This window comes from Neosynechococcus sphagnicola sy1, from assembly GCF_000775285.1.
Lineage (GTDB): Bacteria > Cyanobacteriota > Cyanobacteriia > Neosynechococcales > Neosynechococcaceae > Neosynechococcus > Neosynechococcus sphagnicola.
In genome coordinates this window covers 1-57,671 of the sequence record NZ_JJML01000015.1, presented here as the reverse complement: position 1 = coordinate 57,671, position 57,671 = coordinate 1, and the positions used below count along the sequence as shown (strand labels likewise).

Below are 57,671 nucleotides of genomic sequence, written 5' to 3'. Positions count from 1 at the left end.
GCTCCATCTCCGATCTATCTACGTCATAATTTAGAGGAAGAATGCCTGCGATCTTGAAACAACAGCGCCAGCTCCCATTCATTTGAAACCTGAATCTTTTCAGGGTTCTTTTTGGCGTCTATTGACTTATTGGCACAAGTATCATAATGTCTAAAATTTGCTTAGCGCGACCAGTTCGAGGAGACGCATGACTCAGAACTATACTGCACCTGCCTTCACCTTACCTGACCTGATTGAAATTCAACGAGAAAGCTTTCGCTGGTTCTTGGAAGAAGGATTGATTGAAGAACTCGATAGCTTCTCACCTATTACTGACTATACAGGTAAGTTGGAACTCCACTTCCTGGGGAAAGACTTCAAACTCAAGCGTCCCAAGTACGACGTTGATGAAGCCAAGCGTCGCGATGGCACCTATGCGGTACAAATGTACGTACCCACGCGCCTGATCAACAAAGAAACGGGGGAGATTAAAGAACAAGAAGTCTTTATTGGGGATTTGCCCCTGATGACGGATCGCGGTACCTTTATCATCAACGGTGCTGAGCGAGTCATTGTCAACCAGATAGTTCGTAGTCCTGGGGTCTACTATAAGTCAGAAATTGACAAGAATGGGCGACGGAGTTATAACGCCAATTTAATCCCTAACCGGGGGGCGTGGTTAAAATTTGAAACTGATAAGAACGATTTAGTTTGGGTGCGAATTGATAAGACCCGGAAGTTGTCAGCTCAGGTCTTGCTCAAGGCTCTAGGGTTGACTGACAATGAGATCTTTGACGGGCTGCGTCACCCAGAATATTTCCAGAAAACCATTGAGAAAGAAGGTCAATTCAGCGAAGAAGATGCGCTGATGGAGCTATACCGTAAACTGCGACCGGGGGAGCCCCCCACGGTTTCTGGCGGGCAGCAACTCTTAGATTCTCGCTTCTTTGATCCCAAGCGATATGACTTGGGCAAGGTGGGTCGCTACAAGATGAATAAGAAGCTGCGCTTGAATGTTCCAGAAACCATGCGGGTTTTGCAGTCTCAGGACATTCTGGCGGCGATCGATTATTTGATCAACTTAGAATTCGACATTGGCAGCATCGATGACATTGACCATTTAGGCAACCGACGGGTTCGTTCCGTAGGTGAGTTGTTGCAGAACCAGGTACGAGTGGGGCTCAATCGTCTAGAGCGGATTATCCGAGAGCGGATGACTGTCTCCGATGCGGATTCCTTAACCCCTGCCTCCTTGGTTAACCCCAAGCCCCTTGTTGCTGCGATTAAGGAATTTTTTGGTTCCAGTCAACTGTCTCAGTTTATGGATCAAACCAATCCCCTGGCCGAACTCACCCACAAACGCCGCTTGAGTGCCCTCGGTCCCGGAGGCCTGACCCGTGAGCGTGCTGGCTTTGCGGTTCGAGATATCCATCCCTCTCACTATGGACGCATTTGTCCCATTGAAACCCCAGAAGGCCCCAATGCAGGTTTAATTGGTTCCTTGGCAACCCATGCCCGTGTCAATGCCTACGGGTTTATTGAGACCCCCTTCTACCCGGTTGAGAATGGACGGGTACGCCGGGATCTCTCCCCGGTCTACATGACCGCCGATGAGGAAGATGATCTGCGGGTTGCCCCTGGGGACATCCCGATGGATAAAAATGGCTACATTCTGGGCGATACCGTGCCCGTGCGCTATCGGCAGGACTTCACCACCACCACTCCCACGGAAGTGGATTATGTTGCGGTGTCGCCAGTGCAAATTATTTCAGTGGCAACCTCGCTGATTCCCTTCTTGGAGCACGACGATGCCAACCGGGCGCTCATGGGTTCGAACATGCAACGGCAGGCAGTGCCCCTGCTCCGTCCAGAACGCCCCTTAGTGGGCACCGGCCTAGAAGCGCAAGCAGCTCGTGACTCTGGGATGGTTATTGTCAGCCGCACCGATGGTGAAGTTGTCTTCGTAGATGCCAACGCCATTCGCGTCCGGGAACCCCAGGGTCGGGAAATTGAATACCAGCTCCAGAAGTACCAGCGTTCCAACCAGGATACCTGCCTGAATCAACGTCCCTTAGTCTTTGTGGGCGATCGCGTCCTTGCGGGTCAGGTGCTAGCCGACGGCTCCGCTACAGAGGGAGGGGAACTGGCTTTGGGGCAGAACATCTTAGTAGCCTACATGCCTTGGGAGGGATACAACTACGAAGACGCAATTCTGATTAGCGAGAAACTGGTTCAACACGATACCTATACCTCCATCCACGTCGAGAAATATGAAATTGAAGCCCGGCAGACCAAGCTGGGGCCTGAAGAAATTACCCGAGAAATTCCCAATGTGGGGGAAGACTCCCTGCGGCAACTGGATGAAAACGGCATCATCCGCAAGGGAGCCTGGGTAGAAGCAGGGGATATTCTTGTTGGCAAAGTCACCCCCAAGGGCGAATCCGATCAACCCCCGGAAGAAAAGCTCTTACGAGCCATTTTTGGCGAAAAAGCCCGAGATGTCCGCGACAACTCCCTGAGAGTTCCCAATGGGGAGCGGGGGCGGGTCGTCGATGTCCGCTTGTTTACCCGGGAACAGGGAGATGAACTCCCCCCTGGAGCCAATATGGTGGTTCGGGTCTACGTAGCCCAGAAGCGGAAAATTCAGGTGGGCGATAAAATGGCAGGCCGCCATGGAAATAAAGGGATTATCTCTCGGATCCTCCCGATTGAGGATATGCCCTACCTTGAGGATGGCAGACCCGTTGATATTGTCTTGAATCCCTTGGGGGTTCCTTCCCGTATGAATGTGGGCCAGGTCTACGAGTGTCTGTTGGGTTGGGCCGCAGAAAACCTGGAAGTGCGCTTTAAGCTGACACCTTTTGATGAAATGCATGGTGTTGAGGCTTCTCGCAGCACCGTTCACGGCAAACTGTTGACTGCCCGAGAAGAAACGGGCAAGGACTGGATGTTTGATCCCAATAATCCGGGCAAAATTCAGGTATTTGATGGCCGGACGGGGGAACCCTTTGATCGTCCGGTGACGGTGGGCAAAGCCTATATGCTGAAACTGGTTCACTTGGTCGATGACAAGATCCATGCTCGTTCCACCGGTCCCTACTCCTTGGTTACCCAGCAACCCCTAGGTGGTAAGGCGCAGCAAGGGGGGCAGCGCTTTGGTGAAATGGAAGTCTGGGCGCTAGAAGCCTATGGCGCTGCCTATACCCTTCAGGAACTGCTGACCGTCAAGTCAGATGATATGCAAGGGCGTAATGAAGCGCTGAATGCCATTGTCAAAGGCAAGGCGATTCCTCGCCCCGGCACCCCTGAGTCTTTCAAGGTATTGATGCGAGAACTGCAATCTTTGTGCCTGGATGTAGCGGTTCATAAGCTGGAAACCAAGGAAGACGGCTCCAGTCGTGATTTAGAGGTAGATTTGATGGCGGATGTCAATAGTCGTCGGGCACCCTCCCGTCCTACCTACGAATCAATCTCCAGGGAAGAACTGGAAGAGGAAGATGCTTGATTGAGCCGGAATGCGTCTGGGACAAATTCGCCGTGGACGGAGCCAACAGGATATTAGAACTGAGCGCGCGATCTCTCAGTTCTCAGCCTTCAAGTCATGATTCATCAAGGGGAAGCTGCACGTGATGCCCAAGCAAGAACAGCGGTTTGACTATGTCAAGATTAGTCTGGCCTCTCCAGACCGCATCCGCCAGTGGGGAGAGCGCACTCTCCCTAATGGTCAATTGGTGGGAGAAGTCACCAAGCCAGAAACAATCAATTACCGAACCCTGAAGCCAGAAATGGACGGGTTATTTTGTGAGCGGATTTTTGGCCCCGCAAAGGATTGGGAGTGTCACTGTGGTAAGTATAAGCGGGTGCGCCATCGCGGGATTGTTTGTGAACGGTGTGGCGTCGAGGTCACAGAATCACGGGTACGCCGCCATCGCATGGGCTATATTAAACTGGCTGCTCCAGTGGCTCATGTCTGGTACCTGAAGGGGATTCCCAGCTACATCTCGATTTTGTTGGACATGCCTCTCCGGGATGTGGAGCAGATTGTCTATTTCAATGCCTATGTGGTTCTCAATGCTGGGAATGCAGACAATCTCACCTACAAGCAATTGCTGACCGAAGATCAGTGGATTGAGATTGAGGATCAACTTTACAGTGAAGAGTCCCAACTGGTGGGCGTGGAAGTTGGGATTGGTGCCGAAGCTTTGCAGCAACTACTCCAAGATATTCAACTAGAAGCCGAAGCAGAGCAGCTCCGAGAAGAAATTGCCGTCGCTAAAGGTCAGAAACGCGCCAAGCTGATTAAGCGCCTGCGAGTGATCGACAACTTTGTAGCCACGGGTGCCAAACCGGAATGGATGGTACTCACCTACATCCCGGTGATTCCGCCGGATCTGCGACCCATGGTGCAGTTGGATGGTGGGCGGTTTGCGACCTCTGATCTGAATGATCTGTATCGGCGAGTCATTAACCGCAATAACCGTCTGGCACGCCTCCAGGAAATTCTGGCTCCAGAAATTATTGTCCGCAACGAGAAGCGAATGCTTCAGGAGGCTGTGGACGCGCTAATCGATAATGGCCGCAGAGGTCGGACCGTCGTTGGAGCCAATAACCGACCGCTGAAATCCCTGTCAGATATCATTGAAGGCAAGCAGGGACGATTCCGCCAGAATCTTTTGGGTAAGCGGGTAGACTATTCGGGACGCTCTGTGATTGTGGTTGGCCCCAAGCTCAAAATGCACCAGTGCGGCCTGCCTCGAGAAATGGCCATTGAGCTATTTCAACCCTTTGTGATTCATCGGCTGATTCGTCAGGGCTTGGTCAATAACATTAAGGCCGCTAAAAAACTAATTCAGCGCGGGGATGCCAGCGTTTGGGACGTTTTAGAGGAAGTGATCGAGGGACACCCGGTCATGCTCAACCGAGCACCGACGCTGCATCGACTAGGGATTCAAGCCTTTGAACCCATTTTGGTGGAAGGGCGAGCCATTCAACTCCATCCCTTGGTTTGTCCAGCGTTCAACGCTGACTTTGATGGGGATCAAATGGCTGTGCATGTGCCGCTGTCTTTAGAAGCCCAGGCAGAGGCACGACTGTTGATGTTGGCTTCTAACAATATCCTACTGCCGGCAACGGGTCGTCCAGTGGTGACTCCCAGTCAGGACATGGTTTTGGGGTGTTACTACTTAACGGCGGACAACCCCGTTCAACCTGATGCAGCCATACGCTACTTTGGCGATCTTGAAGATGCGGTGATTGCCTATGAGCAGCACCAAGTGGCGCTTCATACCTATGTTTGGGTGAAATTTGACGGCCTAGTCGAGACAGAGGAACCCGAGGGGGCTCCCAAAATTGAGCAGGGGGTGGATGGGACGGTGACGAAGATCTTCCATGCAGAGAAAAGCCAAGTGCCCCTCCGGCGCGTTCGGGAAGATGCCGAGGGAAATCTGATTTCCCAATATATTCGTACCACTCCCGGACGCATTATCTACAACAAGACGGTTCACGAGGTTCTAGCAGACTAGATTCTGTTGGGCAGATAGAACACACAGTTCAGACTTAATCATTCAGACGGTAAAGGCGGGAAACGTCATGGCAGCGCAAGAACCAAAGAAGCAAATTTTTCGCAACCGGGTGATTAACAAGGGGCAACTGCGAAATCTGATTTCATGGTCATTTATCCACTATGGAACTGCGCGGACGGCGCAAGTGGCAGATGAACTCAAGGATTTAGGCTTTCGATTTGCCACCAAGGCCGGGGTTTCCATTAGTGTTGATGACCTCCAGGTACCGCCCAGTAAGCGCCGATTGTTAGAAGCGGCGGAGGAGACGATCCGGGAGACAGAAATTCGTTATACCCGTGGGGAGATTACGGAGGTCGAGCGGTTCCAAAAGGTCATTGATACCTGGAATAGCACCAACGAAGAACTCAAAGATGAAGTGGTTCGTAACTTCAAATCCAATGACCCGCTGAATTCGGTCTACATGATGGCGTTCTCAGGAGCCCGGGGAAATATTTCCCAAGTGCGGCAACTGGTGGGGATGCGCGGTCTGATGGCAAATCCCCAGGGGGAGATCATTGACCTGCCGATCAAGACCAATTTCCGAGAGGGGTTGACGGTTACGGAGTATATTATTTCGTCTTACGGGGCCCGGAAGGGTCTGGTGGATACGGCCTTGAGAACCGCTGACTCTGGCTATCTCACCCGGCGTCTGGTGGATGTCTCTCAGGATGTGATTATTCGTGAGATTGACTGTGGCACTCAACGAGGGGTACCCCTGCGGAGTATGACGGATGGAGATCGCGTCCTGATTCCGTTGAAGGATCGATTGTTAGGACGGGTGCTCGCAGCCGATGCTGTGCATCCCCAAACCGGTGAGGTTATTGCCAGCCGTAACCAGCCACTGTCGGATGAACTCGCCAAAGCAATTGGCAAAGCCGCGGTTGAAGAGGTGCTCTTGCGATCGCCCCTGACCTGTGAAGCCACCCGGTCGGTCTGCCAGCATTGCTACGGCTGGAGTTTGGCCCATGCCCACTTAGTTGACATTGGCGAAGCGGTGGGCATTATTGCTGCCCAGTCCATTGGGGAACCGGGTACCCAGCTGACCATGCGTACCTTCCATACCGGCGGGGTGTTTACGGGTGAAATGGCTCGCCAAACCAAGGCGAACTTTGATGGCATTGTCCGCTATCCCAAGAACTTGCGCGCCCGACCTTTTCGTACCCGCCACGGGGAAGATGCTCTCGTGATCGAAGCCAACACAGAGATTGTTCTGGAGTCTGGATCGACCAAAGAAACCATCCCCATTCCCCAGGGTTCAACCCTGTTGGTGACGCGGAATGGGCAAGCGGTGAAGAAAGACCACATCCTGGCCGAAGTGCCGATTACGGGACGAACCCGTAAAACCACTGAAAAAGCCCAGAAAGATGTGGCCTCCGACCTCGCAGGTGAGGTGCGGTTTGCCGACATTGTTCCCGAAGAAAAACGCGATCGCCAAGGGAATACCACCCGCAACGCCCAACGGGGTGGTTTGATTTGGGTCCTCGCCGGCGAGGTCTATAACTTACCACCGGGAGCCGAACCGATTGTCAAAAACGGCGATCGCATTGTGGCGGGTGGCGTCGTGGCTGAAACCAAACTGGTCACTGAAAATGGTGGGGTCGTGCGGCTGCCCCAAGAGAAAGATGGCAAAGGGGGGCGAGAGGTGGAAATCATTACCGCATCCGTCTTACTCGACACCGCCCGAGTCCGTGTTGAGAGTCAGCAAGGACGCGATCACTACTTGATTGAAACCAATGCCAATCAATCGTTCTCCCTGAAGGCAACCCCCGGCACCAAAGTACAAAACGGTCAGGTGGTGGCGGAACTGATTGATAACCGCTATCACACCCAAACTGGGGGCATTCTTAAGTACTCTGGGGTAGAAGTTGCCAAAAAAGGCAAGGCAAAGCAGGGCTATGAAGTGGTTCAGGGCGGAACCCTGCTCTGGATTCCTGAAGAAGCCCATGAGATCAACAAGGATATTTCCCTGTTGCTGGTGGAAGACGGTCAGTTTATTGAAGCAGGAACCGAAATTGTCAAGGATATCTTCTGTCAGAACAGTGGGGTAATCGAAGTCACTCAGAAAAATGACATTCTCCGTGAAATTGTCATTAAGCCAGGGGATCTGCACATGGTGGATAGTCCCGACCAACTGCTGGTGAAGCACGAAAGTATTGCCAGCCCTGGCCAGGAAGTGATGTCCGGATTGTCTGTGAATGATCTGCGGTATGTCGAGTATGTAGAAACCCCCGAAGGATCAGCAATTCTCCTCCGCCCGGTGACTGAGTTTCCGGTGCCCAACGAGCCATCGGTGCCCAGTCAAGAGTCCACCAGTGAAGTCGGACGTTCCATAAGTCTGCGGGCAGTGCAGCGGATTCCCTTCAAAGACGGCGATCGCGTCAAGTCGGTGGAAGGGCTGGAACTTCTCCGTACCCAACTGGTATTGGAGATTGGCAAGGATGCGCCCCAATTGGCGGCTGACATCGAACTCGTTCCTGACGAAACCGAGCCAGAGGTGATGCGCCTGCAACTGGTCATTCTGGAGTCCTTGGTCGTGCGACGAGATATTGCCGCTGATCCCACCCAGGGCAGTACCCATACCCGCCTTCTCGTTGAAGACGGCCATGAGATCAAGCCAGGAGCCGTTGTCGCCCGCACCGAAATTCAGTGTAAAGAGCCGGGAGAAGTTCAGGGGATTCGGGAAGGAGCTGAGGCGATTCGCCGGATTCTGGTGGTGCGAGATGCCGATAAGATGCAGATCGACACCCAAGATCAGACACCCAAGGTGAAGGTTGGCGATTTACTGGTCGCCAATAGCGAGATTGCCCCCGGGCATTCATACCGCAGAATCGGGACAGGTCCTCCACGTTGAGGGTTCTCTGATCACATTGCGCTTGGCTCGTCCCTACCGGGTGTCTCCGGGTGCGGTGCTGCACATCAATGATGGCGATCTGGTGCAGCGGGGTGACAATCTGGTGCTATTGGTATTTGAGCGCGCTAAGACTGGGGACATCATCCAGGGTCTTCCTCGGATTGAAGAGCTTCTAGAAGCCCGTAAGCCCAAGGAAGCCTGTGTCTTGGCCGAGCGACCGGGCACCGCTCAGGTTTTGTACGGTGAGGATGATGATTCCGTCGAGATCAAGATTCTGGAAGCCGATGGGGTGATTACCGACTATCCCCTCGGCCCTGGACAGAACCTGATCGTCAGTGATGGTCAGGTGGTCGAAGCTGCCGAGCCCCTCACCGATGGCCCTGCCAATCCTCACGAAATCCTGGAAGTTTTCTTTAAGCTCAACCGAGAAACCCTGGGTATCCATGATGCAGCCCTGATCAGCTTGCAAAAGGTGCAGTCCTTTCTAGTGAATGAGGTGCAGTCAGTGTATCAGTCCCAAGGGATTGATATCTCGGACAAGCATATTGAAGTCGTGGTGCGGCAGATGACCTCTAAAGCCCGGCTAGACGATGGGGGGGATACCACCATGCTGCCCGGAGAACTGGTGGAACTCTACCAGATTGAACAAGTCAACGAGGCCATGTCGATTACTGGGGGGGCTCCTGCAGAGTACACACCAGTGCTCTTAGGGATTACGAAAGCCTCGCTCAATACCGATAGCTTTATTTCCGCTGCCAGCTTCCAGGAAACCACCCGGGTGCTGACGGAAGCTGCGATTGAAGGCAAATCAGATTGGCTGCGAGGTCTAAAGGAAAACGTCATTATTGGACGACTGATTCCGGCAGGAACTGGATTCAATGCCTATGAAGAACCCAGTAGTCCCGACATTGATCTCACCTATGACAGTGCAATTTATGACGAGGATGTCGATCTCAAAGACGTGGTGTTAGACGATCGCACCGCTCGCACCTACAGTCTGGAAAATGGGTTTGAAGACCGTGCCACCTATGGCTATGGGGTTCGGGGCACGGAAGATGAAGTTGTCTCTCCCTTCGTTCTTGAAGATGAAGAGGAATTCATTGATGATGGCGTTGATGACAACGACGACGATTAGCCCGTCCCTGGGAACGTTTAACGTCCGATCGACGAATGCATGGTGAGTCTAATGGATGGAGCTAGTTAGTCGGGGCTGCAACGCCTCGGGTAGCTGGCTCCATTCTTTATAGCGCTAGTCAGGCAGATGAGGACTGGATCAGACTGTCAAACGTCGATTCTAAGAGGCTCCCTAACACGCCATCGCCACAAATCTTGTGCTCTGGCTATTGTTAATCGTCACTTCAACTGGCGAGGTGATACTTCATGGCAAAGTGAACCAGCTCAGTGCGATTGCTGGTGGCCGTTTTCCGCAGGAGACCACTGACATGTTTCTCAACGGTGCGGGGACTCAGGTGCAGGCGATCGCCAATTTGTACATTCGATAGCCCATCGACAATCAGGGCCAACACCTCCTGTTCCCGATCCGTAAAATGCAGGGCAAAGGGCAAGGTCGTCGTGAGGGATTGCACCACCCCATGAGGGTCTGACAACCGTTCGGCGGAGGCTGAGGGGAGTTGCTCTCCCCAATAGCTACCCACATTGGTGGTGAAGGGTGGTAGATCTTTGGGAGCCAGAGAAGCAGGGGATGGGGGCACCGCATCTTTGTAGGTGTATTGCCATGCCGTTTGAATCATCTGGGATCGATCCAACAGATTGCGAACCACCGCTCCTAATTCTTGCAGTTCAAAGGGTTTGGGGAGATAGACATCACACCCGACCTGATACCCTCGAACCCGATCCAGAGTGTTGTTACGCTCTGTCAGAAAAATTACGGGTAGGAGCCGAAATGCTGGATCTTGGCGGACATGTCGCACCAACTCATAGCCATCCATTAACGGCATGGTGATGTCCGTAATAATCAGATGGGGCTGAAATTTGGTCACCAGTGCCAGTGCTTCCTGTCCATTCTGGGCCAGGATCGCAGTAAAACCAGATGCTTCTAGAAAATCACTAATACACAAACGAATTCCCAGATCATCATCGGCGACCAAGATTACCAAGGGCATGGTAGTTCAAGATTAGGGTTACTTATTTATAGAATAAGTTAAATCTATTAAAATCATGAACTTATTTTTGGATCGGGTCAGAAAGCCTTACAATTTTCTGCCTCATTTTTTACCGATGGAGCCTTCATCGCGGCGTGGATTGCTGGTAGGCCAGATAGATTGCTTCCAGAAACAGATCGGCGGTCACACCGGGGGGCACCTGTTCTAGGGCAATCAGAGTCTTGATGTGTCTGGCAAGTTGGAGGCTAATCTGTTCTCGCGGTTTTTTCGCCAGACTTTGGCGACGTTGCAAATAATTCCTTACCTGGGCAAAGTCCTCGGGTTGGAGCTGGTTGACTTGGGCAATTTCTTGGAGTTGACGGGCCAGGGGCGGAGCGGCAGCGGTCAAAACGAAGTCTTTGGGGTTGAGGGGTGCTGCTTCTTGGATGACCAGGGTGCCCGCGACCCAATCGCCGAGGCGTTTTTCCCGATGGCCGAAGATGATCAAGAAGGCTCCCAAGAAGAGTAAGTCGTCCATGGGACGAAGCAGTGCCCGTAGGGTTGCCTGGGGTAATCGCATCGGTCGGCCATCATCGCGAATCACACGCAACCGAGCAACTCGTTTTCCTGGGGTTTGCCCTTGCCACAGGGTTTCAAAGATTACAAAATAGCCAACATAGACTGTGAACAAGATCAGCAGGGCGATCGCCAGTGCCCAGAGTCCTAGCTCACCACTGTCAAGATTTTGGCTGGACAGGAGATCAACAAATTGGCTGACTAAAAACCCCCACAGCAACAGAAACACCGTCAAGGCGATCGCCAGGATGGTGTAGTCCAGTCCCAGGGCTAAGGCGCGATTGCCAATGCCAGCCAGTACCAGCTCTAGTTCAACACTTTCAGGGGTTTGCAGGGTAATGTGGTTGAGAAGATGCATAGATATTGATCTCGATGTCAATCATTGATTGGGGCAGCAACTGTGGCGGATTATTCCTGGGGTCGAGGCGAACTCTCGGGGGGAGGGGGAAGCTCCAGACCTAACCCCTCCCGGCGACACCGCAGGTCATAGTAGAGGGCCGCTTTCAACGATTGCCAAAAGGGAAGAACTAGGGCACTGCCCAACACCCCGATGATATAAGAGGCTAGAAACGATAACACTACAACCATGCCTGATTCTCCTCTGGCGATGACGGCGGGGCCGTACTGCACCAGGGTGGCAATTATCTGTACGATCATCTGTAAGGGGAGGGTAATCAGCGCTGCCACCCCAATAATCCCCATAACCCGCCAGACCGAACTCTGGGTTAATTCCCAACTACGACGAATGGTTTTGACAGCATCCGTTTCGGCCTCAATGGCCAGGGGAATTTCCGCCAACATCACCCGCGATCCAATCCACATCAAGCCTAGAATCAACACCATAGCGGCGACGAACCCCAAGAGGACAAAGCTGACAATCAACGCCAAGTTAGGGCCTACCGCCGCCGTGATCGCGGCTCCCATTAGCACCAACACCAAGACAGCCACCACAAAAATGCCCACCACCACCCCCAGGGCGATCGCCACCAAGACAGCACAGGCGAGAAAATCCCACATGCGTCGATTGATATACGTCCTAGCTGTACTGACAGTTTCGGGTTGGTTAATTAATTCCTGGAACCCTAACCGGGCAATCAGTGCCGAGAGGGCAAAAAACTTGGCCCAACCGTAAATCGGCACCAGAAACCACAGGGAAGCCCGCAAGGAGAGCAAAAAGTATTGTTTCAGGTGAGAACGGTAGAGGCGTAGACCCACCGTTACCACATTACCGACACTTAAAGGCTGGAACGGACTATAGGAGCTAGGACGCAGTGACATAGGCACAGGAGTCGCAGAGGGGGGTCACAAAGTTTAGATGCTCTCTTAGGTTAGGCTAGGTCTCAGCTTCTGTAAAAGCTAGAGGATCATGAATCTGCAACGATGGATCGGACGCCGGGAATCGGATTGGCAGCAATTGGATAAACTGCTGAAGCAAGCGGAGACCCGCAAGCTCCCGTCTCTAAAAGCTGGACAAATTCGCCAGCTTGCGAGCCTGTATCGCTCGGTTTCAGCTGATTTGGCTCGCGCCCGCACCCAAGCCCTGGGAGAGGTGCTAATCCGCGATTTGCAAAACCTCACCAGTCGTGCCTACAGTCAAATTTACCAGGGCTCTCGGCGGCAAGAGTGGCAAGCGGTGCAAGCGTTTTATTGTTGGGGACTCCCGGCGATGGTTCAACAGACCTTTGCCTACACCGCGCTGGCAACGACCATTTTTGCCTTGGCCGCCCTCGTATCTTGGTGGCATAGCTGGCAAGATCCTACCTTTCTAGCCCTGGTTGTGCCAGCGGATCTGATTAGCCAAGTTGAGGACAAGGGGGAACTCTGGACAGGCTCGATTGTGGGGGTGGAGCCGCTGGCTTCTAGCAACATTATGATCAACAACCTCAGCGTTGCCTTTCGCGTCATTGCCGGGGGCATCTCCGCTGGGATTTTTACCGTCCTGATTCTAGCCATCAATGGTTTATTGATTGGAGCGATCGCCACCCTGGTAGCTCAGAATCATCTAGCCTATCCCTTCTGGGCGTTTGTCCTGCCCCATGGGGCGTTGGAACTCCCCGCCATCTTTCTGGCAGGGGGAGCCGGACTGTTAATAGCCAGAGCGTTGCTGTTTCCAGGGATCTATCGTCGCGCTGATGCCCTGCGCTACTATGGTCAGCAGGCGGCCCAGCTTGTTTACGGGATCATTCCCTTGCTAGTCGTGGCGGGGATCATTGAGGGTTTCTTTTCCCCCGAGTCCCCTGATTCCAGAACCGATCAAGTACCTGGTAGGCATCAGTTTGTTAATCCTGTTGGGGTTGTATTGCAGTCGTCAATCGAGAATCCAGACTTCTGACTTCTGACTCCTATTTCCTGATTCCTGCTCGATCTAAAGCCTCCCACTGGACGCTCCATGGCCGAACGCCCCGATAGAATTGGGTTGGTAGTCAATCGTGGGGGAAACGGGATAGACTGACGTTTCCTGTCCCTCCCGCCCCTTCATCCTTCATGCAGCGTTTCGGTAAAGTCTATCTGGTTGGTGCTGGCCCCGGTGACCCTGGATTGCTCACCCTCAAAGGCAAGACTCTGCTGGAGTCCGCCGATGTGGTGATCTACGATGCCTTGGTGAGTCCCCCGATTCTGGCAATGGTGAATCCCCATGCAGTATTGATCGATGCCGGCAAGCGTCGAGGACGTCATTCCCGACTCCAGGATCAAACAACGCAACTGCTGATCGAATCTGCCCACACCGCTGCAATTGTTGTCCGGCTTAAGGGAGGTGACCCCTTTGTTTTTGGACGTGGTGGTGAGGAAATGGCCGAGCTGGTAGCCGCTGGCATTCCGGTAGAAGTGGTGCCGGGGGTCACGGCTGGCATTGCTGCCCCGGCCTATGCGGGGATTCCCCTCACCCATCGCCTCTATAGTTCCTCCGTTACCTTTGTCACCGGACATGAATCGGCGGGTAAATATCGTCCCCAGATCAATTGGGCGGCGATCGCCCAGGGATCGGAAACCATTGTGATCTACATGGGGCTTCACAACCTGGCGGTGATTGTGGCGCAACTCCAGGAGGCTGGCCTCGCAGCTGAAACCCCTGTGGCGCTAGTACGTTGGGGCACCCGACCAGAACAAACAGAACTGATTGGCACCTTAGGAACTATTGTCGCCCAGGTTGAAGAGCAGCAGTTCGAAGCTCCAGCGATCGCGGTGATTGGGGCGGTGGTGCAAATGCAAGAGATTCTGGCAGAGTGCCGTCCCACCATCTAAACCTCCGGGGTACTGCGACCATAGGCGACGGTCTTGGTCGTATGGGGGATAGGAGGTCAGTCGATGGGGTTCAATGCCCCGGAGACTGACAATCTCCTGATTAACTCACGCAGGACATCATTCTGCGTTCGCTCTGTAAGTTCACAGTATTTTTTTAACTGTTCCGCTTCTTTTTCAGAGACTCGAATTAAAACCTGTTTCACAGTGACACTTCCGTTTCTTAACTGCTATCATATTGATAGCACGATTGAAAGGTTCTATGCAGACCGCTTACCGCTTTAAGCTCATTCCAAATGTCAGACAGGAAGAAACAATGTTCTCCTGGTTGGGAATGCTGCGCGGCATGGTCAACTACAACCTTGCAGACCGAATTGATAGTTATAACCAAGGATTCATTCAAGGGGATTTCTGCTCTCTGTGATCCAAGGCTGAAGCGTGTCCGTTGACTTGCTCGGTGGTTTGGTCTGCCGCTAACGGTGAGCCGTGGAAAGAAGACAAATCGAGCTTGCGGAGTGGGAAGCAGGATAAGCCATTTAATCCACGACGCAGCGCCTACGAAATGCAATCCTCTGGGCTGGTCGCACTGAAGCAGGCTAGACCCTGGTATAAAACGGTCAGTGCTGATGTGTTGCAGCAAGCCTTGAGACACCTCGCTACTGCTTTCAATCGCTTCTTTCAAGGCAAGTCTGGATTCCCACAGACCAAGAGCCGTAATGATTTCAACTCGTTTGAGTTCAAGCCCAAAACCGTAAAGGTGAACGGGAATCACATCGTTTTCCCCACGTTGGGAGATATGCGATTCTTCAAGTCGAGAGACATCCCACAATCGTGGGAGATCCGCACCGTCACCGTAACCCGTGAAGTAAATGGGTGGTATGCCAGCCTGTTGCTGCGAGATGATTCTATTCCCGACTTGCCAAAGAAAACGATTGACGAATTGCAATCGGTGAACGGTGTTGACCGTGGCATCAAAAAGATTGCAGCAATGGCTGATGGAACGGTTGACCCAAATCCCAACATTGGTAAGCGGTTTCAGCGTCATCTTGAAATCCGGCAGCGTCGATTGTCCCGGAAGAAGAAAGGCTCCAAGAATCGCTTCAAAGCTCATCAGTGTGTTGCACGTTTGCATCAGAAGATTCGTCGTGTGCGCGATGATTTTCAGTGGAAGCTTGCACGTAAGATCGCGGCGAGTGCCGATGTGATTGGATTTGAAGACCTCAATATCAAAGGGATGAAGGCGCGGTGCAAGCCCAGGAAAGACCCTGAAACAGGCATGTTCATCCAGAATGGACAAGCGGCTAAGTCCGCACTGAATAAGGCAATTTCTGATGCTTCCTGGTACAATTTGCGCGTCAAAACTGAGCATCAGGCGAACAAACTTGGTCACTGGGTAATTGATGTTCCGGCGCACCACACCAGTCAGGAATGCTCGCAATGCCACTATGTCAGCCCCGGCAACCGGGATGGTGAAAAGTTTGTCTGTGAAAACTGCGGTCATCATGAAGATGCAGATGTGGATGCTGCGGTGGTGATTGCTCAACGCACGGCTCAAAAGCTTGGAATCGCTTCCCTACGGGTGGTCAGCCCGAAAGTTACGCCCAAACCTGAACTGACAGGTTGCAAGGAAATATCACCGACGTTGGTCGGTGAGCCTGGGAACCAAACCGGAAATCGAGAACGAGTTGCTGTCATTGTGCAGATGTCTTTGTTTGAGGACGTTTCTGGAGAATCCCCTTCTATACCGCTTTGCGGTTAGGAGGGGAGGATGTCAAAGCTCAGTCATCTACAACCCTGCCTGAATAACCTCTTGCCAGCGCTGTGCAGCGCTATAGTTTGTGGTAGGGGCTATCGTTGCTACTGTGGAGACATATGTCGTTTTTGCTATAGATCGATGACACCTGTAACAGAATAGGGGTGAGGTGGTTCCTTCAGGTCAGCGAGCTACAGGTTTGAGAAGGTATTGATTTCGAGTCCCTTGAAAACTGCAATCGTGGAGGGCTAGAACATGGACACATTTGATGAAAAATCCGAGGGAACGGGGGAAGCAACGTCACCAACCGTCGAACCCACCGCAACCCAGACCGAAGGCAAGGTCAATGTGGAAGAATTTACCATCAAGGGGGATGAACTTGTTGACAAAGTCAAGGAACTCCTCCACGAAGGGAATATTCGCCGTATTTTGTTGAAAAACGAAGAAGGGCGAATCCTGATTGAAATTCCAGTGACCATTGGAGTGGTCGGGGGTGTCATCAGTGCAGCGCTCTTTCCAGTTTTGGCAGCCGTGGGGGCGATTGGGGCGATGGTACTGCATTTGACGATCGCAATTGAAAAACGAGAGGACTAATCCCCCACTCCCTATCCCAGCGATTCTGGCGGTCAATCCCTCCGTTCACCCTATAGGTGATCGGGAGGACACAATTGTGGCTCCGTGGATGGTTTTGTTAACAAGAGAAATTTGAACAGCTATTCTTTGATCCACAGTCTGTTGGTTTTGCCCTGATGCACCCAGGGCATAATCAGGCTGAAAGTTTCATCCGACGAGACGTTTGTCCCTGAGGGGTTGGCAAGACCGGGGCGATGTTGAGAAACCACAGATTGATCCGATGGTGCGGAACCGGATGGGAGAAACCAGGGAAATGTTAACTGACGGGAAATATTAGCAGGAACCGTCCGATGAAACCCGATTATCTGATTGTAGGAAGTGGCCTGTCGGCTCTGGTGTTTGGGGCGTTGATGGCTAAATCTGGCAAAACTGTGCAAGTTCTGGAAGCCCATGAGTATCCAGGCGGTTTTGGCCACACGTTTACGATGGCGAAACACTATCGGTTTAATGCACAACTACATTACGTTTGGGATTGTGGTGAGGGACATACGGTTCATCGGGTGCTGAAGAAACTCGGTCTGGAGCAAGGGGTGACCTTCGAGCGCTATCACCCCGATGGATTTGACCACATGCGGATGCCGGGTTACTCCCTGGACATTCCCTCCAACCCAACGGAACTGATCCGGCGACTGTCTACACTTTTCCCCCAAGATGGCGATCGCCTGCGTCAATTTGTTGAGGAAGTGCAAAAAACCCGGCAAGGTTTAAAGTACTTGTCTCCCCCCGTGAATCCAACACAAGTCCTCAAACATTTGGGAGCAGTCTTCAGTGCGATCGGCTACCTCCACAGCACCCTGCAAGATGTCTTCGATCGTTTCAACCTGCCGCAGGCGGCACAAACTCTGTTGGCGTTGCAGTGGCCAGATTTTTTATTGCCACCGAATCAACTCTCGTTCTACGCCTGGGTGATCCTATTTACGGGCTATCAAGAAGGGGCATTCTACCCCACTCAACACTTTGAACATGTAATTCAGTCCTTAGTCAAAGTGATTGAAGAGCATCATGGCAAGGTTTTACTGAATCTTGAGGTCACGGATTTCATCGTTACCGACCGGGAGGTGTGTGGTGTCAAAGCCCGCGATCGCATAACCCATGAAACCTATGAATTTACCGCTGAAACCATCATCTGCAACCTCGATCCCAAGAAAGCAGCCGAGATGATTGGCCTGGAAAAATTCTCCCGCTCAGTTCGCCAGAAACTCAATTATCCATACTCCCCTTCCAACTTCATGGCCTACTGTGTGGTGCAGGATCTGGATCTGCGTAATTATGGATTTGGCAAATGGAATACTTTTCATACTGGGAATCCAGATTTAAATCAAGCCTTTGAGCAGATGTATGATCACCATGACTTTTCCAATCCCAGTTTTGCGATTACCACCCCAACTCTCTTAACCAATCACCAGCGGGACTGTCCCCCAGACTGTCAAATTGTCGAATTTTTGACCGTTGCTAACTACGAGTACTTCAAGCAATTACAAGCAACGGATGCCAAGGCCTATCGGCAGAAAAAATCAGAAATTCTAGACTCTATCCTGGATGTGGTGGAAAAACACTACGTTCCTGATTTCAGAAAACATCTCGTGTTTAAAATCACGGGTAGCCCCACCACCAACGAGCGATTTTGCTGGTGTCCCCAGGGCAATTCCTATGGTTCTAGTCTCACTCCCCGGAATATGGGACTGGGTCGGCTCAATCACCAGACTTCCCTGAAGCATTTCTATTTTTGTAATGCTTCCTCCGGCTATCCCGGATTCGCCGCTACATTTTGGACGGGGGCACTTTTATATCAACGATTGTCAGGAGATCCACTTCTAGGCTAAGACCAAATCCTGTCGGCGAGTCAGCTATGAAAATCGCAATTATTGGGGGTGGAGCCAGTGGTCTCGTGACAGCCTACTGGCTGGATCAACAGGGGCATCATGTGACTGTGATCGAGCAGCAGCCTGTTTTGGGTGGACATATTCGCACCCTCAACAAAAATGTGCAGCCCAATCACAGCAATTGTGAGCAGATTTTAGAAAATGGTGTGCTCGAATTTCCCGTTGTTTTTTACAACTTTCTGCATCTGATGCAAGAACTAGGGGTGGAATTAGAACCCGTTGATATTGGTTCTGCTCTATTTCTTCAGGATGGTCGTCACTTGCTTTCAGGCAAGATGATCCAAAAAAACTTTAGCGGCCTCCAGCGGTTGATTGAATATCTGCGACTGGATACACTCTATGCCCGTTCCGCTGGCTTCTGGATGAAAATGCGATTTACCAAAATGCAGGATTTTTATGATCAGGCTATGGAGGAGCATTTAAAACAACCCGGCCTGCGCAATTGTTGGCTGAAATTGCTGACCATGTACAGTTACTCGATGCCCTTTGAACTGATTGGCAATTTCCCAGCAGAACTGGCGATGCCGGCCCTACGAGAGTACATCTTTGTCAAGTGGGTGAGAATTAAAGGCGGGGTGTATTCCTATGTGGAAAAAATTCTGGCACGTTTTCGGGGTGAACTCTGGCTCAACACTGCGGTTGCAGCCATTAACAGAACCAGCGATGGGGTCAAGATCCGTCTAGCAGAGGGGGCGATGGTCAAAGACCGCTCTCCGAGCATCGCAACCTTCGATAAAGTGGTTTTTGCCACCCCACCGGATCAGGTGATGCACTTATTAGCTGATGCCACCGATGCCGAAACCCGGCGGTTTTCAGCCTGGCGAGCTAATCGGGTGCAAACGGTGTTACATACAGATACAGCGATGTACAACCGTTACGGCATCCAGCAAATGTCAGAGTTTGATTTCTTTCAGACAGCAAAGGGCTGGGGCTACAATGCTGCTCTCAACCAGCTGTGTGGCATCACTGCCTCCGGGAATTCCCCCCCTGAGAACTATAGTCTGGCCTTTAATCTGGAGAGCTTGATTTCCCCGGACAGGATCTTGCATATTCAGCAGCACCATACACCGCTCTTCACCGTCGAGGCGTTTAAATACCGAGATGAAGTGGTGAGTACCAATGGAGAAAACCATACATACCATGCGGGAGCTTACTTGAGCGATGGGCTGCATGAGGGAGCGGTCACCTCCGCCCTCCGGGTTGCTCAATTAATTGGCAAGGGGTAATTGCAACGGTGCCAGTCCTCAAGGGGGACGACCCTCTCCTTAAACTGGCTTCAGGCGAGTCACCTTGAGCACAAACGGCCCAACGGCGGTTTCACCAAAGGCGCGGACGCGAATCACATAGTTACCGGATTTTGTAATCCTTGAGAATAATAGTGAATTCGTACTCCCATCGGGGCCATCATCGTTCTCCGCCACCGTGGCTCCATCCGCAGACAGTAAGGTGACGATCGTATCGAAATTCTGTGAAGTCAGGTCGATCGCCACCTGGTCTCCCGATTGGAGGCTGACCGCATAGTCCCGCGCGAATCCTCCCTGCCCCGTGGGAATATCCTGCTCCGAGAGGGTATCGGTGACTGCTTGATTCACGGTAATCGGGATGGGCGTGTATAAACGACCTTGGGCATGGGCTGCGGGAAAATCCACTCCGAGGGTCACTAAACTACCAACCAGTGTCAACACGAGGCGCAACTTGGGAGTAACCGGATAGATCATGTTGAATACAAAAAATTCTGGGTGGGAGAGAGCATCAGCAGCCCTAAGAGCCTATCCAATTTAGCAAAAACTCTTAGTCCTTAGGCTGGGCCGCAGGATGGGGGCGACGCCGAAACTGGAATCGTCTAGGTGCAATTAAGCCCTGGGGGAAGAAGACGGTGCCCAGGACAATCAGCACCCCAAAGATCATCATCCGCCCCTCCCGCAAAAAGGTGGCTAGCCACATCGGTAACTGGGGGGTGTCGGCGATCGCCCGGAGAATTTCCGGGAGGGCGGTAAAGACCATTCCCCCTAAGACTGGCCCCATAAAGGTTCGAGAGCCACCAATCAACACAAAGGTCAAATAGACAATGCTGGAGTCAAAGGTGCCCTGACGGGCATTCCAGGTATTCAAGAAATGGGCACTAACCGCTCCCACCATCCCCGCTAAAATGGCTCCCAGGGTAAAGGCCAGAACCTTGAAATGGGTAGGATTGATGCCCATGGCACTTGCCGCTAGTTCATCTTCCCGAAGGGCAACCAGCGATCGCCCCACTCGAATCCGCTCTAGACGGTAGAGAAACAGCATACTCACCAGTAGCATTGGCCCCACCACCCAGAGATACTCCAGGGGACTGGTAAAGGGTTGGGGAATGCCAAAGATGCCCACAGCGCCCCCAGTAATATCGAGGTTGAGGGAGAGAATCCTCAGGATCTCAACAAAGGCAATCGTAGCGATCGCCAGATAAATCCCCCGCAACCGCAGGGCGGGCACCCCCACCAGTACCCCCAAAACCCCACAGACCAGCCCTGCGATCAGCATTTCCAGCAGCAGTAAGGGCACGGGGAACAGTTCCCCCGTAAAGTGGAACACCTGGGTGGAGAGAATTGCCGCAATATAGCCCCCCACGGCATAAAACCCAGGACTGGCTAAGGATAGCTGCCCCGCCATTAAGGGTAAATAGAGGGAGAGTCCTAGCATGGCTCCCAGGAGCATGGAGACGATGAGAAACCCATAGGTCGTGAAAAAATTAGTCATCAACCAAAAATCCCTAGATTCAATGCTTGGGACAATTGCTCCACCAGCCACAATCCGGCAAGGGAGTGACCTTCTGGATTCAGGGCAGGACTGTAGCAGGCGATCGCCCCTGCCCCTGGAACAATGGACAGCAACGACCCACTCACCCCCGATTTGGTGGGTAACCCCACTTGCATGGCGAAGACATCAGAGGTCTGATATAGCCCACAACTCAGCATCAGGGCGTTCACTGCCCGTCGCGATCGCGGCAGGATATTTCCGGCAGCCCCTGCCAACAACAGGCCCAACTGAGCTAGATCCGCCACAGTACCGGCTAAACAGCACACCCAATTGTAGGCTTCTAAGGCTTCCTCCGCTGAAGGGATGCGCTCGGACAGTTGCAGGTAATTCGCAAGGGCTTGATTTTGCAAATTTTCCATCGATGCCACCGAAGCCAGCATTGCCCCGTCCACCTGGAGGTTGCACCCGGCCTGACGATTCAGCCATTGACGCAGGCGATCGCAGCGGCTGGTCGCATCGATTCCTGGTAACAGCGACACCAGGGCGATCGCCCCACTATTGATCATCGGGTTACGGGGCCACCCCTGATCGGCTTGGAGCTGCACTAGGGAGTGAAACGGATGATCCGACGGTTTGGTGCCCACCTGTTGCAGGACAACGGTTTCGCCCAACTGTTCCAGCAAGAACAGCAGCACAAAGGGTTTGATCACACTCATCAGGGTAAACCGCTGACTGATCTCACCCGCAGTCCACACCATGCCCTCGTCCGTCTGGATTTGTACGGCTATGACATCGGGATCTGCCTCCGCCAGACGAGGAATATAGGTGGGAAGGGTTCCTTGCGAGGTATGGGTTTGGGCGCGGGCAACCCAACTTTCCAGTTGCGTTTGCGTCAGGGTAGACAGCTGTGTGGCAGGGATCATGGGGGCTAAAGAAAAGGTGCATTCCAGGCAAGATGCCTCCCTGGAACCAGTAATGGCATCGGAGAGTCATCTGTTAATATTAGTAACTGGATTTGTTCGATAAAAGAATGTCGCGGCGATTACCTTCCTGCACACGGCCGTAGACCTGGATCAAGATTTTACTCACTACTGCTTGGAACCCCTAACTATGCCTTTTCCCAAAGCAATCCTGCCCCGTTTCCTTTCTGCCCTAGCACTCACGGGTTGTTTGGTGGCAGGATTTTCGACGACAACTTGGGCACAGCAATCGTCAGGGTTTACCCTCTTTAGTGGGGTGAAATCCGAGAATCAATTGCCTTTTCAGTTAGACTATGGTGGCAAATCAGGCATCTGGGATCGTTATCGGCTGAGACTCCCGGCCAAGAGAGTGAAGCTGGCGATCGCCCAAATTGCCATCTCTTATCCCGATTACTATAAGGGGGAGATTGATCCCAAGGCAGTGGAAATCGCCTTGACCTCAGGCCGGAAAGTTCTCAAGAAAATTCCCATCCAAGAAGTCAACTGGGATCGAGAAAATCGGCTGATTCTGATTGCCCTGAAAGAGCCAATCCCCGCCAGTAGCAGTGTAGAGATTATCCTCTCGAACGTGCGTAACCCGAGTAATGTCGGCATGTATTATTTCAATTGCCAGATCCAAACCCCCGGAGATGTGCCCCTTTTGCGCTACATCGGCACCTGGATTATAACCATTAACCGTTAAAGGACACTGGTCTTTCAAGTTTCCTTGATCGTAAAGTGACTTCAATGATCGTACAGTGGCTTCAATGGCTTGCACAGCAACTGCTGTGGCTTAATCAATCCACTTAAAATCATCAATAATGAGTGTATCATCCTGGAAAAATGATAAGTCGTCAGAATCTAGCACTTCTTGAGTGATCGGCGGCTTTGGAGTGTCTATATGTCCCTCACTCTGTTGAACCTGGATATAGTTACTGTGGGTCAAATGCTGAGGACGTAAATTAGCGATGAAGAACTTTAGCGTTGGCTCTTTGATCCACCCTTTGAGAACTGCCAGCGACCCAAACCTGGCTCGGGTTTGCCATTGCTCCTTCAGCAGTTCTTGAATTTGGGCTTCGGTGAGCAGTGCGGCTTCTTTGAGATAGAAGCCTAGGGGGCGATCGCTATCCTGATTGAGAAGTTGCCCCCACCGCTCAGCAAAGAAGTCCGCCGTTTCCTGCTTCAGCCACCCATGTAACGACAGAATTTCCCCCAGTTGCAGATGTTTGAGTTGGGCTTGTTCGCGAAGTGCAACTTCTATCTGAGGGGGTGAAATCAGTCCAGCTTCGTGCAAAATTACACCCAACATCCGATGGGGTTTGTGAGCACCCGTCTGAGCACGCGAATCCCCTGCATCTTGATCAGTCATGGATCGTGGTGGAACCCAAGATTTTATAGAGCTTCTCAGTATTATGCCCAAATTCAGATCATTGCGATCTCACAGCTCAGGATGCGCCACACGTTTGTCTGGCTGAGGTTGTTTTTATCGATCAACGTAAAAGCTCTGACCTCGTGGCCAGAGCAGAAAAGGAGAATCAAAACTAGACTTTAAACACTGGGTTCATGGGCATGGGGACTCACCCCCATGAATTAGCTGACCGAGAAAGCCGTCAGTAGAGTAAACGTTACGAGCAAAACCGCCACTGCACCCTGGAAAGCATAGTTGCGTTGCTGCTCAGGGGTGGGATATTCAGCGAAGTAAATGGGGACTTCAGTGGCGTAGTTATTGAGAACGCCTTCGTTATCGGTGGTGTACATGACTGTATCTCCTGGTTGCTGCCTTATGTAAACTAATATAACAAATTTGTTACAAAAAGCAATACTTATGGAGATCTATATGGGATTAGTTTTGCCTGTGGCTGTGATCAGCAGGGCTTCAGGGGGGAGTATCCCTCAAAGATCGCTAGAGAATCGGGGGGATCCGGTGGGTATGGTTAAAAGGCTTGACCTCAAGGCATTGGCATCCTAGACAAACTCTTGTATGCGGGATCAAATTCCCATAGAGTGGTTTCAGGGTGATATACAAACCAGTGTGGTTGTCACAACCCAGCTCATACTGCTATTTATTGCGCAATTGGGAGAAGCACATGTTATCAATCTTGTTTCAGCTAGCACTGACGGCTCTAGTTTTATTGTCTTTTGTCATGGTGGTTGGTGTCCCTGTGGCCTATGCCTCCCCCCAAAACTGGAGTCAGTCCAAACTGCTGCTGTTTCTCGGTTCTGGAATTTGGGTCGCCCTAGTGGTCTTGGTTGGGGTGCTCAACTTTTCAGTCGTCTAGTTGCCATCGGTCATTCTGACCCTTGCAGGTTACAACTGGGCAGTATGGCGATTTAACAGCACTTGCCAGCGATCGCCAGTTCACGTCATCTCCCAGAATTTATTAGGGCAGTCATGGCAGTTTTTGAAGGAACCTTCAGTCATACTCAGGAACTACGACTGGCGATCGTCATTGGTCGGTTCAACGACCAGATTACGGGTAAGCTACTGGCAGCTTGCCAAGACTGCCTCAAACGGCATGGGATTGATGTTGACCCTGAAGGTCGGCAGGTAGACTATGCCTGGGTACCCGGTAGTTTTGAAGTTCCGATTGTGGCGCGACACCTCGCCATTACCCATCGCTACGATGCCATTATTTGCTTGGGTGCGGTCATCCGAGGGCAAACGCCCCACTTTGACTATGTAGCTGCTGAGGTTGCTAAAGGGATTGCGGCGGCGGGATTTCAAACAGGCGTTCCTGTTGTGTTTGGAATTATCACAGCCGACACCTTGCAGCAGGCGCTTGAGCGGGCAGGCATCAAGAGTAACAAGGGGTGGGACTACGCGATGAATGCCTTGGAAATGGCAAGTTTAATGCGGCAGCTCAAGGGGGGTTCTGCGGCTGGCTATGCTGTGAATCCCGCTCAGGGGGTGTTCCATTCCTTACCAAGTACCCTTGCGAGTGATGCCACCGCTGAAACCAGACTACCCGAAGCCTAAGCAAATTCTAATTTACTTGGTTCTGCTCCTCGGTCTTGAGCATTATTAGGAGTTGACAGGTTAGAAGGATTCTGCGAAGCTAATATTTACTCTAGTTTGCGGGTATAGCTCAGTGGTAGAGCGTCACCTTGCCAAGGTGAATGTCGCGCGTTCGAATCGCGTTACCCGCTTTCATTAAAAAGTAGGATTCCTACTCCTTTGCCTCAAGGTCTAACTCTCCCAGACTTGACTTGGTGGGAACTCGCTGAGAAAGTCTCTAGGTAACTATATCTATATCAAGTAGCCGTCATCTATATCAAGTAGCCGTCAATTTTTCACCAGACAGCACTTCTATTTGAACGGGACTGACGGGGCTCGAACCCGCAACTTCCGCCGTGACAGGGCGGTGCTCTAACCAATTGAACTACAGTCCCCTGCGGTTCGTATTTTCGCGCAATCTCTATTGTGCCAACTTCAGGGAATTTTGTCAAATTCTATCCGAAGCCTTTGAGGTCGGAGCTATGATTTTCGCCGCGATCGCCCGATAGTCCGACGTCTAGCAGGTCGGGGAATAGGAGCGCTGGCGTCATCCGCTAGGGTCGTTTCAGAAGCAGTGAACTCAGCAGCAGCTCGAAAGCCGCCCGTTTCCTGGTCGTAGCTCCAGGCAACTCCCTCGGGGTCTCGGGCTTGACTCCAACTTTCAAAGTCCGGCTTGAGTTTACGTGCGGTGATTGTCTGGGTTTTTAAACCCAAGCGTTGGGCCAGTTCACTCTGGCGCAGCTGAGAGCTAGCGGTAGCAGCAGAGCCTGGTTCCTCTTCCTCATCTGGCTCCTCCTCCTCATCTGACTCCTTATCATCTGGCTCCTCCTCATCCGGTGCGGCTAAGTCTAAGTCATTGACGAGTTCACCCTGGTGAAACGTAGGGCTAGGGGTAGCAGGATTGTCTGCTTCCTGCTCTTCCTCTGAAACAGTGGAGTCTAAATCCTCGCTGGCATCTAATAATTCAGCAGGTGGTTCCAAGACTGGGGTCGCACTTGCGGGCTCCTGAGGCTCTAAACGTTGGGCAACCTTGGGTGTATCATCGGTGGGACAAGACGGATGGGGGATTTCAGGAGCTGGCGGCGCTACGGGAGTGACGGCAACAGGAGCTGATTTTGACGCTGGCACAGAAACTGGATGCAGATAAGCAACTAGCGATTGGGCGATCGCGTCCCCGGTCAGTGTCTCCGGTTTGTAATCAATCGTGATCGACTTGGCGGCTGGATTTATACTCCCACTGAGGATATCAGCGTGGGATTTAACAAAATCTTGCAGCTGATGAGCATAAGCTAGATCGTCGGTTAACCGGGGAATACGCAACCGAATACGACCGCGAATTGCGTGGAGAATTTCGTAATTCATCTCTGCACCCTAATGTCCTACTGAAGCGGCTGTAACGATTCTCACCATAGTATTCTGTTTTTGCCGATTCAGCAGTACGTTGACAAAACTCAACTGTCAGTGATCGCAAATAACTAACTACATGGCTAACTGTTGTACGCGATCGCGCATTTGCAGCCCGTGAATTAACGTTGCACCGCCGCGAATTGCCGTCGCAACATGCACCGCTTCTGTCATTTGTTCCAGATCCGCTCCCTGCTTCAAGGATTCCTGACTATAGGCATCAATACAGTAAGGACACTGGATAGCATGGGAAACCGCGAGGGCAATCAGCGCTTTCTCCCGACTCGATAATGCCCCCTGGGCAAACACAGCTTGGTAGTAGGCAAAAAACTTATCTGCAAGTTCTGGGTTCCCATCCCTAATATCACCAAAATCCGCCAGATGTTCAGGTTTGTAATAGGTCATCACTATTCCCGTAGTCATCAAATCCTGTAGTCATCAAATCTTGGGATTTCGCCTCCATGAGACAAACCTCCTCAACAACAGCCACCGCCGCTATAGTGCCAAGTAGAAGCGGTAATCAGGATGTCATCAGGGTTGTCTCTAGCAAATTTAGCAGCCGTTTTATCACAGATAGAAGCGGGGATACCCCGTTGGAGAATGTGCCCGGCCTGATCATCAAGCATTGATTCCGATCCGGTATAGATCGCAGTTTTACCCGTGAAAATACACGCCCCATCGGGAGGAACTGGCACCTTGAAGGCAACGGAGTCTAGACTTTCTAATAACAGGGGAACTGGGAGATCATAGGTCTGGGTGTCGAGTAGCCGATAGGGGCGACGGGCGCGGATTTCAACCTGACCAAACCCTGCGTGGACAATTTTCTCCACATAGGTTTCGTAGGGCAGGGCACCCGAGAGACACATGGCGCGGAGGCGGTCATCTTGCTGGAGATGGGGGGGAATCGGGGCCGTGGCAATGGGGTCACTCATTAATAAGCGTCCCCCTGGTTTGAGCACCCGAAATGCTTCTTGCAAGGCTTGAGAAAGGTCATCGGGTTCAAAGATATTGAACAAACAATTTTGCGCCACCACGTCTACCGCAGCATCGGCAACGGGTAAGCTCAAGGCATTCCCTGCTTGGATTTCCACAAAGCTCGGATCGAACCAGCTGTTCAGTTGTCCCGCTATCTCCAGATTCCTCGCAGCGGCCATCCGCATGGCGGGAACCGGATCGACGGCAATTACCCCGCCAGCGCGTCGAGCAAAGTAGGCGAATTGCAGGGCTTCCAAACCGCCCCCAATACCAACATAGAGAACGGTTGGTTCCTGACTCAATTCGGCTGGGTGCACCGTCGTACCACAGCCATAGTTCATTTCCTGCATCTGGGGGGGGAATGTGGAGTCCGGGCAGGTGGAGGGGTGAACTCTGAACACAGCACAATCCAAATTGTGGGGTTTCGGCAACCTGATGATAAAACTGAACCGCAGATTCAAGATAGCTCATGGCAAGGTTCTATAAATCGGGACTAGAGGGGAGGGCAGCTTGAAATAACTCCAGGTTTTTCGACGATCCACTCCGGCAATTTTAAGTCATCTTGCCAGATAGATCTGCTGTTGCGTCAGCCAATGGGAGGTGTTGCAAGAGCGCCAGCAATCGTTGTGGATCATGCAAATACAAGTATCCCAGCAGAGTCTCTAGACTGGTGGCCTGTTGGTACAATTCTGGGTCGAGACGACGCGGCCCCCCAGAGGCAGCATTGCGTCCTCGTCGGAGAATATCGAGTTCTGGAGGGGTGAGGTAAGGCTGCAACGCCTGAAGGTGGAGCGCTTGGGCTTCAGCTCTGACCTGGGAAACCACGGCTTGATGATATTGATGTAGGCGTTTGGGCGGCAGTAAATAAGCAGTGCGAATGTAGAGCTCGTAGACCGTATCTCCTAAATAAGCCAAGGCAGCGGGGGAGACTTGGGGCAGGGCTGTGGGGGAAAGGTGGTTGGTTAGCTGCTGGCAGAAGTCCGTCACTTGGGTAACTATCGGCGGAGAGACGAAGCAGGCATCATCTCTGGACTCCTCTTGGGAATAGGTCATGGGTGTCCGGACTCCCAGCGAGCTTCTGGCAACACTAACATGGCATCCCCAAAGGAATAGAACCGATAATTCTGGTCAATGGCTCCTTGATAGAGATCGAGCAACCGCTGCCGACCGATCAGCGCACTCACCAGCATCAGCAAACTGGAGCCAGGGAGGTGGAAGTTGGTAATCAGGCCATCCACCACCTGCCACTGGTAACCGGGATAGATATAGAGATTGGTTTTGCCGCAGAAGGGTTGCAGCCCATTAACTTGCGCTGCCGCTTCTAAGGCCCGGGCAACCGTTGTCCCCACTGCAATCACGCGATCGCCCCGAGCTTGGGTCTGCTGAATTTTCTCCACGGTGGGGGCAGGCACTTCGACCCACTCCCCATGGAGGGTGTGGTTACGGATATCCTCGGTGTTGACCGGACGGAAGGTGCCCACCCCAACATGCAAAGTCAGGCAGGTTTGTTCAATGCCCTGGTGGGTCAATTGGGACAAAAGTTCCGGGGTAAAGTGAAGCCCTGCAGTCGGGGCTGCAACTGCACCCGGACGCTGGGCATAGACGGTCTGATATTGCTCCGGATCTGCCTGGGAGGCTGTGATGTAGGGTGGCAGCGGCACTTGTCCCACCGCTGCCAGTGCTGCTGCCAGTGAATCATTACCTGACTGCAACTGAAACTGTAGGATACGCCCTCCCGTTGCGGCATCTCGCTCCAGAACCGTTGCCTGTAGATGTAGGCCAGGATCATGGGCAGCCGTAAATTTAATCAAGGTACCTGGGGGAAGGCGCTTGCCCGGTTTTACTAGGGCGAGCCAACAGTCCGGCGATCGCGGTTCTAACAACAACACCTCTACCATGGTTCCCCCCACCTTGTGCCCATAGAGGCGAGCCGGAATTACGCGGGTGTCGTTCAAAACTAGCAAATCGCCTGGTCGAAGTAACTGCGGCAAATCGCGAAAAATGCAGTGACGGTGCCGCTGTGTAGACTCAACAACCAGGAGACGAGACTCATCTCTGGGGGTGACAGGGTTTTGGGCAATGCGCTCAGCAGGGAGCTCGAAGTGATAAGCAGCCAGATCATAATCAGAAGATGCATCCGGCGCAGAAGTGAGGGAGCGATCCGATGCTGTAAGTTTCCCAGAAATTACCGTTTCATCCCCACAAGCGGTTGGTAGGGAGGAGGCAGAAGAAACATGATCAGAAGTGACTGCGGCGTCGAATTGCAAAGCTTAGACTGCAAGTGATGGGAACACTTCTGTAAGGTAGCTTGAACCTGTTAATCTCCAGAATTGAACCTCCCTGGAGTCAGCAGGGACTTAAATATAGGGGCCAGAACGGTTGACCTGTTAACACTTTAGGTGCGGAGGTGCGAACTGACGAGCGGGTCATGCCGATACCAGCCCCTCGAACAACCCGTTAGGGACCGTAGCGCTTATCAACTTGGTTTTCACACACGATCAATCTGTCCATGTTGCTATTGCGGCCTAGACCGTTGTTACGTCCAAACTGCGCCATACATTGCCGATATCCAGCATTGCGCTGAGCAGTAGAAGCATCTGCTGCAGAAGCTAGCAACAAGGCGCTGGCTGCAAACAACCCTAAAACACTGCTGCCTAACATGAGGCTGCTAATCAAACGACGGTTCATACTCCTCCTCCTTAAGTTGGTGCCACTCTTTAAAATATTGAAATTTGTGAATGACCAGACCAATCGTAGAGGCAAAAAAGTGATGGGTCAAGGGGCGGTTGTGCCACTGTATCAACGTCAAAATTCCAATCAGCACCAAGTTGCAGCCACAGCAGGGAACAGGGTCAGCCGACAGACGGTACACTCAACGTCATGAGTACCATTCCCCCCTCCTTGTTATTATCGGCACCCTCTGGAGTGCTGCAAGTCTCTCCTTTGGAGGCGCCGAGTCCCCTCCCTATTAGGTTTTCACTGATTATTCCCACCTACAACGAACGTCAGAATATTGAGGCCATGGTGGCTCATCTGAGTCAGTTATTAGACCCAGTGCTGCCGGGGGAGTATGAGCTGATTATTGTGGATGATGACAGCCCCGATCGCACCTGGGAAGTGGCTCAGACTCTTTTAGTGGCCTTCCCTCAGCTGCGGGTGATGCGTCGCCAACAGGAGCGGGGACTCTCCACCGCCGTCGTGCGCGGTTGGCAGGCGGCACAGGGTGAGATCTTGGGGGTGATGGATGGGGATCTCCAACACCCCCCGGAGGTGTTGCTGCAACTGTTGGCGGCCATGGAGCGGGGGGCAGATCTGGCGATCGCCAGTCGCCATGTCAAACGGGGGGGGGTCAGCCGCTGGAGTCTCTTGCGACGCCTTTTATCCCGGGGGGCGCAGGTGGTGGGGTTACTGCTGCTGCCGGGGGTGGTTGGCCGGGTCTCCGATCCCATGAGTGGATATTTTCTGGTCAGCCGTGCCGCGATCGCCGAGCGGGAACTCCAACCCACGGGATACAAGATTTTGATTGAAGTCTTGGGTCGCGGCCAGATTCAAGAAATTGCTGAGGTGGGTTATGTGTTTCTAGAACGGCGCGAGGGCGAAAGCAAGGTTACCGGGCGACAGTATCTTGACTATCTCCATCACCTGCTGCGGCTGCGGTTAACCCACGGGCGCGGGGGCCGATTCCGGGAACTCATTCCCCTGAAACAGTTTCTCCGCTTTGGCCTTGTGGGGTTGAGTGGGGTGGTGGTGGATATGGTGGTGCTCTACCTCCTGCACGATGCCAGTACCTTAGGCTTGGGGTTAACCCGCAGCAAGATTCTGGCTGCGGAGGTGGCGATCATCAATAATTTTTTCTGGAATGATGCCTGGACCTTTGCAGATGTTGCCCAACAACAACGGGGTGGGGTAGCGCGGTTCCGGCGGTTCTTGAAGTTCAATGCAGTCTGCCTCGTGGGGTTGGTTTTAAATGTGCTGCTCCTGAACCTGTTGTTTAATCAGTTGCAGCTTCACTACCTGCTGGCGAATTTGATCGCGATCGCCGTGGTCACCCTGTGGAATTTTTGGGTCAATCTCAAGTTGAGTTGGCGGGTCACGGCTGTGAAGTCCTCGACCCATAACGGGTCATGAGTGCAACCCATGGCATGGGTTTTGTTGCTGCTTTGACGACGCGGTTACTCTTTGTCGCTGATGTTTGCAGCCTCTGCTGACGTGTCCTTGGGGATGACAAGCACCTTATCCACCCGGGTGCCATCCATATCCATGACTTCAAACTCTAATCCCCCCCACTCAAACTGCTCCCCTGCATGGGGAATCCGCATCAGGGTGTGCATTACAAAACCACCCAGGGTGTGATACTCGTCCTGAGCATCCGGAAAAGATTCATCGCTGAAAATGTCTCTAAATTCATCGATCGCCAGTAAGCCATCCAGCAACCAGGAGCCGTCCTCCCGTTGCACAACCATGGGTTCCTCTTGCGCCTCTGCGGAAGGCAAATCTCCCACGATCGCCTCCATCAAGTCATTGAGAGTCACTAAACCCTCAATCCCGCCATACTCGTCCGTCACCAGCGCCGTGTGAACACCGGTTTGCTTAAATTGTTCCAGGACTTTGAGGGCGCGAGTACTTTCGGCAATATACAGGGGCGGCTGGATCAGGGATTCGATTTCGATGTCGGGGCTGGATAAGCGAGCGGCTAAGAGGCTACTTCCCCGGATGATGCCAACACATTCATCCAAATTGCCACGGCCGACGGGGAACCGCGAATAGGCGCTCTCCACTACTTCCTGTAGGCTTTCTGCCAGGGGCGACTCGATATCCAGCCAGACAATTTCCGTGCGGGGGGTCATCAGGGATTTGATCGAGCGATCGCCCAATCGCAACACCCGTTCCACCATTTCATGCTCAGATTCCTCAAACATCCCTGACTCCGCGCCTTGGCGAATCATCACCTTGATTTCTTCCTCCGTGACGGCTAGCTCCTCTGAAGCCTGGATTCCGAGCAACTTCAGCAGCAGATCGGTGGAGGCACTGAGCAAATAAACCAGGGGAGCCGCTAGACGAGAGAGCATCTGCATGGGTTTGGCAACGGAGCAGGCAATTTGCTCGGGATGATTTAAGGCGATCCGTTTCGGGACTAACTCCCCAATCACCAAGGAAAGATAGGTAATGACGCTGACCACAATCCCGACACTGATACCTTGACGATAGGGTTTTAGAATTGGAAACCCCTCCAAAACCACCGCCAACCGTTCCGCAATGGTTGCGCCGGCAACTGCACCGCTGAGAACTCCAATCAAGGTGATCCCAATTTGAACCGTTGAGAGAAAATCATTGGGAGCATTCGCTAACTTCAGGGCCACCCGCGCCTTCCGGTTGCCGCGATTGACTAACTGCTCTAAACGAACTTTACGAGCAGAAATCACCGCAATCTCTGAACCTGAAAAGATGCCATTGGCAACAATCAAGACCAGAACAAAGATGATTTCAGTAGCGATCGCGGACATTCCCGTCTCCCTCATTTCCTATTAAACCCTCCCTCATCCTAGGCGAAGGGTTACGTGAAAACGCTTTCACCCCCGTCGTTGGACCATGGGGAGGATTTACTCCCGCCTAATGGTTTCCGGCACCTCAACCGGAGACAGCCCCGCGATCGCCCGGAGATTTTGGCAACGAATCAATTCCGTGAAATTCAGAGCCGACCGCCCCTCAATTTGAGCCACTGCCGCGATCTCAGCCAGTAAGTGGGCGGCGGCCTCGGCCTCGGTGTAGCTGCGCCGTTGAGCGACCCGCAGAGCCACGGCATCGGCCTCGAGTTCCAGGGCACAACTACGACTACTGCGCCAGATCTGTAACCCCGCAATGGTTGTCAGCCCTGTGGCCATCACCAATCCCAGGGCATCTCCCTGCAGAGCTTCGGCCACGCCCCCCATCAACCCCACCACGGCCAGACCTTGAAATAATCCTGGTTGGAACCAGCGGATTGCCCCCAACCAACTCACCGTCCGCAAGATCACTAAATCTCGTTGGGGGCGGGGCAACCGCCGCCAGAGATCAAAATTAATCAAAACCGTCCGCTCTGGCTTCCAGGGTAGGGGGAAGGGAGCCGCAATGACCCAGGGTTGTTCCGATTTACTGACAATCTTCGTGTGCATGCGACCGGAAGCGGGCATGACATCCATTAATCGGCGAATTTCAGGTGTAGGCTCCATAGGCGGCAGGAGGCAATTCCAGAGGTTTTAGGGTATCTTGCTGAAAGATAACACCCTACCAAACCATAGCAGGAAGGCTTGTGCATGGATGCGTTCAGTCCTGTTCCCCCTGATTGGAGCCATCAGGCAGTTCATGCCTGGGGGTTCTGCTGTCCTGCTTGCCAAACGGGCTGTCAAGAAGCTCAACGGGTCTGGATCAATCGGCGATCGCCCGTCTATGGGGAAGATCATTCACGTAAATGGCAGGAGTTTTACCAATGTCGCTGTGGTTGTGCCTGGTGGGCTTGGAGCAGCGATCGTCCGCCCACTATCCTGACATCAGAAGAGGAGTCGCCCACCGCATCGTCATCGCCGCCGCCATTAGACTAAGCAAGTTCAGGCAATGGTTCTCAGCAGAAATTTCCAGATTAGAGTAGTAAACACATCACTATCCCCCGAGGCAAAGCGGCGTGGCACCCTCATTTAACCCTGATTCCTTGGCAGCCTCCCCAGCTTCCTTCAGTGTGGCTCCCGATTCCCCAGAGGCAGATCACTCCCTGCCTGGCGATCTTGACCCAGTGCAATACCACAGTCAGTTCACGGACTGCATGGAGATGAATGCGGATGCGGCCACGGTTGCCAACTATCTGGACGCTCACCAAGGTTGGTTTCACCGTTGTGCCCATCCGATGCGGGTGGAACCCCTAGGTCCCCATGCCTACGCCCTTGTGATTGGCCGCTTTGGTGCCCTCGGCTATGATCTGGAGCCCAAAATTGGCCTGAATCTATTACCCCAAGAGCAGGGCATTTATCGCATTGTCACCGTTCCCGTGCCCGATTACCACTCCCTGGGCTACACGGTGGACTTTCAAGCAGCGATGCACCTCGTGGAAGTTCCTATCGATTCCCCGTCCCCAGTTCCTGAACTCTCTGAAATGCTTGCCGACTCGTTGCCCGAGGGTGTCACCCGCGTAGAATGGCACTTGGATCTGACCGTGGGGGTGCAATTTCCCCGATTTATTTACCGTCTGCCTCAAACTCTGATTCAAAACACGGGCGATCGCCTGCTGAAGAACATTGTGCGTCAGGTGTCCCGTCGCCTCACCTACAAAGTGCAAGAAGACTTTCATACCACCCTGGATCTGCCCATGCCCAAGAGTGCTCGAAAACCCTGGCTTTCCTAGCATCCCTTGCTGGCACCTTGCGTTTGGGACGGGAACTCCCTATTTTGATTGAGTTGACTTCCACACTGAATTCCTAGTCAGTGAACTTCCCGTGGCCTTGCAATACGCCTTGATTCATGAATGGTTGACCCCTCAGGCAACGGGTGGCTCTGAACTAGTGGTGCGCGAAATTCTGCGCCACATTAATGCCCATCTCTATGCCCTGATCGATTTCGAATCCACCAATCCCCAAAGTTATCTTTATCAACGTCCCATTGGCACGACCTTTCTCCAACAGCTACCTTGGGCTGCCCAAGGGGTGCAGAAATATTTGCCTCTCTTGCCCCTAGCTATTGAGCAACTGGATGTCCGCCACTACGATGTGATTCTTTCGTCGTCCCACACCGTTGCTAAGGGAGTGTTAACCGCACCCCACCAGATGCACCTGTGCTATTGTCACACCCCTATGCGCTATGCCTGGGATCTAACCTTCGATTACCTGCAAGCCAGTCGCCTAGGACGGGGACTACCGGGGGGACTGACCCGCTACATCCTGCATCGCCTGCGGCAATGGGATGTGATTTCAGCCAATCGCGTCGACTACTTCATTGCCAACTCCCACCACACAGCTCGGCGAATTTGGCGTGCCTACCGCCGTCCTGCCAAGGTGATTTATCCGCCTGTCAACCTAGACCGGTTTTCGTTCCAGGTAGAAAAGCAAGATTTTTATCTTACGGTCTCTCGCCTCGTCAGTTACAAAAAAACTCGACTTGATTGTCCGGGCTTTTAACCACCTGGGCTATCCATTGGTGGTGATTGGTAGCGGCCCGGAACTGAAACGGATTCAGCAACTGGCTCGCCCCAACGTGCAAATTTTGGGTGCCCAACCCGATGCAGTGGTGGAGCAGTATATGGCCAGTGCCAGGGCTTTTGTCTATGCAGCCTGCGAAGACTTTGGCATTGCTCCGGTCGAAGCCCAAGCCTGCGGAACTCCCGTAATCGCCTATGGCGCCGGAGGGGTGCTTGAAACCGTGCGGGATGTTCGACAAGCACCGACCACCGGAACAGGGGTGTTCTTCCCCACCCAAACCGAGCCAGATCTGATCGAGGCGGTTCAATGGTTTGAGTCTCAACACCACTGCTTTCAGCCAGAAATCCTACAGCAGCAGGCTGCCCGATTTAGTACCTCGGTGTTTGCCCGAAGTTATCTTGCCTATCTGGACAGCTGCTATGGAAAATTTAGTGCTAGGCAGCAACGCTAAAAGTTTGTATTCTGTTGGATGTCAGGAACCTTGAATCCAATTGTTTGGAGAACTGGATTCTGGCTCTATTATTTAGGTGTGTGTGGTGTGAATTGAAGGAGTACAATGACTGCCGACAGCCGTCTGATTTCCGGCAAGGTAATCCGAGCGTTTGGAAAGCGTGGCAGCAACCCACGGGCGCGAAGAGAAGGTTCGCAAGGCCGTTCTTTGAGCTTCACGCGGGAAGGGTACGACGTAGCCAAACGCACCTTTGACATTGCTTTTTCCCTTAGCGTCTTAATCCTACTGTCACCGATTTACTTGCTGATTGCCCTGCTGATTGCCCTGAGTTCTCCGGGGCCAGTTTTTTATAGACAGCAGCGCGTGGGTAAAAATCATCGGGTGTTTGGCTGCCTCAAATTCAGAACCATGGTGGTGAATGCTGATGCACTGCTGATGGATATTATGGAGACCTCTCCCCACCTGCGCCAGGAATTTGAAGATAACTTCAAGCTGAAAGATGATCCCCGTATTACCTGGATTGGCAAATTCTTGCGGGTCACTAGCTTGGATGAGTTTCCCCAATTCTGGAATGTGCTGAAGGGCGATATGAGTGTGGTCGGTCCCCGACCGCTGGTACCTGAGGAGTTACCGCGTTATGGGAAACACATTGATAAAATTCTCACCATCCGTCCCGGCATCACCTGTATCTGGCAGGTATCGGGGCGTAATGATATTCCTTATCACCGCCGCATTCAGATGGATCTGCACTATGTATACTTCCGCAATCTTTGGTTGGATCTGGGGCTGATTCTGAAAACCTTCAGTGTCGTGATCTTCCCAAAAAATAATGGCGCTTATTGAGCCATGTTGCTTGCCCTTAGGAAGGGTATATTTGCAGCCTCTATAACAACCACTACCAACAACCACTACCGTTTCAAGGCGTAGTAGCGGCGGCTCCTGGAGGGGTTTGTTGTTGATTTTTCAGCAGCTGTTGCTGTCTGGTTCGAAAATCAGCTGTGGCTGCATCCAAGCTTTCTGCCTGTCCGGTGGTAAATTCCTCTTGGGAGGGGCCTCCCTGCATGGCGCGGTGGACGATATCAAACAGTCCGGGAGTAACCCCTGCCCCGCCTGATGCCGAGAACGGATCAGTCGTATCTTTAGTAATAAAATCTTGAACTGTTTGGGAAGAGCCTGTCTGATTCTGAGCCAGTACTGGGGAAGCCAGGAAGCCGAACACTGCACCCAAGCTCGTAAGGCAGAGCATCTGGTGCAGTGAAGGACAGCGCAGACGGAAACTGCCGATAGAGATCTTCACTTTAGTAGGTCGCTGTAATGAGGATGGTTTCCTACTCAATTTTAGTGCAAATCAAAACTCCAGATCTAAGAGGATGTTTTAAAAGGGTAGGCTTTAGCCTCAAATACAACTCAGAGGCGCGATCGCAAACCCTGGAACCCTGATTCTCTCGTATTAGCTTCTAGGTAGCTAGGGTGGTGAAACACACCCTGAAAGACTTTTAAAACATCCTCTAAGAAGGCTGACCCACTGGTGACAAAAATGGTTGCAACGATTCCACGTTGATCGACGGCGATCGCCCAGGATAGTTCAGCGATCGCCGCCCACCAGATCGGGATCTTATGGATGTGCCCAGAGTACCAGACCGACCTCATGGGGACTGCTTAACCCTGAATGCTTGGGTAGCACCCGCAAGGACAGTCCTTGGAGACCACTGTTGGTATAGGTGATATCAACCGTGTAGATACTACTATTTTGGTCGTCCACGCCCTGAAACTCCATGGACACTGGCATGCCATCCACAATCTCCCCATTGGTATTCACCGGGCCCTGGTAAAGTTCTACTTGCACATCTGCTGCACTCAGGGCACCGAGGTTAATCCAGGTTTTGACGGCAATGTCTTGGTTGACCTGCACATCCGCCGGAATGCTTCCAGCAGCCATAGACCCTGTAGAGATGTCAATGTTTTGGATCTTAATGTCATACCAGTGCTCGAAGAGTCGGGCTTTCCACTGTGCCAGAGCTTTGGCAGGGGTATAGGTATCGGCGGTCATCTGGTAGTAGCGATCGCTGGCCGGGAAATAACTCCGCGTTGCATATTCCCGCACCATCCGAGCGGTATTAAACAATGGACAGTTCAGGCGCACCGCCTCCTTCATCTTAGCAATCCATCCCCGCGGCAATCCCTCATTGTCGCGATCGTAGAACAGCGGCACGATTTCTTTTTCCAGTAAATCGTAGAGGGCATTAGCTTCTACATCATCCTGATAGTTTGGATCATCGTAGTCTTCACCGTGACCAATGGGCCAACCGGTGCGCACGTAATCCGCCTCATCCCACCACCCATCCAGCACACTGAGATTCGGCAGTCCATTCATGGCTGCTTTCATGCCGCTGGTTCCCGACGCTTCTCTGGGGCGACGGGGGGTATTTAACCAGACATCACAGCCCGCCACCATCAGTCGAGATACATAGATGTCATAGTCGGGAATGAACACAATATTGTGCTGCATGCCCTCATCACGGATAAAGTGAACAATATCGCGGATCAGTTCTTTCCCAGGAATATCTTTGGGATGGGCTTTGCCAGCAATTACAAACTGCACCGCATGTTTGCGAGGGTCGAGATGGCTACCCTTGAGCCGATCTCGATGTAGATCCAGCAAAATTCGCTTGATCCGATCCAGATCCCGCAGAAACAGCGTCGCCCGTTTATAGGTCGCAAAGCGACGGGCAAAGCCAATCGTCAGCACGGAGGGGTCGAGTACATCCTGGGCTTTGGCGGCCTCCGTTGGCGAAGCACCCCGTTCCCGCAAGCTTTTGCGCAACCGCTCGCGCACAAACACCGTCAATTCAGAACGGCAGCGCTCATGATTACGCCACCACTCCTCATCGGGAATCGACTTGACGCGATCCCAGATGGGATTATCGGCGGGGGCATCGGACCAGCTAGGGCCCAGGTAGCGATCGTAGAGATCCTGGGTTGACTTGGCTACACAACTACGGGCATGCACCCCGTTAGTAATGGACGTAACAGGCACCTCATTCAGGGGTAACTCCGGCCACAGCCCTTGAAACATGTGGCGAGACACTTCGCCGTGGAGCTGACTCACCCCATTGACAAAGCTTGCGGTTTTAATGGCCAGAATTGCCATGCTGAAGGGTGCGGTCAGATCACCCGTATTTTCCCGTCCGAGAGCCAGAAATTCTTCTCGTGAGAGGCCAAATACCTCTGCATAGGAACCCAGGTAATACATCACCTTATCGGGCGGGAAGAGATCAATCCCTGCTGGCACTGGGGTATGGGTGGTAAAGATCTGGCTCGACTGAGCCACTTGCTTTGCTTCTGCAAAGGTGAGGTGATCTTCCTGAATCATCTGGCGCATCCGCTCTAGAGCCAAAAATGCCGAGTGCCCCTCATTCATATGGAAGGCCGTAACTTTATGGCCTAACGCCCGGAGCATTTTCACCCCCCCAATCCCCAGCATAATTTCCTGGTGAATGCGGATATCAATATCTCCCCCGTATAACTCATCTGTGATGTCTTGGTCGTAGGAGCTATTGGGTTCAATGTTCGTATCAAGGAGATAGAGGGGAATCGCCCCCACTTGCACCCGCCACACCCGTGCGTAGATCGCCCGTCCTGGAAAGTCAACGGCAATCCGCAATTCCGAGCCATCTGGGTTGCGCTCTAGATGCAGGGTCATATTATAGAAGTCGTTGGTGGGGTAACGCTCCTGCTGCCAGCCATCCGCATTCAGATACTGGGAAAAATAACCCTTTTGGTAGAGCAGTCCCACGCCAACCAGGGGCAATCCTAAATCGCTGGCTGACTTGAGGTGATCCCCAGCTAACACCCCCAAGCCTCCGGAGTAAATCGGCAGGGAATCCGTTAACCCAAACTCAGCCGAGAAGTAGGCAAAACAATCTTTTAAGTGGCCTGCTCCTACCATGATCCGCTGCTTATGGAACCAATTGGGAGCCCGGTGGACTTCGTCCACAATGCGTTCCGCTAGGTAATCATCTAACTCCCGTGCCACCCGATCCATCTGAGCCAGAAAGCCTTCATCCCCAGCTACCTCCCGTAACCGCTCTTGACTGATAGTTCCCAACATCAACACTGGATTATGGCGACTGGAATCCCACAGGTCTGGATCTAGACGGCGAAATAAATCTTTCGTCTCGACGCTCCAGTCCCAGTGCAAGTTATAGGAGAGTCGTCTCAGGGGTTCGAGGCGAGAGGGCAAGGTTGGTGAGACATTAAAGGTCAGGATGGGCTGCATAAGCTCCAGAGTCTCCAAGACTGGTTAGCGTTATTCTCTCTCTGGTTTGACAGAAAGATGGCTCCTCTTAATACTGTCTTTGGGGAACCAGACTCACTGTACCTCGTCTGGAGCGGCATTTAGGGAATCAAAAATCCGTGGTAAGTTGTCAAATGATGTCAGAGTCAACCGCCGGTAAAACGAATCATTGGATCAATTGTTTGAGAGTCAATGAGGAAATTTTTGCGGAAGATGGGAGTCAAGGTTGACCGCAGCAAGGCTACGGAGTGGTGTGTCATGGGTGTCAGGTTTGTTACCTTTGGGTGTATCGGTGCAATGCCGGGAGTCCTGGTTCTGGCTACAGCTAGTTGGGGAGCGCCTTGTCTCATAAGTTGTCAGCAGCTAGGGCTTCATCCTGGGTCTGAGGCATTGTTCCCGGAAGGGTCGGGACGCTCTCCAGGGTTTGAAGTGGCCCAAAGGGCGGCCCCTCCCAACTTGACCCCGAGACCAAACCCCAATCTCGATCGCTTTTTACAACCCCCACCGACTCCGACGCCGCTGCCAGCCCCCACCCCCCCATTATTTACGCCCCCCAGTTCAACTCCTGCACCAACCGAGCCTACGGTTCCGATCCCAGTAACCACCATCGATGTTAAGGGCAGTACGGTTTTTGGCGCTGCCGACTGGAACCCAATTATTCAGCCTTTACAAGGGCACTCTGTCACCCTGGAGCAGCTACAGCAGGTTGCCGATGCAATTACCCAGCTGTATCTGAATAAGGGCTACATCACCTCCCGAGCGATTCTGGTCGATCAGACGATTGTGAATGGGGTGGTACAAATTCAGGTGATTGAAGGTCGCCTAGAGTCAATCCAAGTCCAGGGCAACAAGCGGGTCAGTCGTAACTACATCAGTAGTCGCATTCGTCTAGGAGCTAAGACTCCCCTCAACACCAGTCACTTAGAGGATCAACTCCGGCTCTTGAAGGCCGACCCGTTATTTAAGAGTGTGGAGGCCAGCCTGCGACCGGGGAAGGAACTGGGAGGTAGCATTTTGGTGGTGAAGGTGGCAGAAGCGAACCATTACATCACCTCTTTTTTTGCGGATAACTATTCCCCTCCCAGCGTTGGCGGAGAACGCTTTGGTGTGATTATGGGGCATCGCAACCTCAGCGGGCAGGGAGATACGATTTCCGCTGCCTACAACCGCACCACCACCGGCGGAGCCAATGTCTATGATTTTGACTATGCGCTCCCCGTCAATGCCATGAATGGTACGCTGCTGTTACGGGCCGCCCCCTATGACAACCAGATCACCGACCCTAACTTTAAGCAGTTTGGCATTCGCGGTACCAATTCACTCTACGAAATTGGGTTTCGGCAACCGCTGATTCGCTCCACCCGGCAGGAATTTGCCCTTTCCCTAGGGTTCGCCTACCAAAGTGGTCAAACCTTTTTGTTTGATAATTTACCCACACCGTTTGGGATTGGGCCGAGTTCGGATGGGGTGAGTACCACCAGTATTGTCAAGTTTGGGCAGGATTACGTGCGGCGGGATGCTCTCGGAGCTTGGGCGCTGCGATCGCAGGTCAGTGTGGGGACAGGACTCTTTGATGCCACCCAGAATCCAGCACCGATCCCGGATGGGGAGTTTATTAGTTGGTTAGGGCAAGCCCAGCGGGTGCAACTCTTTGGCAAGGATCGGTTGCTGATTCTATCGGCGGATCTGCAACTGACCCCCAATAGCTTGTTGCCCCAGCAACAGTTTGTGATTGGGGGAGGGCAATCGATCCGCGGCTATCGCCAAAATGTGCGATCGGGAGACAATGGGTTCCGAGTTTCCGCAGAAGGACGACTGCCCATCTATCGGGATGAAGCTGGCAAACCCCTGATTCAACTTGCCCCATTTTTTGACGCCGGAGCAGTTTGGAACCAGGTAAACAACCCCAATCTTTTACCAGAACAAACGTTTGTGGCTGGAGCGGGACTGGGATTGCTATGGGAGCCATTTCCCCGGTTTAATGTGCGCCTCGACTATGGCATTCCCTTAATCGATCTGCGCGATCGCGGCAACAACATTCAAGACGCTGGCTTTTACTTCAGCGTTGGCTATCGTCCCTGGTGATGTTCCAGTTCTCCCTGCTGCATTCTTCTGGAGCTGATGATGGAGCTGCAATCTCCAGAGGCTTGCCTGTAATCTCAGGGGTAGATCCTGGCACGAGTTGCTCCTCAGATTGCAGATAGATAGAAAGCAGAAAGCGCTATCCCCCCGAGTAGAGATAGCGACAGGAACTTGATCTGGGTGGAAGATTGCCAGAGAGACCCTATACAGCACCTCGACAAGCCGTGGCCGCAGCAATGTCACTGATGCCCGAAGGTTCTAAGATTTCCCCATCAGCTCGCTGCACATACATGAGCTCCTTCATGCATTGCTTGGCTTTCTGCACGGAGAACCCTGGCTTAGTCGCATTCTGGCAAATGGTGGCCGCAGCCAGATCCGTCATCTGAGCCCGCTGCCCACCCGACACAATTGGACTGTTGACCGACATGAGTTCAGTGATGCAGGCTTTGATGGGGTTCGTTTGAGCGTCAGCAGCAGGGGTGAACAGCGGCAGAACTGCTGTTGTTGCAGTGAGGACAAGTGCTGACAAGCCACCATAAATCACTCGGTTCATTGGGTTCTCTCCTGAATAGATTAACGAGAAGTCGTTATTTAGAAGATTAAATCCCTAATCTGAGAACAAGCTGCACTGTCAATGATAGAACTGGTAAGGCTCCCTGAAATTCTCTGAGAAATTGCTGAGTAATTACAGCGCTTGATCAGACATGGGAATGGATGCCTCGGGCTGGCTCACAGCAGTCCAGAATCATGATCAGCTTCATACCAGGTCGTGGTAGCAGCGTAGACAATCAGGGACAAGAAATTGCCTGGGAAGTCATGCTTTCGAGCGTCAATGACTTAGACCAGTATGTTTTGAGAGGCCAGTGTTATAGCGGTTCTCGGTCAATACAACTTTTAGGATGGCCTGACAGGCAGCCTCCCTGAATTGCCCCCATCTACCAATACCCCACCCATTTACTGGCAATGGGCATTCGCCATCCGGTGCCAAAGGCGCGATCGGTAATTTTAAGCCCAGGGGGAGCTTGCCGCCGTTTAAATTCGGCACGGGCAACCAGCTGAGCCACTCGCCGCACTGTAGCCTCCTCGTGGCCTGCGGCGACAATGGCAGCCGGAGATTGGCGATCGTGAATCAGCTGGGAGAGGATGTCATCCAAAATATCGTAGTCAGGCAGGGAATCTTGATCCAGCTGACCGGGTTTGAGTTCAGCGCTGGGGGCTTTGGTGAGGATATGGGGCGGAATCACGATGGCCGCAGGCTGTTGGATTTTACGTTGGAGCTGCTGGCATTGCTGCAATTCAAAAGTTCGACCCGTTAAATCGGAATTGAGCCAATGACAGATTTCATAGACCTTGGTTTTCGGCACATCGGCGATCGCAGCTAATCCTCCATTCATATCGCCGTAGAGGGTGCAATAGCCCACGGCCATTTCTGACTTATTGCCTGTGGATAGCAACAGGTGGCCAAACTTATTGGCGATCGCCATCAGTAAGTTGCCGCGAATCCGAGATTGCAGATTTTCCTCCGTGATCCCAGGGGCAGTGCCCGCGAACAAAGCTTCCAGGGTCTGATCGTACCCCTGCATCAGCGGCTCAATGGGGAGGGTATGGGTGCGAATGCCTAAATGCTTGGCCAATACTAAGGCATCCTCGATCGAGTGATCAGAACTGTAGGGAGAGGGCATCAACACCCCTAAGACCTGCCCAGGCCCCAGGGCGGCGGCAGCGATCGCTGCTACGAGGGCTGAATCAATACCGCCACTGAGGCCGATAACCGCCTGGGTGAAGCCACATTTGCGGGCATAATCCCCCACTCCCAGGGTGAGCGCTGCCCAAATTTCAGCGGCTTCAGCGGCTGGTTGGGGCGCAATGGCACCCGGACGCAAGTCCCCCAACTGGGGATCAAATTCCAGCAGCACCAGATCGGTCTCGAACCCACGGGCACGACAGACCATCTGACCCTGGCGATTGAAGGCGACACTACAGCCGTCAAAAATCAGATCATCATTGGCTCCCACCTGATTCACGTACACTAGGGGTTGCTGGTAGCGCTGGGCACTATGGCAGAGCATGGCTTCCCGCAATGATTGCTTGCCAACGGTGTAGGGAGAGGCTGATAAATTCACCATTAAATCGGTGCCCTGCTGAGCCAGATCAGCAATGGGGTTGACCGCATAGCTCCGTTTCCCCCAAAACGCCTCGTCGTTCCAGAGATCCTCGCAGATCGTCACCCCCACCCGCACCGTGGCTCCCGATCCCTCGACCTCAAGGACAAAGCAATTGGCCTCATCCCCCGGTTCAAAATAGCGAGCCTCGTCAAAGACATCGTAGGTTGGCAACAATCGCTTATGGAAGATCTGCTGGACTCGCCCCTGCTTCAGGAGTGCCATGCTATTGAACAGGGGCTTGCCCCCCGCTTGTAGCGATCGCGGGTTCGGTTCCACCATACCCACCAGCACGGCAATCTGGGGCGGCAGATCCTGGGCAAGTTGTTCCAGGCGAATGGCGATCGCTGCAATAAAACTGGGGTGCAACAGCAGGTCACGGGGAGGATAGCCACAGAGGGACAACTCTGGGGTCAATACCAGATCCACCTCCTCCGCTGCCGCTTGACGGGCCACCGCCAGAATTTGTTGGGCATTGCCGCAGAGATCGCCAATGGTGGGGTTGAGTTGAGCCAGGGCTAATTTCATAGGTCGAGGGGGGAAATGGGTGGGCGCAAACTTAAGTACAGCAGCGGCCCCACTAGGGGAAGCAAACTCACACTCCAGAAAATCCGCCGATCTTTGAGACCCCGTCGGGTCATGTCATCTCCGAGCAGGGTGGGGAACAGCAAACTCAGCAAACAAAAATCGAGGGTCATCACATGGATAAAGCGGCGGGTTTGCCATTGCTGGAAAAAACTCACCCCAGTTCCCCCCCGTGCAAACCGTATCCCAGTAGCATCAACGTCCCCACCGTCAAGATTACGCCTGTCCACCGGGCATCTAGCAGCTTCAAGAGCGAACTTTTGGCTCCCGAAAAGCTCCCTCCTGGGGTTCGCAACGCCAAATAGGGAATCACGGCAAAGGCACCCACGGCAAAGGATCCCAAGACAAACGGCCATGCGGGGACTGCCTGGGTACGGCCATCCATCAACAGAACACAACTGTAAATCAGCGGCCAGATGCCCATAATGTTAAACAGAGCAATTACCAGGGGGTTGAGTCCCTGCCATTCCCCGGTGGAAAGATGTTGAATCAGTTGTAGGGTATCGGGTTGATCCGGCGGTGCCAGCACCAATGCGTAAGTTGCGAACCCAATCCAAAGTAGCCAGAATGCAATTTTTCTGCCCATGTCATTTATCCAGAAGCGTTGCGACCCCCAGGGATCTAACAACTCAGGTTGGATTGATTCTACCGGATGCGTCTTCTTTAGAACCGACGGTAGGGACGTTGACCCGAGGAGCCTTATGAGTCAACAGGGGTCAGACAGCTCCTATGGAGTGGTCTTGGTCACAACCTCATCCCAGGCCGAAGCCGTTGCGATCGCCGAGGCGCTGATTGCTGCAAAGCTAGCTGCCTGTGTGGGCATGTTCCCGATCCAGTCCCTCTACACCTGGGAAGGCACCCTGCACCACGATCAGGAATGGCAGTTAGTGATTAAAACCTGCCTCACCCACTTTCCGGCCCTGGAGGCAAGGATTCGAGCCATGCACTCCTACGAGATTCCAGAAATTATCGCACTGCCAGTAGTGTCAGGGTCTCAGCCTTATTTAGATTGGATCGCCAGCCAAGTGCTGGCCAGTCCCCCCAATTAGCCAGCCAAGCAGCCAGTGACCATAAAAAACGGGCAAGTCAATGACCTTGCCCTCCTCCATTCATTCACATTAAGACTTGCAACAATATTCTCAGACTTATCTAAAACCAACCGCAGCTTGCCAAACGAAGGCTAACAACAGGAAAAACACTGGAATAACAGGCAGTACATCTACCAAAGGATCAAAAATTGCATAGGCTTCGGGCAGTTTTGCCAACAGCAGAGCGGCTTCCATGAATCAACCTACCTCTCTAAAACAGCATTCAGAATTGTCGTCAATCGTAACATGGAGTGGGTCATCCCTGGGCAGGCAGCAGCCAATGGGCAAACTCCGTGGCAAAGGTACCCTTGAAGATCGCCTGCCGAATTTCCTGGGTGAACCGAATCAGTTCTGTGAGGTTATGAATCGATAGCAGTGTGAACACTAAAAGTTCCTTGGTGCGCCACAGATGCCCAAGGTAGGCACGACTAAAGGTCTGACAGGTGTAGCAACTACAGGTGGCATCCAGGGGAGCAAAATCCTCACGGAACTGAGCATTTTTGATGTTCCAGCGCTCTCCCTGCACTAAAACACTCCCGTGCCGCGCCAGTCGGGTGGGAATCACACAGTCAAACAGATCAATCCCGGCGGCGATCGCCTGGGCCATTTCTCGGTAGGTACCGATCCCCATGAGATACCGGGGTTTTCTGGCGGGAAGCAAGGGAGCTGTGGCCTGCACAATTTGGGCAATCAACTCCGAAGGTTCACCGACACTGACACCGCCAATCGCATAGCCCGGTAGATCCAATGCGGCTAATCTCTGGGCGGCCTCTTGGCGTAGGTCCAGGTGCACCCCACCCTGAACAATTCCAAATAAGGCTTGCTCTGCCGGACGGGCATGGGTGGTGATACAGCGCTCTAACCAGCGGTAGGTGCGGGCGGTGGCAGCGGCTACCGCCTCTCGCGGGGCTGGATAGGGCGGACACTCGTCAAAAGCCATAATCACATCCGCCCCCAGGGTATTTTGAATCTGAATGGAGCGTTCCGGGGTCAATTCAATCATGCGGCCATCCCGAGGGGAGCGAAAGGTCACCCCCGATTCGGCAATCTGGCGGAGGCTGCTGAGGCTAAAAACTTGGAAGCCCCCTGAATCCGTCAGCATTGGCCCTTCCCAGGCCATGAATCGATGGAGACCGCCGGCCTTGGCAATCAGCTCTTCCCCTGGTTGCAGGTGCAAATGGTAGGTGTTAGCCAGCACCATCTGGGCTGCGGTCGCTTTCAGTTGTGCTGGGGTCACTGCTTTAACGGTGGCTAAGGTGCCCACGGGCATGAACCGGGGAGTTTCGACGGGGCCATGAGGGGTGAAAAAAACTACCAGCCCGAGCCTGGGTCACGGGACAGCAGGCTTGACACTGAAACGAGAAAAATTTACTCAAGACTTAACCAGCAGCCAACAGATCCAGGGATGGCCGCAGGCTGCTCTAGCCCCAGAGGAAGGGTTACGCCAATGACCATCACCTCAGTAAGATTGCTACATCATGGTAGCGTTTGAGTTCACTAGAAAGAGAAATTCTCTTCATCGTCAATCTGCACATCCCAGTTGGCAGCAAGTACTTCGGTGACCACGGCTTCTAACGCTGCTGCATTCAGATGGCGCGACGCTTGTTCTTGGAGGGGGTTCGAGAGCGGGATCAATCTTAGCTGGCGGTTTTCTTGGACTAAATCAAACCACGATTCCTGTGTGGGAGAGTTTTTGTAGCTCCAGGTAATCGAAACTGTGGACGTTGAGGTAAAGCGTACTGTTGGCAATTAAGGTCGCTCGATGGGGATCCGCAAACACAGCCTGCACGTACCCTTCCCCCTCACTGAGAATTTCATGGTCTTGAAGGTGGAGATACCGGACACGGTTAAGATCCGTCAGTAAGCGCTGCATGTCTTGCTTATTCAACACAATGCCCCTGTCGATAATGCAGGGGGCTGGGAGACTGCGATCGGCAGGGCTGGAATCGTGGGTCATGGAGGATGCGGGGGAATAAACCCTAGAGAATCAGGTGAGGACAGTGACCGATAGTCAAATGAATCACCTGCCCAACCTTGGAGAGTGACTGGATGGATAGGGCCGATGACGAGAGGACGGTTGGGCTGGTTAATCGTATCCTAAGAAACAATCCTAGCCCAGGCTTCTGGAGTTACCGAGGGAAACATAAATAGCCTTACAATTTCTTTAAAATGCCGTCAGAGAAAAATCAGTTACTGAAACGAGTTCCACAGTATTTTCCCGGATGTAACCTGCTGTAAGCAATGCCTGGGCATCGGCATCAAGGGTAGCTAGGAAGTCGGGCTGCTAAGGGAGACGCTCCCAACTGGTGGAGTTGTCGGGTTGTTTGCCCTAGCAGCCAGATCAGCAGAACCATCTGACCTAGCCATTCCAGAACAATCGTGGATCGAGCCACATGCTGCCATGCCGGAAAGGGGAAGGCGGTGAGGAGCCAGAGAGTCCCAGCATTCGTGGGATATAGAGACAACATTCCCAGGAGGATTGGGGGCAGAATCACCAGCCCACCTAGGGTGGCCGCTGCCCAAACTAGGCGTTTGGATGTTTTAAGCAGCAGTAAGCCTTGACTGAGCACGGCCAGGATCAAGATCAGGTTACTGGTCAAGAGCAGACCCCCCATGAGCATCCGGCGAGGGGTGGGATCTTCGAGTCCGAACATCAACCAGGGTGCCCAAATCACTATTGCCAGGAGCAAATTGAGGGCGATCGCCAGGGGTGCCGGACTGGTTTCACCCCAAACTAAATCCTGAAGCAGACGATAAGGTCGTTGTCGGGGGAGTACGTGGGCTTGCTCATGGCGATAGCGAGCCCAATCGCTCAGCGGTTGTCGATGGGGAGACAGGGCCAGAATCAGCAGCAGAAACAGCCCCAGATGGGCAAAAAACAGGAGCGATAAGGTTTCTGAAAACCCAGAGTTGTCAGGACTCATGCCTGGGGAGCGGATCACGAACCCCAACAGAAAAAATTCCCAGCAGGCGGTGAGTTGGTAGCTCTGAACCTTACTCAACAAGGGGGCAGATGGGTTGCTATACCGACGATCCAATGCTTGCCAGATCCAGTAATTGCCTACTAAAGCTGCCACCAGCATCAACCCCAGGGCGATCGCTCGGTGGGAACCCAGGGGTAAATAGAACCATTGCCAACTGTCTAGGCTCCGCCCCAGTTCGCCGAACACCATCGCCCCTAATAAAATCAGCAATACGGCAATGGCCCCTGACCAGACTGGGAGATCTGCCGCCAGGGTGGCCAGCAACCCAGCACTGAACACCAACCCACTGCAGGCTGCCACTGCTGCATAAAAGCCGATCGTCAGCGCCAGGGGCACTCCTGCACGTTGCGCTGCGATTAGATGCAGGGGCAGGGATAAGATCACAGCCAAGTAGAGCAGGCTGGGCACTCCCCATAATTTGCCCTGAAAAATCCGTTGACTGGATTGGGGGCTGAGGCGGAGAAAATTGAAAGTGCCGCGCTGCTGCTCCTGGGCTAAATCTGCGATCGTCAGACACACCCCACCCACCAGTAATACCAAGGGTAATATCCAGCTGAGGACGTTGCAGATCTCAGACCACCAGCCTTGCCAGTTAATCAACAACTGCCCACTGGCATCCAACAGACAGCGGAAAGCCTCGTACTCTTCGGCACCGGTACAGAAGGGATTGGACAGCGTCGGTTCCCAGGATGCTGCCTGGGGCAAGTGGCTATAAAACAGACCAAGTATCAGGGTCTGAATCAGAAGAGAGAAGGCGATCGCCAGAAACAAGTTGCGGGGAGTCCAGCGCCCCTTCAATTCCCGCAACAGTTGGGGATTCCAATTCCCCAGATGATCGAGCCAGTTGGGCAGCATGGGCAAACTCCGGTAAAAATGGCAGAGATTAAGTCTGAAGGAACTGCGATGCTCGGAGAGCGGTCTTTGACTATCGCGTCGCACTCGTGTCAAGAAACCTGTTGATGATCCAAATTGAGAAAAATGCCTTCTAAATCTGGGGGGGCGGGATGAAATTCTGTCAGGGGAATCCGGGCGGCTACCAATGATCGCAGGAGTTGGGCGCAATCTTCCTGATTCCCCGAAAAATGAATCCGGAGGCGCTGACCCGAGAGAACCTCCCAGGTCTGAACACCAGGATACTGACGTAATTCTGCCAGTAAAGCCCCTGGATCGCCCAGGGTTGTGAGAAAAATTTGCTGGTGACATGGGCGACGGTAAAGCTCAGAGAGGGGGGCACTCTCTACCAAGTACCCCAACTCCATAATGCCAATGGTGGTACAGAGTTCTGCCAAATCACTCAAGATGTGGGATGCGATCAAAATCGTCATCCCAGCTGCTTGGAGCACCCGCATAAGGTCACGAAACTGGACACGGGCAATGGGGTCTAAACCAGAAACGGGTTCGTCCAAGAGCAACACAATCGGTTCATGAATAATGGTGCGGGCAAGGCTCAAGCGTTGCTGCATTCCCCGCGAGAGGCTGGGAATGGCACTGGTGCGTTTGGCCGTGAGATTGGTCAATTCCAACACCGTTTGGATGCGTTGGCGGCGACGGAAGGTGGACAGTTGATAGAGACGGGCGAAATAATCTAAGTAGTCCCAAACGGTTAAATCTTCGTAGAGGGGAAAATTATCCGGCAGGTAACCAAGCTGCTGTTTAATCGCTAGATTCCGCTGCCCAGGAATTACCTGCTGTCCATTGATATAAATTTCACCCCTGGTGGGTGCTTCCGCCTGCGCCAACATGCGAATTAGCGTCGTCTTACCGGCACCATTAGGGCCAATCAGACCATAAATCTCTCCCGGAGCCACGTTGAGATCGACCTCATGCACCGCTAGATGGCGATCAAATTGCTTCGTTAACCCATGGGTACAAATTGCTGAGTCTTGGGGCATCACAGGCAGCACAACGGGGGCAGAATTTTGGTTTGAGGAGCAGCCACTTCGCCTGTCTCTACAATTCAGAAGCGGGGGATTACAGAAACTTGCTTTAACTCACCAGGTACGACGCAGGGCAAAGAACCCTGCCAAACCATCTTGCAGCCAGGGTTGTTGCTGCAACTGCTGCTGTTGCCACTCCCGCGCGGTCTGGGACAGGAGCGCTGCCAGAGTTTCTGGAGGAGCCATCAGGTGGGCAATCGCCCCTACCTTCAGCCGTTGCTGGATCGCCATCGCCACGGTTGTAATCAATTCAGCAGCCGTGGCTCCGACTAAATACACCCCCAGAATTTCTCCCCGAGGATGGGCAATCAGCTTACAGAAGCCTGTGTTGCTGCCAGATTGCTGTGTAATCCGTACCTCTGACCCCCACCGCGATCGCGCCTGGGCTTCGCTCAGCCCCACCCGAGCCAGGGGAGGATGGGTGCGGATTGTCCAGGGAATTCCTTGGTAATCAGCGGTGAATAGCGGCCAGAACAAGGCATTCCGTAGGGCAATGCTGGCTTCATAATGGGCGACGGGCTCAGACTGATAACCGCCCATCCCATCTCCACAGGCGTAAATGCGGGGATGGGTGGTCTGTAATTTAGCATTCAGGCGCAATCCGTGCTGTTGCCAACGCACCCCCACCGCTTCCAAACCCAGGGACTCGATATTGGGTTGTCGCTCCATGGCTAGGAGCAGTGCATCCACTGTGAGGGAAGAAGCCGTGCCCAAGGTGGTATCCGGCGGAGCCTGGGAATTCAAGCTGACTTTGATCTCCCCTGCTACCGCTTGCACCTGTTGGATGCGAGTCTGGGCAAGGATCTGCACCCCCTCAGCTTCTAACTGTGCCTGCACCCATCCCACGGCTGTGAGGTCTTCTGACGGTAAAATCCGCACCCCTCCGACAACGAGGTAAACCTCACAGCCATACTGCACCAGGGTTTGTGCTAGTTCGATGCCCGTAGGGTCACTTCCCAGAATGGCCCACCGCCGTGGCAGGGTTTGGTGGTCATGGTGATAGGCGAGCTTAGCCGTAGACAATTGGTCGGCAGTCCAGTAGGGAACCTGGGAGAGTCCTGAAATTTCGGACTGCATCGGTCGGGAACCCGTGGCAATCAGGTAGGTACGAGCAGTTAGCACGCGATTCTCTACCCCAAAGGTCAAGGGGGAGCGGCTGGCGCTCCGGCCACGACGGCAGAATTGCCCTGCCCCCGCCACGACATCGACCCCCGCTATTTCCAAGGACGAGCGGATATCCTGTTGGGCAACCCGCTGGGACAGAATCCATGGCCAGAGAACTTCCATCCCCATGGGAGGATCTGCCGTTGCATTGGATACTTGTTCCACGAGGGCAACCCGGGCTTGCAGGTGGGCGGCGGTCTCAGCAGCATAGCGTCCAGCTGACGTGTTGCCGATGACAACCAAATCGTAGTCAACGCTCATAGATTCGGTGTTTAACGTCCCGTAGAACAGGTTACATTACTGAACGAAGGACTGAAATCATCCTCCGCAAAAGTGCTAGATCCCAGAGACAATCGGGGAATCCTGGATTGAGTTCTGTAGAAAGTTCTGTAGAAAAAACTTGAGTTCCCTCCAGTGGGAGTTCTATGCTGACAATTACCGATGACCTTACCTTGGTGATGGCTGCGTAATCTCGCTGATCTATCTGCCCTTGATCGGAATGTTATGAATCGAATTGTTGAAGTTGTGCCCGATGGGACGGCTCTCTGGGTGAGAGCCTTGGACATCGTGCTCACGCAGTTCCACGCTGCGATCGCTGAGCGCGGACGTTTTACCCTGGCCCTCTCGGGGGGCAGTACCCCGAAAGCCCTTTATCGAGCGATCGCGACCCAGGACTTACCCTGGGAGAAGCTCTATCTCTTTTGGGGGGATGAGCGCTATGTTCCCCCGGATCATCCTGACAGTAATCAGGGCATGACACGGCACGTCTGGCTCGATCAGATAGCAATTCCATCCCGCAACGTTTTTCCCATGCCCACCTTGGCGGTGAACCCTGAGGGGGACGCCAGTGCCTACGAAGCCACCCTCCAAGCCTTCTTTGCTGTGGCACCGGGTGAGCTGCCCACCCTAGATTTAGTGCTGTTGGGAATGGGAGAAGATGGACACACAGCCTCGCTGTTTCCCCATACGCAAGCTTTAGAGGTGCGCGATCGCCTGATTACGGTGGGTTACAAAGATGGGCAACCCCGTCTTACCTTCACCGTTCCCCTGATCAACCAAGCCCGCTGTGTGCTGTTTATGGCTGCTGGGGCTGGGAAGCAACAGGCACTCAGGCATGTCTTTGCCCCCATTGACAGTGAAACAGATTATCCCTCACGCCTGATTCAGCCGAGGGGTGAACTCAGATGGCTGCTGGATCAAGCAGCTGCCCAAGGACTAGAAGGAGCCTAGCAACCGATTGCTTGACTCAAATTTGATCAAACCATCAAGATCTTTGGGTGATAAATCATTCTCATCTATGATTATTGCCAAATCAGGGAAACGCTCATGATTGTCTGCCCCAATTGCAATCACCCAAATCCGCCCGGAGCCGTGCAGTGTGAAGCCTGTTACACACCGCTGCCTGTGACAGCGCTCTGCCCTAACTGTGGAGCTATTGTTCAAATTGATGCCAATTTCTGTGGTCAGTGCGGCTTTAATCTCCTAGCACAAACACCAATGTCAACCCCGAACAGTGCGGGAGTACAAGTGCCTCCCACCCTGGCTTCTTTCCCAGGGGTCTTTCCCGATCTACAGGCCGCTGAGTCCGTGGTTCCTGAGCCGTTGGTGCTTCCCGATCCCCTCGTCCTGGCGCTTCCCGATCTGGAATCCCCAGAGGAGGAATTATCAGCAGTTGCTGCGATTCCTCCACCAGCAACCCCGGAGCAGGAGCCATTGCCCCTAAATCCGGAACTGAAAACCCAGCTCCAGCTTCAATCTGCACGACTTTTACATGTACAAACCAATACCACCCTAGATATTCCCCCGCACCTCACGGTTATTCACATTGGTAAACCCAATGACCGAGTCCCGCCGGATATTGACGTTGCTGGCTTTGCCCACTCGGATGTTGTTTCGCGGATACATGCGGATATTCGCTATGAGGGTGATACATACTATATAGAAGATGTCGGGAGTGCGAACGGTACCTACATTAACAACATTCCTCTCCCCTCTGGTAATCGCCACCGCCTTCGTCCCGGGGATCGCATTAGCTTGGGAAAAGGTGACCTTGTTACCTTTTTGTTTCAGGTTTCTTAGTTTACGATTGCCAACTCTACTTGCACTTATATGGCGCGGTTCCAGTGATTACATTAACCCTGTTGCATCCGCTCAAAAACACCCCTGTTCAGAGCTGGACCTTTGAGCATGAGTCCGTTATTCGTATTGGGCGCTCGACAGATAATCATGTCGTTCTCTACAGTGCCGTTGTCTCTCGCCACCACGTCCAACTGCAACGCACCGATTCGCTCTGGGAAGTTGTGAACTTAGGAGCCAATGGTACCTACCTGGATGGAGAACGGATTAATCGCATCCCCGCCGTTGAGGGAGCTATCTTCCGGTTAGCACGCTCCGGACCCAGCATCCAGGTGTCCCTCGGCTTGGGTGCAGAGCTGAAGGGGGGCTCATGAATCTGGGGCAAATTCTGCCACCCTGGCACCAGAACCCAGCCCCGGAGGTATGACACCGGAACCACACAGCGTTGTTCCCGATCCCAAATCTCAGGTGGCGTCGGCTGTCGGGGTCTCAGCACCAGAGAGTCAGCAGGTGAATCGGGTAGGTGCCATTGCTGCTGACCCGCTGCCCTTTGGAACGGGGGATACGCCTCCAGAGACGGGTGTTGCTGCCCCCCTGCCTTCAAATAACACCAGTAAAACTGGGACAGCTCTGGCAGAGGCACTGCCACCCCGTCGGGTATTGCCAACGGCCACCCCCTTGCCCTGTAGTCATCCCCGCCCGAGCGAAGTGTTCTGCTTTTGCTTAGACTGTGGTCAACCCATGCAAGTCCAGCAGGTCATGGGTCGTTACCAGGTGATCAAAACCCTGTTTCAGGGCAATACGAGTATTACCTACCTGGCGTGGCGTGATGGCCGTAGTTTGGTGATTAAAACCCTGAACAGTGATTGGGTTTCCCATGCTGAGGCGCGGACATTTCTGGAACAGGAGGCCAAAATCCTCCACCAACTGCGTCATCCGGGACTGCCCCGTCTGATCGATTTTTTCTGGCTAGAGGGTCGACCCTATTTAGTGCGAGAGATGGTCTATGGGCAGGATTTGAGCCAGTATATTAGCCATCAAGGAGTACTGTCCCAGTCCCAGGCGATCGCCTGGATGTTGCAAGTCTGTGAGGTGCTGCACTACCTTCATCAGAAAGTACCGTCGGTACTGCATCAAGACATCAAACCCAGTAACCTGATCCGTCGTTCCACACCGCACGGCAACTGGGAAATTAGTCTGGTGGGGCTGAAAGCAGCCAGCACCCTGACGGAGAGCGGTACACAGATCGGATTACCTGCCTACACTGCCCCCGAGCAACAGGAAGGGCATCCAATTCCAGCCTCCGATCTTTACTCCCTGGGACCAACGCTTGTCTACCTATTGACGGGGCAGGAGCCTCGGGTTTTTTTATAAGTTCTCTGAGCAAGACTTTCGTTTGACGGTGGAAGATGTGCCGGGGATTTCCTCAGAAATGGCAACTCTGATTCGGACGCTGACCCATCCCCAAGCGGATCAGCGCTACACATCCGCTCGCGAAGTTGCAAAGGCATTGCACCATCTCCCTGTTTGAGGGGGAATTGAGGGTCAGGGCGATTTGGGAGATTTGATGCGGTCAATTTCGGATTGGAGGTCTTGGATTTGACGCCGCAGGATTTCGGCTTCATGGGTCGTCGCTGCTGTTTCGGTGGCCGTTGTCTCTACAGCCCCTGTGTCGCTCACCCGCTGATAATGCCCCTGACGAATCTGGGCGTAGGCTGATGAAGCAGCCCACGCTTGCAAATATTGAATCCGTTCCACGGGGAAGGGGTGGCTCAACATATCATTATGCAGATCGCTGTAAAGCAGAAACTTGTAAACCTGGTTCAGTCCATTCTGATCCAGGGCTTGATAGCGTTCTGACTGCTGGATGAAGGCTTCTAAGCTACATTCATGAGCATATTGGAGGCTGCCCCCCGCTACTTGCATCAGCGATCGCAGCACCGTCTCTAGATCATCAGTTACCAGTAAAGCCGCTCGATCCGACGATAGTTCTGCTTTGCGTCGCCATTCGTAAAAGGCCAGAATCAGGCCACTTGTCACCAGGTTACCCAGCCCCAGCGTGATCTCACTCACAAAGGAAGCAGCTCCCATGATCCAGGTTGCCATTTGAATCAGAGTGGTATGACCACATTTGATATGCCCCAGCTCATGGGCAAGGACAGCTCGGAGCTCTGGGGCGGCTAATAAATCCAGCAGTCCGGAGTTGAGGACGATACAGGGCTGTTCTTGGCCGATGGCATAACTGTTGGCTTGTTGATTCTGGACAACAAACAGGCTCGGTTCTGGTGTTAGGTCAAGGTCGCGCACACACTCCCGGAATAATTGATAGAGGCTGGAATATTGACGAGGCCCCACCTGCACACTGTTGCCCATGAGATAGACCAACTGGGGGCGCTCATAGACAAACTCCACAAACTTACGGGCTACCAAGTCAAATCCAGGCACACTGCGAAGGGCTGCTTCCGCCTGCTGATCCAGGGGATGGCGGAAGGCGTCACTAGAAATTCCGGGATAGGTTGGCATCGGCGTAAACCAGGGGGGCTGGAATAATTCTAGCCAGATGCAGCAGCTGTTTGAAATGTATATAGCGTTTTTCAGCCTAGTAGGGCTGGCGAGGTAAGATATAGGAATCCACTGTTAATCTAGATAAACGTGCGCCCATATTCTGAAGACTTGCGGAGAAAAATAGTTGAGAGATACATAGACGGGAAGACCTCTCAACGCAAGCTAGCCGAACAGTTTCATGTAGCATACAGCTTTGTACGCAAACTAACGAAGCAATATCGAGAGACCGGGACTATCCGTCCGAAGCAGCGAACAGAACAAACCCCCGAGCAAACTCAGTGCTGAGCATCTGGCTGTGTTGAGTGGCTTAGTTGAGACAAATAATGATGCCACCTTGAGCGAACTGTGTGATCTGTTAGACGAAGCAGTTGGGGTTCGAGTCAGCATAACGACAATGTTTCGGATGCTTCAGAAGCTGAACTTGACCCTTAAAAAAACACTGCATCCCCCTGAGAAAGAAACTGAGCGAGT

At 53.0% G+C, this 57,671-nt stretch carries 48 protein-coding genes, 2 tRNA genes and 7 pseudogenes; 27 read left to right on the top strand and 30 right to left on the bottom strand.

Annotated elements, in window-relative coordinates; genetic code table 11:
* Positions 1-187: 187 nt before the first annotated feature.
* The 3 genes and pseudogenes from rpoB to DO97_RS27475 all read left to right on the top strand — a co-directional run bounded on the left by rpoB (position 188) and on the right by DO97_RS27475 (position 9,526).
* Positions 188-3,484 (top strand): DNA-directed RNA polymerase subunit beta, encoded by a 3,297-nt coding sequence (rpoB, locus tag DO97_RS06825; RefSeq protein WP_036532003.1) that lies wholly within the window; start codon positions 188-190, stop codon positions 3,482-3,484.
* 124 nt (positions 3,485-3,608) lie between these two features.
* Positions 3,609-5,501, top strand: a complete 1,893-nt coding sequence (locus DO97_RS27480) for a DNA-directed RNA polymerase subunit gamma (protein WP_036532001.1) — start codon at positions 3,609-3,611, stop codon at positions 5,499-5,501.
* A gap of 67 nt (positions 5,502-5,568) precedes the next feature.
* Positions 5,569-9,526: pseudogene (locus DO97_RS27475) on the top strand (DNA-directed RNA polymerase subunit beta').
* A 223-nt stretch (positions 9,527-9,749) separates the two neighbouring features.
* On the opposite strand, the gene DO97_RS06810 reads toward DO97_RS27475, so the two are convergent.
* From DO97_RS06810 to DO97_RS06800, 3 genes are all read right to left on the bottom strand, one after another.
* A complete protein-coding gene (locus DO97_RS06810; protein ID WP_036532000.1) occupies positions 9,750-10,514 on the bottom strand; it encodes a response regulator transcription factor in 765 nt (254 codons plus the stop codon).
* A gap of 124 nt (positions 10,515-10,638) precedes the next feature.
* On the bottom strand, positions 10,639-11,427 hold the full coding sequence (locus DO97_RS06805; protein ID WP_036531998.1) for an RDD family protein: 789 nt from the start codon (positions 11,425-11,427) through the stop codon (positions 10,639-10,641).
* A 50-nt stretch (positions 11,428-11,477) separates the two neighbouring features.
* Positions 11,478-12,347 (bottom strand): hypothetical protein, encoded by an 870-nt coding sequence (locus DO97_RS06800; RefSeq protein WP_072016385.1) that lies wholly within the window; start codon positions 12,345-12,347, stop codon positions 11,478-11,480.
* Between the two features lie 88 nt (positions 12,348-12,435).
* On the opposite strand from DO97_RS06800, the pseudogene DO97_RS06795 reads away from it, so the two are divergent.
* From DO97_RS06795 to DO97_RS06770, 7 genes and pseudogenes are all read left to right on the top strand, one after another.
* Positions 12,436-13,408 (top strand): annotated as a pseudogene (locus tag DO97_RS06795) (stage II sporulation protein M).
* A gap of 145 nt (positions 13,409-13,553) precedes the next feature.
* The gene (gene cobA / locus DO97_RS06790) at positions 13,554-14,312 is read left to right on the top strand and encodes a uroporphyrinogen-III C-methyltransferase (RefSeq protein WP_036531997.1); all 759 of its coding nucleotides are present in this window, start codon (positions 13,554-13,556) and stop codon (positions 14,310-14,312) included.
* Between the two features lie 259 nt (positions 14,313-14,571).
* Positions 14,572-14,733, top strand: coding sequence for a helix-turn-helix domain-containing protein (locus DO97_RS30135; RefSeq protein ID WP_081980658.1), 162 nt, complete (start codon positions 14,572-14,574; stop codon positions 14,731-14,733).
* Between the two features lie 33 nt (positions 14,734-14,766).
* Positions 14,767-16,068: an RNA-guided endonuclease InsQ/TnpB family protein gene (locus DO97_RS06785; RefSeq protein WP_052128472.1), complete on the top strand. Its 1,302-nt coding sequence runs from the start codon at positions 14,767-14,769 to the stop codon at positions 16,066-16,068.
* A gap of 249 nt (positions 16,069-16,317) precedes the next feature.
* A complete protein-coding gene (locus DO97_RS06780; protein WP_036531995.1) occupies positions 16,318-16,656 on the top strand; it encodes a DUF4342 domain-containing protein in 339 nt (112 codons plus the stop codon).
* Between the two features lie 329 nt (positions 16,657-16,985).
* A complete protein-coding gene (locus tag DO97_RS06775) occupies positions 16,986-18,518 on the top strand; it encodes a phytoene desaturase family protein (protein ID WP_036531993.1) in 1,533 nt (510 codons plus the stop codon).
* Between the two features lie 26 nt (positions 18,519-18,544).
* Positions 18,545-19,804 carry an FAD-dependent oxidoreductase gene (locus DO97_RS06770; RefSeq protein WP_036531992.1) on the top strand — a complete coding sequence of 420 codons (1,260 nt, stop codon included), beginning with the start codon at positions 18,545-18,547 and terminating at the stop codon, positions 19,802-19,804.
* Between the two features lie 39 nt (positions 19,805-19,843).
* Here the strand turns inward: DO97_RS06770 and DO97_RS06765 are convergent, their stop codons facing one another.
* From DO97_RS06765 to DO97_RS06755, 3 genes are all read right to left on the bottom strand, one after another.
* The gene (locus DO97_RS06765) at positions 19,844-20,296 is read right to left on the bottom strand and encodes a PPC domain-containing protein (RefSeq protein WP_036531990.1); all 453 of its coding nucleotides are present in this window, start codon (positions 20,294-20,296) and stop codon (positions 19,844-19,846) included.
* Positions 20,297-20,369: 73 nt separating this feature from the next.
* On the bottom strand, positions 20,370-21,314 hold the full coding sequence (locus tag DO97_RS06760; protein WP_036531989.1) for a branched-chain amino acid ABC transporter permease: 945 nt from the start codon (positions 21,312-21,314) through the stop codon (positions 20,370-20,372).
* A complete protein-coding gene (locus tag DO97_RS06755; protein WP_036531987.1) occupies positions 21,314-22,237 on the bottom strand; it encodes a glutaminase in 924 nt (307 codons plus the stop codon). The genes DO97_RS06760 and DO97_RS06755 overlap by 1 nt, the downstream gene beginning before the upstream one ends.
* Positions 22,238-22,445: 208 nt before the next feature.
* Here DO97_RS06755 and DO97_RS06750 point away from each other — a divergent pair, with 208 nt between their 5' ends.
* Entirely contained in the window at positions 22,446-22,976 is a 531-nt protein-coding gene (locus DO97_RS06750) for a DUF2808 domain-containing protein (protein WP_036532108.1), read from the top strand.
* Between the two features lie 90 nt (positions 22,977-23,066).
* Here DO97_RS06750 and DO97_RS06745 read toward each other — a convergent pair whose 3' ends face one another.
* Entirely contained in the window at positions 23,067-23,642 is a 576-nt protein-coding gene (locus DO97_RS06745; protein WP_052128471.1) for a hypothetical protein, read from the bottom strand.
* A gap of 221 nt (positions 23,643-23,863) precedes the next feature.
* Positions 23,864-24,031 carry a photosystem II assembly protein Psb34 gene (gene psb34, locus DO97_RS23770; protein WP_036531985.1) on the bottom strand — a complete coding sequence of 56 codons (168 nt, stop codon included), beginning with the start codon at positions 24,029-24,031 and terminating at the stop codon, positions 23,864-23,866.
* 329 nt (positions 24,032-24,360) lie between these two features.
* On the opposite strand from psb34, the gene psbZ reads away from it, so the two are divergent.
* From psbZ to DO97_RS06725, 3 genes are all read left to right on the top strand, one after another.
* The gene (gene psbZ / locus DO97_RS06735) at positions 24,361-24,552 is read left to right on the top strand and encodes a photosystem II reaction center protein PsbZ (RefSeq protein ID WP_036531983.1); all 192 of its coding nucleotides are present in this window, start codon (positions 24,361-24,363) and stop codon (positions 24,550-24,552) included.
* 113 nt (positions 24,553-24,665) lie between these two features.
* Positions 24,666-25,250 (top strand): 6,7-dimethyl-8-ribityllumazine synthase, encoded by a 585-nt coding sequence (gene ribH, locus DO97_RS06730; protein WP_036531980.1) that lies wholly within the window; start codon positions 24,666-24,668, stop codon positions 25,248-25,250.
* Positions 25,251-25,348: 98 nt separating this feature from the next.
* A tRNA-Gly gene (locus DO97_RS06725) sits at positions 25,349-25,420 on the top strand.
* 169 nt (positions 25,421-25,589) lie between these two features.
* Here DO97_RS06725 and DO97_RS06720 read toward each other — a convergent pair.
* The 7 genes and pseudogenes from DO97_RS06720 to DO97_RS06690 all read right to left on the bottom strand — a co-directional run bounded on the left by DO97_RS06720 (position 25,590) and on the right by DO97_RS06690 (position 30,335).
* A tRNA-Asp gene (locus DO97_RS06720) sits at positions 25,590-25,663 on the bottom strand.
* Positions 25,664-25,748: 85 nt separating this feature from the next.
* Positions 25,749-26,630 (bottom strand): hypothetical protein, encoded by an 882-nt coding sequence (locus DO97_RS06715; protein WP_036531979.1) that lies wholly within the window; start codon positions 26,628-26,630, stop codon positions 25,749-25,751.
* Between the two features lie 117 nt (positions 26,631-26,747).
* Positions 26,748-27,095, bottom strand: coding sequence for an arsenosugar biosynthesis-associated peroxidase-like protein (locus DO97_RS06710; protein ID WP_193365061.1), 348 nt, complete (start codon positions 27,093-27,095; stop codon positions 26,748-26,750).
* Positions 27,096-27,148: 53 nt separating this feature from the next.
* A pseudogene (gene arsM, locus DO97_RS06705) lies at positions 27,149-28,118 on the bottom strand (arsenosugar biosynthesis arsenite methyltransferase ArsM).
* Between the two features lie 81 nt (positions 28,119-28,199).
* Positions 28,200-28,700, bottom strand: a complete 501-nt coding sequence (locus DO97_RS06700; RefSeq protein ID WP_052128470.1) for a Mini-ribonuclease 3 — start codon at positions 28,698-28,700, stop codon at positions 28,200-28,202.
* On the bottom strand, positions 28,697-29,833 hold the full coding sequence (queA, locus tag DO97_RS06695; protein WP_036532102.1) for a tRNA preQ1(34) S-adenosylmethionine ribosyltransferase-isomerase QueA: 1,137 nt from the start codon (positions 29,831-29,833) through the stop codon (positions 28,697-28,699). The genes DO97_RS06700 and queA overlap by 4 nt, the downstream gene beginning before the upstream one ends.
* 271 nt (positions 29,834-30,104) lie before the next feature.
* Entirely contained in the window at positions 30,105-30,335 is a 231-nt protein-coding gene (locus tag DO97_RS06690; protein ID WP_156120472.1) for a hypothetical protein, read from the bottom strand.
* Between the two features lie 192 nt (positions 30,336-30,527).
* On the opposite strand from DO97_RS06690, the gene DO97_RS06680 reads away from it, so the two are divergent.
* Positions 30,528-31,775 (top strand): glycosyltransferase, encoded by a 1,248-nt coding sequence (locus tag DO97_RS06680; RefSeq protein ID WP_036531974.1) that lies wholly within the window; start codon positions 30,528-30,530, stop codon positions 31,773-31,775.
* A 44-nt stretch (positions 31,776-31,819) separates the two neighbouring features.
* Here the strand turns inward: DO97_RS06680 and DO97_RS06675 are convergent, their stop codons facing one another.
* Positions 31,820-33,151 (bottom strand): hemolysin family protein, encoded by a 1,332-nt coding sequence (locus DO97_RS06675; protein ID WP_036531972.1) that lies wholly within the window; start codon positions 33,149-33,151, stop codon positions 31,820-31,822.
* Positions 33,152-33,247: 96 nt separating this feature from the next.
* Positions 33,248-33,856 (bottom strand): DUF3318 domain-containing protein, encoded by a 609-nt coding sequence (locus tag DO97_RS06670; protein ID WP_036531968.1) that lies wholly within the window; start codon positions 33,854-33,856, stop codon positions 33,248-33,250.
* Between the two features lie 84 nt (positions 33,857-33,940).
* On the opposite strand from DO97_RS06670, the gene DO97_RS06665 reads away from it, so the two are divergent.
* The 4 genes and pseudogenes from DO97_RS06665 (at position 33,941) to DO97_RS06650 (ending at position 37,103) form a co-directional block, all read left to right on the top strand.
* Positions 33,941-34,225: a hypothetical protein gene (locus DO97_RS06665; RefSeq protein WP_072016384.1), complete on the top strand. Its 285-nt coding sequence runs from the start codon at positions 33,941-33,943 to the stop codon at positions 34,223-34,225.
* An 80-nt stretch (positions 34,226-34,305) separates the two neighbouring features.
* Positions 34,306-35,019, top strand: a complete 714-nt coding sequence (locus DO97_RS06660) for a DUF1997 domain-containing protein (protein ID WP_036531964.1) — start codon at positions 34,306-34,308, stop codon at positions 35,017-35,019.
* A 97-nt stretch (positions 35,020-35,116) separates the two neighbouring features.
* A pseudogene (locus DO97_RS30865) lies at positions 35,117-36,260 on the top strand (glycosyltransferase).
* A gap of 105 nt (positions 36,261-36,365) precedes the next feature.
* Positions 36,366-37,103 carry an undecaprenyl-phosphate galactose phosphotransferase family protein gene (locus tag DO97_RS06650; protein ID WP_036531962.1) on the top strand — a complete coding sequence of 246 codons (738 nt, stop codon included), beginning with the start codon at positions 36,366-36,368 and terminating at the stop codon, positions 37,101-37,103.
* 73 nt (positions 37,104-37,176) lie between these two features.
* Here DO97_RS06650 and DO97_RS06645 read toward each other — a convergent pair whose 3' ends face one another.
* From DO97_RS06645 to glgP, 3 genes are all read right to left on the bottom strand, one after another.
* The gene (locus DO97_RS06645; protein ID WP_036531961.1) at positions 37,177-37,557 is read right to left on the bottom strand and encodes a hypothetical protein; all 381 of its coding nucleotides are present in this window, start codon (positions 37,555-37,557) and stop codon (positions 37,177-37,179) included.
* Positions 37,558-37,667: 110 nt separating this feature from the next.
* Complete coding sequence (locus DO97_RS06640; protein ID WP_036531959.1) at positions 37,668-37,910, bottom strand: hypothetical protein; 243 nt, start codon at positions 37,908-37,910, stop codon at positions 37,668-37,670.
* Complete coding sequence (gene glgP, locus DO97_RS06635) at positions 37,876-40,539, bottom strand: alpha-glucan family phosphorylase (RefSeq protein WP_036531957.1); 2,664 nt, start codon at positions 40,537-40,539, stop codon at positions 37,876-37,878. Before glgP ends, DO97_RS06640 begins: the two co-directional genes overlap by 35 nt.
* Positions 40,540-40,770: 231 nt before the next feature.
* On the opposite strand from glgP, the gene DO97_RS06630 reads away from it, so the two are divergent.
* Positions 40,771-42,642 (top strand): ShlB/FhaC/HecB family hemolysin secretion/activation protein, encoded by a 1,872-nt coding sequence (locus DO97_RS06630; RefSeq protein WP_204368515.1) that lies wholly within the window; start codon positions 40,771-40,773, stop codon positions 42,640-42,642.
* 199 nt (positions 42,643-42,841) lie between these two features.
* Here the strand turns inward: DO97_RS06630 and DO97_RS06625 are convergent, their stop codons facing one another.
* The 3 genes and pseudogenes from DO97_RS06625 to DO97_RS06615 form a co-directional block, all read right to left on the bottom strand.
* Positions 42,842-43,192, bottom strand: a complete 351-nt coding sequence (locus DO97_RS06625) for a hypothetical protein (protein WP_036531955.1) — start codon at positions 43,190-43,192, stop codon at positions 42,842-42,844.
* 382 nt (positions 43,193-43,574) lie between these two features.
* Entirely contained in the window at positions 43,575-45,329 is a 1,755-nt protein-coding gene (locus DO97_RS06620) for an NAD+ synthase (RefSeq protein ID WP_036531954.1), read from the bottom strand.
* Positions 45,326-45,972, bottom strand: a pseudogene (locus DO97_RS06615) (DUF2834 domain-containing protein). Before DO97_RS06615 ends, DO97_RS06620 begins: the two are co-directional and overlap by 4 nt.
* A 115-nt stretch (positions 45,973-46,087) precedes the next feature.
* Between DO97_RS06615 and cutA the strand changes: the two are divergent.
* On the top strand, positions 46,088-46,435 hold the full coding sequence (gene cutA / locus DO97_RS06610; RefSeq protein WP_036531952.1) for a divalent-cation tolerance protein CutA: 348 nt from the start codon (positions 46,088-46,090) through the stop codon (positions 46,433-46,435).
* 96 nt (positions 46,436-46,531) lie between these two features.
* On the opposite strand, the gene DO97_RS06605 is transcribed toward cutA, so the two are convergent.
* The 6 genes and pseudogenes from DO97_RS06605 to DO97_RS06580 form a co-directional block, all read right to left on the bottom strand.
* Positions 46,532-46,669: a photosystem II reaction center protein K gene (locus DO97_RS06605; protein ID WP_036531950.1), complete on the bottom strand. Its 138-nt coding sequence runs from the start codon at positions 46,667-46,669 to the stop codon at positions 46,532-46,534.
* 61 nt (positions 46,670-46,730) lie between these two features.
* Positions 46,731-47,850 (bottom strand): annotated as a pseudogene (gene tgt / locus DO97_RS06600) (tRNA guanosine(34) transglycosylase Tgt).
* 121 nt (positions 47,851-47,971) lie between these two features.
* Positions 47,972-48,431: pseudogene (locus tag DO97_RS30860) on the bottom strand (hypothetical protein).
* Positions 48,432-48,732: 301 nt separating this feature from the next.
* Positions 48,733-50,313: a hypothetical protein gene (locus tag DO97_RS06590; RefSeq protein WP_036531946.1), complete on the bottom strand. Its 1,581-nt coding sequence runs from the start codon at positions 50,311-50,313 to the stop codon at positions 48,733-48,735.
* 89 nt (positions 50,314-50,402) lie between these two features.
* The gene (locus tag DO97_RS06585; protein ID WP_036532098.1) at positions 50,403-51,350 is read right to left on the bottom strand and encodes an ABC transporter ATP-binding protein; all 948 of its coding nucleotides are present in this window, start codon (positions 51,348-51,350) and stop codon (positions 50,403-50,405) included.
* 99 nt (positions 51,351-51,449) lie between these two features.
* Positions 51,450-52,820 carry a dihydrolipoyl dehydrogenase family protein gene (locus DO97_RS06580; RefSeq protein WP_036531944.1) on the bottom strand — a complete coding sequence of 457 codons (1,371 nt, stop codon included), beginning with the start codon at positions 52,818-52,820 and terminating at the stop codon, positions 51,450-51,452.
* Between the two features lie 243 nt (positions 52,821-53,063).
* On the opposite strand from DO97_RS06580, the gene pgl reads away from it, so the two are divergent.
* The 5 genes from pgl to DO97_RS27470 all read left to right on the top strand — a co-directional run bounded on the left by pgl (position 53,064) and on the right by DO97_RS27470 (position 56,166).
* Complete coding sequence (gene pgl, locus DO97_RS06575) at positions 53,064-53,789, top strand: 6-phosphogluconolactonase (RefSeq protein WP_036531942.1); 726 nt, start codon at positions 53,064-53,066, stop codon at positions 53,787-53,789.
* Between the two features lie 96 nt (positions 53,790-53,885).
* Entirely contained in the window at positions 53,886-54,638 is a 753-nt protein-coding gene (locus tag DO97_RS06570; protein ID WP_036531941.1) for an FHA domain-containing protein, read from the top strand.
* A gap of 62 nt (positions 54,639-54,700) precedes the next feature.
* Positions 54,701-55,009, top strand: coding sequence for an FHA domain-containing protein (locus tag DO97_RS06565; RefSeq protein WP_239651525.1), 309 nt, complete (start codon positions 54,701-54,703; stop codon positions 55,007-55,009).
* 49 nt (positions 55,010-55,058) lie between these two features.
* A complete protein-coding gene (locus DO97_RS06560; protein ID WP_052128468.1) occupies positions 55,059-56,009 on the top strand; it encodes a serine/threonine protein kinase in 951 nt (316 codons plus the stop codon).
* A 22-nt stretch (positions 56,010-56,031) separates the two neighbouring features.
* On the top strand, positions 56,032-56,166 hold the full coding sequence (locus tag DO97_RS27470; RefSeq protein WP_275574961.1) for a hypothetical protein: 135 nt from the start codon (positions 56,032-56,034) through the stop codon (positions 56,164-56,166).
* A 14-nt stretch (positions 56,167-56,180) separates the two neighbouring features.
* Here DO97_RS27470 and DO97_RS06555 read toward each other — a convergent pair whose 3' ends face one another.
* Positions 56,181-57,158 carry a M48 family metallopeptidase gene (locus tag DO97_RS06555; protein ID WP_036531938.1) on the bottom strand — a complete coding sequence of 326 codons (978 nt, stop codon included), beginning with the start codon at positions 57,156-57,158 and terminating at the stop codon, positions 56,181-56,183.
* Between the two features lie 129 nt (positions 57,159-57,287).
* On the opposite strand from DO97_RS06555, the gene DO97_RS30130 reads away from it, so the two are divergent.
* Positions 57,288-57,485 (top strand): helix-turn-helix domain-containing protein, encoded by a 198-nt coding sequence (locus DO97_RS30130; protein WP_420805859.1) that lies wholly within the window; start codon positions 57,288-57,290, stop codon positions 57,483-57,485.
* Positions 57,486-57,671: the final 186 nt, after the last annotated feature.

Coding starts and splice junctions, on each gene's coding strand:
- rpoB (WP_036532003.1), top strand. CDS start 188: ATGACTCAGAACTATACTGCACCTGCCTTCACCTTACCTGACCTGATT.
- DO97_RS27480 (WP_036532001.1), top strand. CDS start 3,609: ATGCCCAAGCAAGAACAGCGGTTTGACTATGTCAAGATTAGTCTGGCC.
- DO97_RS06810 (WP_036532000.1), bottom strand. CDS start 10,514: ATGCCCTTGGTAATCTTGGTCGCCGATGATGATCTGGGAATTCGTTTG.
- DO97_RS06805 (WP_036531998.1), bottom strand. CDS start 11,427: ATGCATCTTCTCAACCACATTACCCTGCAAACCCCTGAAAGTGTTGAA.
- DO97_RS06800 (WP_072016385.1), bottom strand. CDS start 12,347: ATGTCACTGCGTCCTAGCTCCTATAGTCCGTTCCAGCCTTTAAGTGTC.
- cobA (WP_036531997.1), top strand. CDS start 13,554: ATGCAGCGTTTCGGTAAAGTCTATCTGGTTGGTGCTGGCCCCGGTGAC.
- DO97_RS30135 (WP_081980658.1), top strand. CDS start 14,572: ATGCAGACCGCTTACCGCTTTAAGCTCATTCCAAATGTCAGACAGGAA.
- DO97_RS06780 (WP_036531995.1), top strand. CDS start 16,318: ATGGACACATTTGATGAAAAATCCGAGGGAACGGGGGAAGCAACGTCA.
- DO97_RS06775 (WP_036531993.1), top strand. CDS start 16,986: ATGAAACCCGATTATCTGATTGTAGGAAGTGGCCTGTCGGCTCTGGTG.
- DO97_RS06770 (WP_036531992.1), top strand. CDS start 18,545: ATGAAAATCGCAATTATTGGGGGTGGAGCCAGTGGTCTCGTGACAGCC.
- DO97_RS06765 (WP_036531990.1), bottom strand. CDS start 20,296: ATGATCTATCCGGTTACTCCCAAGTTGCGCCTCGTGTTGACACTGGTT.
- DO97_RS06760 (WP_036531989.1), bottom strand. CDS start 21,314: ATGACTAATTTTTTCACGACCTATGGGTTTCTCATCGTCTCCATGCTC.
- DO97_RS06755 (WP_036531987.1), bottom strand. CDS start 22,237: ATGATCCCTGCCACACAGCTGTCTACCCTGACGCAAACGCAACTGGAA.
- DO97_RS06745 (WP_052128471.1), bottom strand. CDS start 23,642: ATGACTGATCAAGATGCAGGGGATTCGCGTGCTCAGACGGGTGCTCAC.
- psb34 (WP_036531985.1), bottom strand. CDS start 24,031: ATGTACACCACCGATAACGAAGGCGTTCTCAATAACTACGCCACTGAA.
- psbZ (WP_036531983.1), top strand. CDS start 24,361: ATGTTATCAATCTTGTTTCAGCTAGCACTGACGGCTCTAGTTTTATTG.
- ribH (WP_036531980.1), top strand. CDS start 24,666: ATGGCAGTTTTTGAAGGAACCTTCAGTCATACTCAGGAACTACGACTG.
- DO97_RS06715 (WP_036531979.1), bottom strand. CDS start 26,630: ATGAATTACGAAATTCTCCACGCAATTCGCGGTCGTATTCGGTTGCGT.
- DO97_RS06710 (WP_193365061.1), bottom strand. CDS start 27,095: ATGACTACGGGAATAGTGATGACCTATTACAAACCTGAACATCTGGCG.
- DO97_RS06700 (WP_052128470.1), bottom strand. CDS start 28,700: ATGACCTATTCCCAAGAGGAGTCCAGAGATGATGCCTGCTTCGTCTCT.
- DO97_RS06690 (WP_156120472.1), bottom strand. CDS start 30,335: ATGAACCGTCGTTTGATTAGCAGCCTCATGTTAGGCAGCAGTGTTTTA.
- DO97_RS06680 (WP_036531974.1), top strand. CDS start 30,528: ATGAGTACCATTCCCCCCTCCTTGTTATTATCGGCACCCTCTGGAGTG.
- DO97_RS06675 (WP_036531972.1), bottom strand. CDS start 33,151: ATGTCCGCGATCGCTACTGAAATCATCTTTGTTCTGGTCTTGATTGTT.
- DO97_RS06670 (WP_036531968.1), bottom strand. CDS start 33,856: ATGGAGCCTACACCTGAAATTCGCCGATTAATGGATGTCATGCCCGCT.
- DO97_RS06665 (WP_072016384.1), top strand. CDS start 33,941: ATGGATGCGTTCAGTCCTGTTCCCCCTGATTGGAGCCATCAGGCAGTT.
- DO97_RS06650 (WP_036531962.1), top strand. CDS start 36,366: ATGACTGCCGACAGCCGTCTGATTTCCGGCAAGGTAATCCGAGCGTTT.
- DO97_RS06640 (WP_036531959.1), bottom strand. CDS start 37,910: ATGAGGTCGGTCTGGTACTCTGGGCACATCCATAAGATCCCGATCTGG.
- glgP (WP_036531957.1), bottom strand. CDS start 40,539: ATGCAGCCCATCCTGACCTTTAATGTCTCACCAACCTTGCCCTCTCGC.
- DO97_RS06630 (WP_204368515.1), top strand. CDS start 40,771: ATGGGAGTCAAGGTTGACCGCAGCAAGGCTACGGAGTGGTGTGTCATG.
- DO97_RS06625 (WP_036531955.1), bottom strand. CDS start 43,192: ATGAACCGAGTGATTTATGGTGGCTTGTCAGCACTTGTCCTCACTGCA.
- DO97_RS06620 (WP_036531954.1), bottom strand. CDS start 45,329: ATGAAATTAGCCCTGGCTCAACTCAACCCCACCATTGGCGATCTCTGC.
- cutA (WP_036531952.1), top strand. CDS start 46,088: ATGAGTCAACAGGGGTCAGACAGCTCCTATGGAGTGGTCTTGGTCACA.
- DO97_RS06605 (WP_036531950.1), bottom strand. CDS start 46,669: ATGGAAGCCGCTCTGCTGTTGGCAAAACTGCCCGAAGCCTATGCAATT.
- DO97_RS06590 (WP_036531946.1), bottom strand. CDS start 50,313: ATGCTGCCCAACTGGCTCGATCATCTGGGGAATTGGAATCCCCAACTG.
- DO97_RS06585 (WP_036532098.1), bottom strand. CDS start 51,350: ATGCCCCAAGACTCAGCAATTTGTACCCATGGGTTAACGAAGCAATTT.
- DO97_RS06580 (WP_036531944.1), bottom strand. CDS start 52,820: ATGAGCGTTGACTACGATTTGGTTGTCATCGGCAACACGTCAGCTGGA.
- pgl (WP_036531942.1), top strand. CDS start 53,064: ATGAATCGAATTGTTGAAGTTGTGCCCGATGGGACGGCTCTCTGGGTG.
- DO97_RS06570 (WP_036531941.1), top strand. CDS start 53,886: ATGATTGTCTGCCCCAATTGCAATCACCCAAATCCGCCCGGAGCCGTG.
- DO97_RS06560 (WP_052128468.1), top strand. CDS start 55,059: ATGACACCGGAACCACACAGCGTTGTTCCCGATCCCAAATCTCAGGTG.
- DO97_RS06555 (WP_036531938.1), bottom strand. CDS start 57,158: ATGCCAACCTATCCCGGAATTTCTAGTGACGCCTTCCGCCATCCCCTG.